The sequence below is a fragment of the Glutamicibacter sp. AGC84 genome, assembly GCF_053543575.1.
This window is the reverse complement of the sequence record NZ_JBLVOC010000027.1, coordinates 264,705-311,834: the sequence shown is the minus strand read 5'-3', so window position 1 is coordinate 311,834 and position 47,130 is coordinate 264,705. Positions and strand designations below refer to the sequence as shown.

Here is a 47,130-nt window from a genome sequence, read left to right as displayed (position 1 = left end):
AGCCGGGCCGCCGAGAATATCGGCGGCGTTCCCTTGGGCATCAAATGGCCCAACGATTTGTTGGCCGGAGAGCAGAAAGTCTGCGGCATACTGGCGCAAATGGTTCCAACTGGCAACGGCTACGGGGTAGTGGTTGGCACCGGAATCAACGTGAACCAGAACCGGGACGAGCTTCCGGTGCCCACCGCGACCTCCCTGCGTTTGGCTGGCGCCCAGAACTTGGACCGCACCGAACTGCTGGCTGAGTACCTGAAGCAATTCGCAGCACTGGATCAGGGTTTCCGCCGGGTCGGCGGCTTTGCGCAGATGCCGCTGCCGGGAAATAATGGAAAATCTTTGCGCCAGCTCGTCAGCGACAAGCTGGCCACACTGGGACATGAAGTGCGTGTGGAATTCCCCGATGGATCCACGCTGGTTGGCAACGCGGTCGAGTTGGGCGCAGACGGCTCACTGGTTCTGGAATATGGAACCGGGCAGCGAAAGCACGTGATGGCAGGGGACGTGCACCACGTACGGCGCGCCGACGGAAAGTATGCCTAACCAGACTTGGGTCTTGGCCCGGGACTATTATTGGAGATGATGACCGAAGCACGGAGTCGAGAACAGGAGGGGCGAGGAACAACACGATGAAGTTGCCGCTGCATGAAAGGGAACGAGTGATTATCAAAACTCGTGAACATTCCCGAGTGCTGCGCCAGCCCGTGGGAGCCTTCCTCGTATTGACTGCCCTGTGCACCTTCTCGTTGGGCTATCTCTCCCGGGAAGATCTCTCGGACTGGCTAGCTGGCAATGCGAATGTGTGGATGGTTGTTTCGGTGGTTCTCTGGGCCGCACTGGTGCTGATCTGGAGCGTGATTCCCTGGGCCCGCTGGCTACGCAGCCAAATCGTCTTGACCACCGAGCGGATCATGTTCCGGCCCACATACAACGATGGCAAGCTGCAATCTGTAGGATTATTTACAGTTCGCGACCTCGTCGCGCACAGCAAGGCGAAGAACACCATGACGCGTGCGGGAACCTTGGATATCGTGCTGAACCAGGGATACGTGAGACTCTCACATGTCCCCTCGGTACCGTATTTCCGATCCCTGGCAATGGAGGCGATGGCGAACCTGCGCAGCAACCAGAATGCGGCGCACACCGAAACGACGAACAGTGAGGGCATGGGGGCATGAGCACCGAGCACACCAACACACCCCGAGCAGACTCTCCGCAGTCCGCCGCCGAGGCTGTCCGCGGCGCCCGCCAGCACCCCCCTGTGGCCACACCGGCCGAGTCGGATCCAATTTTCGAACTTGCGCAGGCCATGGAAGGCCCCTTGCGCATTCCGGCCCACACCCCCGACGCTGTCCGCGACACCGTCGCTTCACTGGAAAGGCGGCTCATCGGCGGCCAACGCGAATTCCGTCGCCGCGAGGTCGCTTCCGAGGCCGGTGTTTCCCTGCACTCCGCGCGCAAGCTCTGGCGCGCCATCGGCTTCCCTGAACTCAGCGATGATGAAGTGTTCTTCACCCAGGCCGACAAGGAAGCCCTGGGCACCATGGTGGGGATGGTCCGCGAAGGCAAGCTGACCGAAGAAACCGCCATTTCCCTGATGCGTTCGGTTGGCCAGATGACTGACCGCATGGTGGTATGGCAGATCGAAGCCCTGGTTGAGGACATGATCGCCAACCAGAACATGTCGGATCGCCAGGCGCGCCGCCAGCTTTTCGGCCTGCTGCCCGAAATCATTCCAGCGATTGAAGACCTGCTGCTCTACTCATGGCGCCGCCAGCTGAACTCTGCCGTGCACCGCATGGCATTGCGGGTGGAAACCGGAGTGGCTGCCTACAACCAAGACCGTGGCGACGAAGATGGCGGCACCCCGCTGCCGCTGGCCCGTGCGGTGGGCTTTGCCGACCTGGTCTCCTACACTTCGCTGTCGCGCCGCATGAACGAGCGCACCCTGGCCCAGCTGGTGCAGCGCTTCGAAGCCAAATGCGCCGAAGTCATTTCCGTGGGCGGTGGCCGCCTGGTCAAGACCATTGGCGATGAAGTGCTCTACGTGGCCGAAACCCCGCAGGCCGGCGCCGAGATTGCGCTGTCCCTGTCGCGCGAGCTGGCCAAGGACGAGCTCTTCCCGCAAACCCGCGGCGCGGTGGTCTGGGGCCGGCTGCTCTCACGCCTGGGCGATATCTATGGTCCTACGGTGAACATGGCGGCTCGGCTGACCTCGCTGGCGGAACCGGGCACCGTGCTGACCGACGCGATTACCGCAAACACCCTGCGCAATGACGCACGCTTTGTGCTCACCGCCCAGGAAATCACCGCGGTGCGCGGCTTTGGAGACATTCAACCCTATGAGCTCTCCGCAGGCGAGGGAGCAGGACTGGTGATCGACTAATGGCTAAAGAACCAGCACCGGTACCGTTCATCCTCGCCGCGGCAGGGCTGACGGACGTGGGCCGGAAACGAACGCAAAACCAGGACCGCATCCTGATTCACGACATCGTGTATGCGGTAGCCGACGGCATGGGCGGTCACGAAGCTGGCGAGGTGGCCAGCCAGCTTGCGGTGGAAACCATGCAGGAAATCTGCACCTTCGCCAATAAGACGTCGGTTCGGAAACTGCCATCCGTGCCGGATGTCCAGCGCCAGGTGCAGCTGGCTGATGACCGCATTCGCGAAGCGCTTGAATCACGTGGCGGCACTACCTTGTGCGCATTGGTGCAGATCAAGACCCCGGGCAAAGGTCGGGACAATGTGACCGCTCCACTGGCCGCGGTGCCGCCCTGGACTTCAAGTTTCGCGATGACCCAGAACACTGATGTCATCTCCAAGATCACTCCGCAAATGCTGGAGAACCACCGCGCCAGTTTGGCTCCAGCTACCGAGCCGATTCCGGTGGTCGCCGATGAAATCCCGAGCCTGTTGCTGGTCAACGTGGGGGACTCGCGCGGATACCGGCTGCGTGATGGCGCCCTGCAGCAGCTGACCCGTGACCACTCGGCCGTGCAGGAAATGGTGGATGCCGGGCAGATCACCGAGTTGGAAGCCCGCAATCATCCGCACCGGAATCTGATTACCCGTGCGCTTGGCGCCGGCGCCGAAAGCCAGCCGGATCTCACCGTCTTGCAGCCGCGCATCGGCGACCGCTACATGCTGTGCAGCGACGGGCTCTCGGGCGAACTGACCGAAGACATCTTGCAGACCTTGCTGGTGAACTACAAGGACCGCACCGAAGCGGCCCGGATTCTCACCGGGGCCGCACTGGAAGCTGGCGGCCGGGACAACATCGCGGTGATTGTCCTTGATGTGCTGGCAGCCGAGTCCGCGCAAATTGACGCACCTGGGATCTAGGGCTCCAAGCCAGCTAAACTGTCCGCCGGTGGGGCACAATTGAATACGTGAGTGAAAAAGACGTAACACCAGTTGAGGCCTCCAACGTTCCGCCAGAAGCTGACAAGTCCCGCTATGAACAGCTGGTCGAGCAGATCCGTGCCCACCGCGAGGCGTACTACCAAAACGATGCTCCTCTGGTCTCCGACGCGCAATACGATGCGTTGTTCCATGAGCTCCAGCTGCTCGAGGCAACCTATCCCATCCTGGCTGGACAGGATTCGCCCACGCAGGAAGTCGGCGGCGAAGTTTCCGCCGCCTTCGCATCGGTCACCCACGCAAGCCGCATGTACTCGCTGGAAGACGTTTTCTCACTTGATGAACTCGAAGCGTGGCTCGAACGTGCCCAGGTCAATGCCGAACGCCTGCACCCGCAAACCCCGGTCAAGTGGCTGTGCGAAGTCAAAATCGATGGCCTGGCACTGAACCTGACCTACCGCCAGGGCAAGCTGGTGCGTGCAGCTACCCGCGGCGACGGCACCACCGGTGAAGACGTTACCCACAATGCGCTGACCATCGGCGACATCCCGCAGGAGTTGTCCGGCACCGGCTGGCCCGAAGAATTCGAAGTCCGCGGCGAAGTTTTCATTGCCACCGATGACTTCAACAAGTTCAACGAAGCGTTGATTGCCCAGGGCAAGGCGCCCCTGGCCAACCCGCGCAACGCGGCCGCCGGGTCCTTGCGCCAGAAAGACCCGGAACAGACTGCTAAGCGCCCGCTGCGCATGTTCGTGCACGGACTGGGCCGCAGCCGCGATTTCAACCTTGCTGAACAGTCCCAGGCTTACGAGCTGATGCGCAACTGGGGTCTTCCGGTTTCGCCCTACGGCCGCGTTGTCGGCAGCCGCCAGGAAGCCAAGGACTACATTGCCGAGCACGGCGAGAAGCGCCACGACTTGATCCATGACATCGATGGCATCGTCATCAAGGTCGATGACCTGGCCACCCAGGAACAGCTGGGCTACACCTCGCGTGTTCCACGCTGGGCTGTCGCCTACAAGTACCCGCCAGAAGAAGTGCACACCAAGCTGCTGGACATCCAGGTCCAGGTGGGGCGCACCGGCCGCGTGACGCCTTTCGGCGTGATGGAACCGGTCCTCGTCGCTGGCTCCACCGTTGCCCGCGCGACCCTGCACAACCAGGAAGTCGTCAAGGCGAAGAACGTCAAGATTGGCGACACCATTATCCTGCGCAAGGCGGGAGACGTCATCCCTGAAATTGTTGGCCCGGTGCTGCCACTGCGTGACGGCAACGATGACCTGCGTGATTTCGTCATGCCTGTCGAATGCCCATCCTGCGGGCAGCCACTGGCGCCGGCCAAGGAAGGCGATGTGGACATTCGTTGCCTCAACGCTGAATCCTGCCCGGCCCAGCTCACCGAACGCGTGGCCTACCTCGGCGGACGCAGCGCCCTTGATATCGAGGCACTGGGCTACGAAGCAGCGGCGGCCCTGACCAGCGGTCCGGGCGAGGACCCTGCCACCCAGGGCGGCATCATTCTGCCTGCTGGCCCCGGCCCGCTGAAAAACGAAGCCGAACTGTTCAACCTCAAGGACATGCTCGACGAGCTTGGCGAGGTGAAGGTATGGCGGGAAAAGCGTTCCAAGGGGGAAGGCACCGGCATTTTCGAGCTCGTCCCGTACTTCTACTCCAAGGCCACCGCCAAGAAGCCGTCAGAACCAACGAAGAGCACCATGAAGCTGCTCGATGAGTTGGAAAAGGCCAAGGGCAACCCGCTGTGGCGCGTGCTGGTGGCACTGTCCATCCGCCACGTTGGCCCGAACGCTTCGCGGGCCATTGCCACCCGCTACGGCTCCATGGATGCCCTGCTCGAGGTCCTTGACTCGGGCAACGCCGAGGCTGAACTGAGCGAAATCGATTCCGTCGGATCAATCATTGCCGACGCGCTGGTGGACTGGTTCAAGGTGGATTGGCACCGTGAAATTGTCTCCTCCTGGCAGGCCGCTGGGGTGAAGATGGAAGACGAGCAAGATGCGAACATCACCAAGAACCTCGAAGGCTTGGCCATTGTGGTGACCGGTACCTTGGAACACTATTCCCGCGATACCGCCAAGGAAGCGATCATTGTCCGTGGCGGCAAGGCCACCGGCAGCGTTTCGAAGAAGACGGACTTCCTCGTGGCCGGCGAAGCCGCAGGGTCAAAGCTGGACAAAGCCCAGTCCCTGGGTGTTCCGGTACTGGACGAAACCGGATTCGGCGTCCTGCTTGAACAGGGCCCAGACGCAGCGCGCGAGGTAGCCCTCGCCGCACTAACGGAAGGCTAGAAATGGACCGCGCAGTGACTCATGATCCGCTGGTAATGGTTGCCCGCCGGGCCGCCGCCGCCGGCGCCGAAGTACTCAACCGCCGCGATGAATCGCAGTTCAACCTCACCGACAAATCGGCGGCCGGGGACTGGGTGACCGACTTCGACCGTGCCGCCGAGGAAGCAATTCGCGCGGCCATCCTGACCTCCCGGCCCAACGACGAACTGACCGGCGAGGAATATCCAAGTGCCAAGCCTGCGAACCCGAGCGGCTTGCGCTGGAGCATTGATCCGCTGGATGGCACCACGAACTTCGTGCGCAACATCGCCTATTACTGCTCCTCGGTGGGCGTCTGCCAACGCAACGAGGATGGCAGCGAGACCTGGGTAGCCGCGGCCATCGTCGCCCCTGCATTGCAGGTGGAATACTTCGCCGGAAAGGGATTGGGTGCATGGAAGCTTGATCTGCGATCCGGGAAGCTCACACAGCTCACCGGGCCGGCCGAATCCGAGACCAGGATCCTGGCAACTGGCTTCGGCTATGATTCCCAGCGCCGCCAGTTCCAAGCCCAAGTGCTCGGGCAGATGCTCCAGGACTACGTCAATGTGCGCCGACTCGGCTCGGCCGCGCTGGACCTGTGCCTGGTGGCCGAGGGGTCTTTGGACGCCTACGCCGAATATGGCACCCAGGAGTATGACTGGGCTGCAGGCGCGCTGATTGCGGAGGAAGCCGGATGCCAGGTAGGCCGGCCCAGCAGCAACCAGGGCTGGCAGTACGCCGGATTGGTGGATCCAGCCAAGCTCGCGGAGCCTAGCGCCTAGGGAAGCAAAGCTGCTATCCACTGATGCGCGTAATGGATGGCGATGCCCACAGCTACACCGCCGCACACCTGTGTGGCGGTGTGCTGGTAGCTGCGGATCCGGGCCCAGGAAAGCACCGCAAGGAAGAACACCACTAGCGGCATCAGCTCGGCCTGCTGTCCCGCCACCTGCAAAACAACGTAGGTGCCCACAGCCAGGTGCACCGAGACCTTCCACCACAAATTAATCACGGCAACAAGCGCCAATCCAAGCAGGATGCTGAGCACTTCGAGGAAGATCCCGGAACCGGCATCCATGACCCGCAGCACGAGCAGGCTGCACAGGATCAATCCTGCGGTATAGGCATAGATCCCATGCCGCTGACGCCGGACGGTCACGTGCATATCGGTGACTTTGCCGCGCAGTTTCGCCCCGGCCAGGATCAGCCACGGAATAATCGTGGTGAACAAGGCGGCAACAATCGACTCGGTCCAGCGCACTGAGGAATCCCGCCATGGCGTTGCCAACAGCAACACGGTGGCCAGAATAATGGGGGAGAGCACGTGCGAAACCACTAAGGCGATTTTTCGCACCGCAAGAGGTGAGCTGGCTGTCGAGGTCTGCTGCATCGGGGTCATTGGCCTTGATAGGGGTAGCGGTTTACTGCCGTCGTGGCGACTAATCCACTGTACACGTGGAGCCGTCAATAATTCCCCTCGCAGGCCGACGGCGATGAGCCCTCGGATCCAACTTCCAATCCGCACTGCAACCGTGTACTCCGTCATCTTGGAGTGGGGCGAAGCCACATTGGATCAAGGCCCGGATCTGAAAATCCCGGTTAACGCCGACGGTTCGTTCAGCCATGTGCTTCCGGTGGATGCCAGTGAATTGCCCAGCCCGATGGCCGTCATAGTCCAGGCGCAGCCGCAGACCGGAGAATGCGGGGAATCCGACTCCTGCGCGGTGCGCCAGTGGGCTGTGGTCATCGAGCCACAGGACCGCTAGCGAGCAGGATTAGCCTTGCGCGTTGACCAGGTAGTCGTTGCGGATCCGGATGAGCTTGGGCAGGTACCAGCCAAGCACGAGCCGCTCGGCTAGCCAGCCCAAGGGACCCAATGGAGCGCTGAAGCGGATCTTGTCCACCATCAACGTCCCCTGGTCCGACTCGTAGAATTCATGGACGTGGTGGAAGGACTTGAAAGGCCCTCGCTCCTGCTGGTCGGTGAACGTGTGCGGGGCATCCAGGTCGGAAATCCTCGAGGTCATCCGGAAGGGGATGCCGAAATGCTTGGCACGCCAGGTGACCTGCTCGCCTAATCCGATAGCGCCGCTGGTAACCCCCGCCACGGCCTTTTCCTGCGAATCGGCCATTGAACCGGCGTGCGCGTCGATGCTGAGCGATTTCTCGAAGAGGTCGGCACGTGAAGCACCGCAAAGCGTAACGCATTCAAAGTAGACGGCCATGGCTTCAGTATGCCATTGGCTGGGCGGTTTAGCTGACCACGAGGTCTACGACGGTCAGTTCCTCAGCCGCGTCATCGTAGTATTCACGCAGTTTCAGCCCCTTGGCTGCCGCTTCATCAACTACTACCACTGCATCCTGGTGCAGCTGCAGGACGGATGCCGGGCAGGAAGCTGACAGCGGCCCTTCTACGGCAGCGGCAATGGCTTGGGCCTTGCCCGCGCCTACAGCCACCAGGACCAAGCGGCCGGCGTCAAGAATAGTACCTAGTCCCTGGGTGACGCAGTGGGTGGGAACGTGCTCGATGCCGTCGAAGAACCGGGCGTTGTCTTCACGGGTATTGGCCGCGAGGCGCTTGATGCGGGTGCGGCTTCGCAGCGCGCTGCCTGGTTCGTTGAAGCCCAGATGCCCATTGGATCCGATACCCAGAATCTGTACGTGGATGCCACCGGCCTGGGCGATGGAGGCATCGTAAGCCCGGGCCGCCGTCTCGATGGCTTCCACGGATGCGGCCATGCCCTGCGGTACATGCAGGCAGCGGGCAGGCAAGCCGATGACATTGCAGACCTCGTTGATCAGCGTCTGGCGGTAGGACTGTTCGTGGGTGTCCGGGATCCCGATGTACTCATCCAAGGCGAAACCCTGGGTATCGGTGAAGTCGGCACGGCCTTCCTGGACCGCACGGGAAAGTTCACGGTACAGGCCCAACGGGGACGAACCTGTGGCAAGCCCCAAATTCGAGGGGGCTCCAGCGCTGTGGTGGGCCAGGCCGGCCAACACGTTGTCGGCAGCGATGCGTGCAACTTCTTCAGGGGATGAACCAATGAGCACTCGCATGGTGGGCACTCTCCGATCTTGGCAGTGATGATTAGTGGAATACAGGTGTGGAGAAACCGGGCGGCCCCGCTAGGTGATCCCCAGTTCATGGAATAGCACGTTGACCGCGCAACCTCGGAGCACCAGATGCTCTGGATCTTCGCTCAGCGAAAGCCGGAAGTTCTCGGCGCGTGCAGTATGCGAGCGCAGGGCCAGTGCTTCGCGTAGCGCTTGCGCGAGAGGCTGATCCACGACTTCCGGGGTCCCGGTGAAAATGACATCGCGAATGTCGAGTACCGAAAGAAGCGGGGCAAGTGCGCCAGCAAGATACGCGGCGATCCGCTGATCCAGCTGTTCCTTTGGTTCCCCCTCGGCCAGGGACTTCCAGATTGCAGGAACGGAAGCATAGGCTTCCAGGCAGCCGATTTGCCCGCAGCTGCATAAGGCAGTGTCCTGCGCACGCTGGCGGACATGGCCCAGCTCGCCGGCGGCGAAATCGGAACCGCGCACCAGGATGTTGTGGGTGATGACGCCGCAGCCCACACCGCGCCCCAGGCGCAGCAAGATCATGTGGTCGCTGCCTTGGCCGAAAGTGTGCTCGGAAAGGATGGCGCAGTCGGCGTCATTGAGGACATGAGCGGCCAGGCCGGTAGCCTGCCCGACCGCAGATCGCAGGTCGTAGTCGCGCCAACCGAACTTTTCGGCTGCGACGACAATTCCCCGATCGGTCACTACGCCGGGCGAGCCAATGCCCACGCCCAGAACCGGTGCGTCGCATTCGGCTAGGGCGGTGTCGAGCAGCTCCAGGAGCTGGACCGTCGCGGCCTCACCGGTTGCTTCGCGTGCCTGGGCAGAAAAACTCTTGAGGATGGCGCCATCCAGATCCATGATGGCCGCCCGGAACGGGACAACGCCGGATAAGTCCACGCCGATGATCCTGAGCCCCGGGCGATTCAAATCGACGAGGGTGGAGGGCTTGCCGGGGCGTTTTTGCTCTTGCTGCCCGGTCTCAATGACGTGCGAGCGGTTGATCAATTCCGCGACCAGTTCCGAGACGGTGACACGTGTCAGGCCGGTAGCGCGTGCCAGATCGGCACGGCTCGAAGCGCCTTGGTCCGAAAGTGTTTGCAGAACCAGAGAGAGGTTGTGCTCCCTCCCATGGGACGGCAAAATAGCGCTGCCGTGCGACAGCACATTCCAGTCCTTGCGTGGGGAAGTCACAGGGTTAGTTAACTCCATTAACAAACTTGCGGGCAAGTTTTTCTCCCAGTTATTCGCAAGGCACTAATTCCCACCGCGAATCACTGCAGATCAGAGAAGAATTGCTCCGCAAAAATTTCAGCCAGAGCATCATTTGCCTTGGGTTCGGTGACGTGCAGAAAACCATCTGAGCTCGTGGCACACTTGGAGCATCATGACTGACGCGCAAACTTTTTCAACCAGCATTGGCGACTTGTCGATTGAACTGGCTGCTCCCGAGCACTACCAGCGTGTGGGGGAGCTGACCGCAGAGTCCTATTTTGCCGCTGGGCATTTCGACAGCCCGGATAACGAGTACCTGGACTTCGTGCGCAAGGTGGCCGAGCGTGCAGCCCAGACCGAAATCTACGTGGTGCGCCGGGAAGAAGAGATCATCGGTTCCATGACCTTGATCCGGGCGGGCAGCGACTATGCGGACATTGCCAGAGCGGACGAGCTGGAAATCCGCATGCTCAGCGTTGATCCGGCCGCGCAGCGCAGGGGTGTTGGCCGGAGCATGGTGCAGGCCGCCATCGAGCGCGCCCGGCTCATTCCCGGAATCAATGCCGTCTCCCTGACTACCGGCAGCAGCTGGGATTCTGCCCGGGGACTGTATGAATCCCTCGGATTCGTCCACTATCCCGAACGCGACTGGTTTGTGCCGAACACCGATATCGAATTGGTTGTCTACGCCTATAGCCTGCAGCCAAGAAGGATTCAGCCTGAATCCAGGTGAACCGCCCATGACTTCGGCGGACACACGTTGTGGTCTGTCCGAGCGCGTGAATAGAATGGCGCCATGAGTGCTATTCGCCGAAGTGTTGCCGCCCTGTCCATTGCGTCCCTGGCCATGGCCGCACTAAGCGCCTGCAGTGCTGGCGCGCCAGACCCGGCACCTTCGGCCGATGCACTGGTATCCGCCATGAATAGCGGCGATTTCGGCTCAGTGCAATTCGCTGGGACCAGCCCAGAAGATGCAGCGAAAGCCCAGGAAACTGCCTTTGGCACCATGGGCGAAATCAAGCACACGAGCACCGTTCGTTCGGTGGCCGAAGACGAAGAAGAGCAAGATGGGGTCAAGACTGCTACCGCGAGCATCACCACGGTATGGGATATCGACAAGTCGGACAAGGATCTGAGCTACGACACCCAAGCTGTGTGGGAATTCGACAAGGAATCCGATTCCTGGAAACTGCGCTTTGACCCGTCAATTCTTGCCCCTGAGTTCGAAACCGGCGACTACCTCAAAGCGGCCTTCGACCCTGCAGCACGAGGCAGCATCACCGATGCAGAAGGCGAAAGCATTGTCTCCAATCGGCCGGTGATTCGTGTTGGCATGGATAAGACCCACACCGGAAAAGAAAACTGGGAAAGCTCGGCGAAGAAACTGGCCAAGCTCGTGGACATCGATGAACAGGCCTATGCGCAACGAGTGATGGCCGCTGGCGACAAAGCCTGGGTGGAAGCAATTGTCTTGCGCGACGACGCAACGCGGGAAGTCACCGACGAGGAAATCAAGGGCATTCCGGGTGCCGGCTTCCACAACGACGAGCTGCCCTTGGCACCCACTCGCTCCTTCGCCCGCCCGCTGCTAGGCAGCGTTGGCAAGGCCACCGCCGAGAATATCGAGAAGTCTGAAGGCAAGGTCAAGGCCGGTGACCAGGTAGGCCAATCAGGATTGCAAGCCGCCTACAATGACACCCTCGCGGGAACTGCAGGAGTCTCGGTATCGCAGTACAACGCTGAAGATGAAGCGGTAGCGGAACTGATCACCACAGCCCCGGTAGCAGGCAAGGACCTGAAGACCACTTTGGACACCGGACTGCAGGAAACCGCGGATGAACTGTTGGCCGAAGCCGAATCGAACTCTGCCATCGTGGTCATTCGGCCCTCTGACGGCAGCGTCCTCGCGGCCTCCTCGGGCCCGGTTTCTTCCGGGCTGAACACCTCCTTGCAAGCTTCCTATGCACCGGGTTCTTCCTTCAAGGTCGTGAGCGCCTTGGCGATGCTGCGTGACGGAGCGACACCGGGCACCGAGGTCAAGTGCCCGGCAACCACGGTGGTGGATGGCAAGAGCTTCAAGAACTATGACGGCTATCCTGCTGCCGCCGTAGGCACCATCCCGCTATCCGAAGCAATCGCGCAGTCCTGCAACACGGTCTTTGTGAATCAGGGAACGGAAATTGGCGGCAAGAACCTGGCTGAAGCCGCGGCTGCTCTCGGCTTGCTGGCAGAGGACGGAACCGGTGCCGGCGCAGTGTTCGGTTCGGTGCCCGAAGATTCTGAAGGCACCACCCAGGCCGCGAACATGATTGGCCAGGGCGTGGTGGAAGCATCGCCACTGGGCATGGCCACCGTGATGGCATCGATCCAGGCGAAGTCCACAGTGCAGCCCAAGCTGATCCTGGCGCCAGAACCCCAGGCACCTGCCAAGCCGGCTTCCACGCTGAGCGAAGAGGAAGCAGGGCAGCTGTCCACCATGATGGCCGAGGTCGTGGACCACGGAACCCTGGAGGACCTGAAGGCAGTAGGCAGCGGAAAGATCATCGGCAAGAGCGGCACCGCCGAATACGACGGCGAAAAGAACGCTCATGCCTGGGCCATCGCCGCCCAAGGCGATCTGGCGGTTGCCGCGTTCGTCGAGGATGGAGACGGCGGAGCCCAGACGGCGGGACCGCTGGTGAAGTCCATGCTGGAGGAAGCGGCCAAATAGTACCGCGGGGTGCTGCTCAGCCCCGCTGGGCGAAGTATTCGCCGGCGAGCAGGCTCAGCTGCACCTGGTCGTGGAATACGCCATTGTGGAAGTACACCTCGCGTTGGCGCCCCTCCTGGGTATACCCGGCTTTCTCATAAGCCCGGATGGCCCGCTGGTTGAAGGCGGCAACGCACAGGCTAATCCGGTGCAGTCCCAACTCGCGGAAACCATAGCCGGACATCAACGCGGTGGCACGGGTGCCGAAACCCTGGCCGACGAAGTCCGGGCCGATCATCACCGCCATTTCAGCGGCGCGATGGGGCAACTGGCCGCCATGCAGCGTGATGTGCCCGATGAAGGTTCCGCTGCCGCGCTCGAAGATGCTGAAGCCGGCATCGCCGGAAGAGGGCTTGTTCTCGCTCCACTGTGCGAACATTTCCACGAGCGGAGTCCCGGGACGCGGTTTGATGGTTCGTTGCTGGAGCACCGCCCAGGCCGGATCGTTCCACCACCCGGCCATGACCGAGAAGTCCTCGTGCTCGGACTCGCGCAGTTCAATGGCGGCATCCCGCAGCAGGTTCTGCCCGTACTGCTGCGCCTGCTGAACTTCATCCCATGGCTCATGTGTGTGCATGAAACCATCGTAGGAGCTATCGGCTGGCCAAAGAACCGTTGCGCTAACACTTGTGCCTAATACCAGCAATTGACAGACTAAGCTCATGGGAATCGTCTACAACACCACCATGTCTCCAACCAAGACCGAGTTGGTGGCAGCCTGGCTGGCCAAGCAGGAGTTCTACACCGGCCAGGGCGCGCCGAAACTTGAAAGTGTTGGCGGATTCCGTCTGGAAGACCCGCAGGGTGAAGTTGGTATCGAGTTGAGCTTCTACGCTGACCACAGCGATACCTCTGACGTGATTTACCACGTTCCGCTGACCTATCGGGATGCCCCGGTTGACGGTGCGGAACGCTACCTACTGGGAACGAGCGAGCACGCGATTCTGGGCACCCGCTTTGTCTATGACGCCGCCGGCGACCCCATTTTCATCGCCCAGGCACGTGAACTGCTGGCCGGAAATGCCACGCCGCAGCACCGGTCCGAGTCCTTTACCGCGGATCCGCGGATCCTGGTCCGCGGCGAGAGTCGGGGCAAAGACGCGGTGATCATCCGCAAACCGGTAGCCGGCGATCCCGCCGAAGCCGGTGTTATCGGGATCTGGGAGAACGCCCTCGGCCAGGACCTGAGCGGTTTGGTATTGCGCACAGCATAACTAATGCCCCGCATATAGGCATTGGGGCAGGCGCGTAAGGGATAGACTTGTCTATGAAACCCAACCGCCATTCTAGGGAGATACATGTCTGCCATCAGCCGTGAGGACGTTGTGCATCTGGCACACCTTGCCCACATCGAGATGAGCGACGCAGAGCTGGACAAAATGACCGGTGAACTCGACGCTATCGTCGGTGCCATCGCGTCCGTCAGCGAAGTCGCCGCCTCCGACGTCCCAGCCACCAGCCACCCGATCCCGCTGACCAACGTGTTGCGCGAAGATACGGTGGGGCAGACGCTGAGCATTGAAGAAGTGCTGCTCAACGCGCCTGATTCGGACTCGGACCGCTTCAAGGTCCCGGCTATTCTGGATGGTGAATAATCCAAGTGAATGAACTGATTAAGCTTTCCGCCACCGAGCTGGCCGCCAAGCTGCGCGCCGGCGAAGCCACCTCCGTTCAAGCAGTCCAGGCCCACCTGGACCGCATCGCCGAGGTTGACGGCGCACTGAATGCCTTCCTGCACGTGAACGCCGAAGAAGCGCTCGCCGTCGCAGCCGAAGTTGACGCCATCCGTGCCGCCGGCGGCGCGCAGGCCGAAGCCCTGCACCCGCTGGCCGGCGTGCCCATCGCGATCAAGGACCTGATCGTCACCAAGGGCCAGCCGACCACCGCGGCATCGAAGATGCTCGAAGGCTGGATGAGCCCCTACGACGCGACCGTGATCGAGAAGATCCGCGCTGCCAAGCTGCCGATGCTGGGCAAGACCAATTTGGATGAATTCGCCATGGGTTCCTCCACCGAGCACTCCGCCTACGGCGTGACCCGCAACCCGTGGAACCTGAACCGCATTCCGGGCGGGTCCGGCGGCGGCTCGGCCGCAGCCGTGGCCTCCTTCGAAGCTCCGCTGGCACTGGGCACCGACACCGGCGGCTCCATCCGCCAGCCAGGCGCCGTCACCGGTACCGTCGGCGTGAAGCCGACCTACGGTGCTGTCTCGCGCTACGGCGCGATCGCCATGGCCTCCTCGCTGGACCAGATCGGCCCGGTCTCCCGTACCGTGCTGGACTCGGCCTACCTGCAGGAACTGATCGGCGGGCACGATCCCAAGGATTCCACCTCGCTGCCCAACCCGCTCGAAGGCCTGGTTGCCGCCGCTGAATCCGGCGCCACCGGGGACATCAAGGGCCTGCGCATTGGCGTCATCAAGGAACTGACCGGCGAAGGCTACCAGGAGGGTGTCCAGGCACGCTTCAACGAGTCGCTGGAACTGCTCAAGGCCGCCGGTGCAGAAATCGTCGAGGTTTCCTGCCCGAACTTCAAGTACGCGCTGGGCGCCTACTACCTGATCATGCCGTCGGAAGTTTCCTCCAACCTGGCCAAGTTCGATGGTGTGCGCTACGGCCACCGCGTGCTTCCGGAAGAGGGGCCGATGACCATCGAGCGCGTCATGGGCTCCACCCGTGCCGCCGGCTTCGGCGACGAGGTCAAGCGCCGCATCATCCTGGGCACCTACGCCCTGTCCGCCGGCTACTACGACGCCTACTACGGATCGGCGCAGAAGGTCCGCACGCTGATCCAGCGCGACTTCGACGCCGCTTTCGAGCAGGCCGACGTGCTGGTTTCCCCCACCGCGCCGACTGTCGCCTTCGAGCTGGGCGCGAACGACAACGACCCGCTGGCCATGTACCTCAACGACGTGGCCACCATCCCGGCCAACCTCGCCGGCGTTCCGGGCATCACCGTCCCGGGCGGCCTGTCCGAGAACCTGCCGGTAGGCATCCAGTTCCTGGCCCCGGCCTACGAGGATGCCCGCTTGTACCGTGCCGGCGCAGCACTGGAAACCCTGCTCGAGAAGCAGTGGGGCCACTCGCTGATCTCGCAGGCACCAGCCATTGACACCGCTTCGATCGCGCAGGAGGCCTAGGCACCATGAGCAACTACACCGATGATCTGGTCGACTTCGATACGGCACTGGATCGCTACGACCCGGTCCTGGGCTTCGAGGTCCACGTCGAGCTGAACACCAAGACCAAGATGTTCTCCGACGCGCCGAACGCTTTCGGCGATGCCCCGAACACCAACGTCACCCCGGTAGACCTGGGCCTGCCCGGCGTGCTGCCGGTGGTCAACAAGACCGCCGTGGAGTACTCCATCCTGATCGGCCTGGCACTGAACTGCCAGATCGCGCAGAAGTGCGGCTTCGCCCGCAAGAACTACTTCTACCCGGATACCCCGAAGAACTTCCAGACCTCCCAGTACGATGATCCAATTGCCTTCGACGGCTACCTGGACATCGAGCTGGAAGACGGCGAAGTCTTCCGCGTCGAGATCGAACGCGCCCACATGGAAGAAGATGCCGGCAAGCTGACCCACATGGGTGGCGCTGCCGGACGCATCCAGGGTGCGGACTACTCGCTGGTTGACTACAACCGTGCTGGTGTTCCGCTGGTGGAGATCGTGACCAAGCCAATTACGGGTGCCGGCAAGCGCGCTCCCGAGCTGGCCAAAGCCTACGTGGCCGCCGTGCGCGAAATCGTGAAGAACCTGGGCGTTTCGGATGCCAAGATGGAACGCGGCAACGTGCGTTGCGATGCCAACGTCTCGCTGATGCCCAAGGGCGCCCAGAAGTTCGGCACCCGTACCGAAACCAAGAACGTGAACTCCTTGCGCGCGGTGGAGCACGCCGTGCACTTCGAGATCGAGCGGCACGCGGCGGTGCTGGATTCCGGGGCGAAGATCGTCCAGGAAACCCGCCACTGGCATGAGGACACCCGTTCGACCACCTCGGGCCGCCCGAAGTCGGATGCCGATGACTACCGCTACTTCCCGGAGCCGGACCTGGTGCCTATCGTCACCACCGCCGAATGGGTAGAAGAGCTGCGCGGCCGCCTGCCGGAACCGCCAGCCGAGCGCCGCAAGCGCCTGAAGGCCGAGTGGGGCTACGCGGACAAGGAATTCCGCGACGTGGTCAACGCCGGTGTGCTCGACGAGATCGAGCAGACCATTGCCGCTGGCGCCAGCGCCGCTGTCGCACGCAAGTGGTGGATGGGCGAGATCGCCCGCCTGGCCAAGGCCGCGGACAAGGACATCGCCGATCTGGGCGTGAGCGCTGCGACCATCGTTGAGCTGAACTCGCTGATCGAGGCGAAGAAGATCAACGACAAGATCGCCCGCCAGGTGCTGGAATTCGCCATCGCCGGCGAAGGCACCCCAAGCGAAATCGTCGAGAAGCGCAGCTTGGCTGTGGTGAATGACGATGATGCATTGGGCAAGGCCGTGGATGATGCCATGGCTGCCATGCCTGATGTGGTCGAGAAGATCAAGGGCGGCAAGATGCAGGCCATCGGCGCGCTGATGGGCCCTGTCATGAAGGCCACCCGCGGACAGGCTGACGCCGGCCGCGTGCGCGAAATCGTGATGGAGAAGCTGGGACTCTAGTCCACGGACTCCAGTACTTGAACATCGAACCCCAATTCTTTGCAATTGAATTCGGGGTTCGATGTTCTTTCCGCAAACAACTCAGCACGGATAACCGCTCGCGGGCATGAACAGGGTCCTGTAGTAATACCAGGAGCAGCCAGCCCATCGTCGCATCTGGGGGGGGTAGCTGCGTTCAATTGCGTGCCGGAAGCCCCGCCACATAGCGGGCGTCACGGCGCAAACCGAGAAATACCAACGCGAGATAGAGGAACCGAATCCCCATTTGGTTATTTGCTCACGCCTTCATCTGGTGGTACTGATTCATCTTGGCCTTTCCGCCCACGCCAAACGCAACATGCGATTTAAGAAGCCCTCCTGTGGATGTCAAGAATCCAAATCAAGTAAGAACTGGCTGCTTTCTAATTAGATCTACCATCTTCGCAACATGTTGTTTTCGCTGTCATCGCTATCGCTGATTTGCGTGATATGAACCCCCTGGTGGTGCGGCGAAGGACTATATTCAGTGGAATCATTCAATTGGTGAATTTGAAGCTCAAAGTCCTAGTGTGCGGGGCCAGGACATGGAGACGAACAGCCCAAGGGTCAGCGCCAACCGGCGGCCAGCATATCCCTGGTTATCTCGAGGTGTCCTAGATGCTGGCAGAGTTCCTCCAGCACATGTAGCAGAACCCCTTGACATGTTTGTGCGAAGAATTCGTCCTCACGGCCAACTGGCAGGGAAGCTGGACTGGCTTGCATCTGGGTTTGCGCAAGGTCGGCGGTGAACTCTGCACGTACTACGGACGCATGGGCTAGAGCTTGCACAGTTGGGAGATTTGCGGTGAATTCCGCTGCTCGATCGCGGGGGATCGCTACCCCTAGATTCACTGTTGAAGACCATCGACGCATCATCCCGCAGCAGTGCATCAAGAGTTGGGTGGGTGAGTTGCCGCCGGGAATCCCCGGGCGGACGTTAGACAGTTCTTCAGGTAGCGTGGCGATAATTTCGATGATCTGATCGAACTTCTCCAGGAGCAACTGGACGAGGACCTGTTCGCTTGGCGAGTGGCTGCGCATGGAATGATTCTAGCCTGCCCCAGGCCATCAATTTGATGCGCTAGCGCCGGTAGCTACTGACTGAGATGCATTGAGCATAGACTCCCTCGAACAAGACATTCAACATCACCGGGCGTGTTCTAGGCAGTAGATGAATCATGAGTGCTTGGCTGCGGCTGGCCGCACTGGCGATGATTCTCTTGGCGACAGTATTGTTGCTCGTTTGGCAGTGGTTCCCGCATTGCTTCTGGTTCCTTTGGCTGGCGGGATCGTAGCCTGGAAAGCCTAGAACGACCGTGCAGTCAGCAACCGGAGCAAAAGCGGTTGCCCAAAGCAAAGCAACGCTGCGCCGAGCTTTCTATTGGCCACGTGCGTCAGATTCTGCCCAGATGCCTCAATCATGGATCGTCGACTGAGCCTGAAATCTAGGCCTTCGAACCTTTCCTGAAAGCCGTCTCAGACCGGAAATAGCAAGATAGCGTAAAGTACGATGGCGCCTAGTGTTATCCCACCACGCATCGGCAATGAAGAAAATGTGCAGATGGACTTGCAGTACGAAATCGCTGGCAACCCTCCCAAAGCCAGTCCTGGATGATCCCCGGTATCAGAACCCGAACAGTCATTTTGGCTGAATTGTTTTAACATGGAGCAATGAGCTTCCAACAAGGGCCAAATTCGGCGATGCCTGCTGCTGAAGTGTTTATCGACTGGGGGTTGGTGCATGAATTGATCTCCACGCAGACAAGACAGTGGGCTGGTAAATCCCTGACTTATCTTGCCACTGGTTGGGACAATGAAGTTTATCGCTTGGGCGAGGATCTGCTGGTGCGATTGCCCCGACGTGCGCTGGCCGAGAAGATCGGACGTAAGGAACGCAAATGGTTGCCGCGCCTGTCATCCGACAGCGGGCTGGACACGGGGGCACCGGTATTCATCGGCGAGCCGACAGCGGACTACCCATTTACGTTTTCGATTTGCCGTTACGTGCCTGGCATCAGTGCGGCGACGCTGGGACGGATGCAACGTGATGCGTACGCGCCGGCCTTTGTTGATTACCTATTAGCGGTGCACGGGCCGGCTCCAGACGATGCGCCACGCAGTGAATTCAGAGGCTGCGAATTGCAAGTGGTGAATCAACGTACCAGAGAGCAGATATCTCAGCTTCCTGTGACGTACCGGCGCGTTGCGCAACGGATCTGGGAAAAGGCCCTGGAAGCCGATTCCTATGGAGGGCCTCCACGTTGACTCCACGGCGACCCACATCCACACAATACGATTGTGACCAGTGATGCGGGCAAAGCGAAACTATCTGCCTTGGTGGATTTCGGGGACCTCTGTGCCGGGGATCCTGCTTCGGATTTGGGGATGCTGTGGATGCACTTTACCGAGAAACAGCGGGAGCAAGCCTTCCAAAGGTATCCCGTAGGTCTCGGGACACCATGCTGGATGCGTGCTCGGGGTTGGGCGCTGCGCTATGCCATGCTCACCGCACCACTGGGCGCGGTAGATCCCTTAGGCCAAATCGGTCGAGATACTTTGAAGTTGCTGCTAGAAGAATGAACCTTCCAAGTCGGCAGATCCGCAAGACTGCGGTACAAATGAAAGAATGATGAAACCATTCCTGGACAAAAGGAATATTCCGGAAGAAAGGTGTCCTTGCCATGAGCCGCAGGACTGATCCGGCCCGTGCTCGGAATTTCGCGTCGGTACTGCGCGAAACCTTCGCTTCTCCCGGCCGTTCACGCAAGGAAATTGCCGACGCAATCGGCATTAGCGCCGCCTCGGTCACGAGCATTGCTGCCAGTTTGCTGGATCACCAGTTGATAACAGAGGCCGAAGCCGTTGCCGCGGGGCAGGGGCGGCCCCGCGTTCCGCTACGTGTAGACAACGAATCGAACCTGGTCATGGGCATCCACCTAGGCCCGCGGGTTACCGGCGTGGTGTTGACTGGATTGGACGGAATCTCCAAGGCATCGGTCCTAGTTCCGCACTCGGGACTAGATGCTGAAGCCTCATTCGCGCGGATCATCGAACAAGCGAATCTGCTCATCGCCGAACATGCCAAGGGACGTCAAATCCTCGGGACGGGAGTTGCAACCGGTGGAATTGTCGACCGGATCAACGGCCGGATCGTCGAGAACCAGGGCGCTGGATGGAGTGAGGTTCCGGCGGTCAGCATGTTGGCAGATCTGCCTCAGCCACTGATCTTGGATAACAACGCCAGAGCTGCAGCGCAATCCGAGCTCTTCTATGGACATGGAGCAAAGGAACCAGATTTCCTGCTCATGGTGATTACCTCTGATCTCGGGGCAGTGCTAGTCAGCAGTGGACAGATCCGTGCTGGATGGTCGCAGCATGCCGGGAACATTGCTCATCTGCAAGTCAGTGACGCGGGATACCCCTGCGAATGTGGACGCCGGGGGTGCCTGCAGGTGATGGCCACGGATGAAGCGACGGTGCGTCGCGCCCACGCGGCGGGGAGGATGGACGTCAAGGACTACGGGGATATCGACCGACTTTATGATGCCGGGGATGAGCAGATTCGCTCTCTGGTCGCCGAACGAAACGGTTTTGTGGCGCACGCCGCCGCTACGGTATTCGACCTGCTCGACCCCGGGCTTCTGGTGATTGCGGGCACGCCAGCTGAGCGTCCCGAAACCCTGCCTGAGGTGCAGTCGGTCGTGGCCAGCCGGTCATTGCAAGGCCCACTGGCCGCCCGGAGGGTAGTCTATTCCAGCGATCATGAGCTATCCCTGTCCATTTTTGCCGCCAGCATCATGGTTAATGAAGTGCTGAGCAATCCATTGAGTTTCATCGAACGGATGCAAACCGAGGCAATCCGTAAGTAATTTCACGAGCAACTGTTGACATGACGCTTCTACCGTGTTTACTTTATTTCATAAAATAAATAAAAGTGACGGTTACCACTACCTTGGCGCTCGTGCCTGGAAGGCCGTAAATCAGGGAGGAAAAGGATGAAGCAGTCCAAGAAAATCGCTTTCGTTGCGGGGGTGGCCTCTTTGGCGCTCTTCGCGACGGGATGCTCATCGTCGAACACTGCGGCCACCGGTGCCGAAGGACCCGATGCGACTTTGACATTCATGTCGACGGAACCAAAAAGCATCACTCCTCAGAAGGAACCCGGTAGCCAGATAGGCATGGCGCTCTGTGCGAACCTAATGGAGGTCAACTCCCAGAGTCAGAAACTGCAGCCACTGGCAGCGAAGTCCGTCGCTAGCCAGGATGCAAAGGTCTGGGACATAGAGTTGCAGGACGGATGGACCTTCCACGATGGCACGCCAGTCACGGCGAATTCCTTTGCCGAGGCTTGGAACGCGACAGCCACCGGCTCCAACGCCTGGCAAGGCAACGGTACCTTCGTATCTTTCGAGGGATACGAAGAACTGAATCCGACCGATGGCAGCAAGGCTGCGACCGATAAGCTCTCGGGGGTGAAGGTTGTCGACGAAACTCACCTGACGGTCACCCTGAAGGCGCCGAACGCCGACTTCCCGAAGCTGCTGAGCACGAATCCGACCTGCCCCATGCCGGAATCCGCCTTCGAAGATCTGGAAGCCTATGAGCAGTCTCCGGTCTCCAATGGCCCCTACAAGTTCATTTCCTGGGACCATAACCAGCAGGTCGTCCTGGAGAAGTGGGACGGCTTCAAAGGCGCCGAAGGATTCTCCGGCGGCGCGGATAAGCTGGTCGGCAAGATCTACACCGCGGTGGATGCCGCCTATACCGATATGACCGCCGGAAACCTGGATATGATCCGCAATGTTCCGGCAACCATGGTCGACAAAGCAAAGAGCCAGTTGGGCGAACAGGCCCTCTACGAGGTGAAAACCGCGTCCAAGCAGCAGACGCTGCAGATCCCCGAATACGTGGATGAACTGAAATCTCCGGCTCTGCGCCGGGCCATCTCGCTGTCCATCGATCGCGAAGCCATTGCCGCCTCGCTGCTCAATGGCCACGCGGATCCCTCGGATTCTCTGGTGCCTCCGTCGCTGGGCTCCTATGTGTCCGGCTCCTGCGCCGACTGCGTCTTCGACCCGGAGCGGGCCAAGAAGATCCTGGCCGAGGACGGCGGGTTTGACGGCACGCTGATCATCGAGAGCAACTCCGCCTCGGACCAGCAGCTGGTCCAAGCGCTGGCCAAGCAGATCCAGGACAACCTTGGCATCAAGGTGCAGCTCAAGCCCACCCTGGGCACAGAGCTTTCCGAACGCCGCAACAGCCAGAAGCTCGATGGCGCAGTATTCGGTCTGTGGGGCTGGTCCTACATGTCCCCGGACCAGTACCTGAGCCAGTACGAGACCGGGGGAGACGGCAATGCCGTCACCGGCTACTCGAACGAAAAGGTCGATACGCTGCTGCGTGCGGCTCGTGCGGAAATGGACGAAGCCAAGGCCGCCAAACTCTACACCGAAGCCGAGACGATCATCGTCGAGGATCTGCCAGCGATCCCGCTGTTCATTCCTACCGACTACGGACTCCAGTCGCAGTGCGCGCAGCTGAACGACGTCCAGGGAGATTTGCAGTACTACCGCGCCGGCTACGGCTGCTAGCAACGGTTCCGTCTGGCTGGCGCGGCCGCACAAAGATCTTGCGGTCACGCCAGCCACCTATTGTGATGAGGGAGTACCCATGCTGAGCTATACCGTTCGGCGTATCGGACAGATGATCCCGGTGCTGCTCGGCGCCACATTCATCATCTACGCGTTGACCTTCCTGATGCCCGGTGACCCGATTTCGGCATTGACAGGGGAGCGTCCCTTGCCGGAAGCCACCGTGGCGCAGATCCGCCAAGCGTACCATCTGGATGATCCATTTTTCGTCCAGTATGGAAACTATATCCTCGGCGTCTTCCGCGGCGATTTCGGCATCGACTTCTTCGGCCGTCCGGTGCTGGGACTGATTCTGGAACGTCTGCCAACAACCCTGGCCCTCGCCCTGACCGCATGGGTGCTCAAGATTTTCATCGGTCTTCTCATCGGAGTCTACGGCGGGTTACGTGCAGGGAAAACCGGGGACCACTTCGCACTGGTCTTCACGGTCCTGTTCATGGGGGTGCCGGGGTTCGTCATCGCGCTGGGTGCCCAAACCTACTTCGGCGTGCACCTGGGCTGGGTCGATCCGGCCGGCATCCGCGCCGGATGGCCGATGGCCTTCATCTTGCCCGCCCTGGTGATGGCGCTGGAGGCCGCTGCGGGCCTGGCCAGGCTGACCCGCACCTCGCTGGTGGACGTCCTGCGCGCCGAGTACCTGAGAACCGCAAAGGCCAAGGGCCTCACCCCGCGGCGCATCATCTGGGGCCACGCGCTGCGCAACGCCATGATCCCGGTGGTCACCTACCTCGGGCTGAGCCTGGCCGGGATGCTCGGCGGTGCCGTTATCATCGAGGCTATTTTCAATCTGCCGGGTATCGGCGGGCTGATGGTCACCTCCATCAACAACAAGGAAGGCACCGTAGTGGTAGGCATCGCCACCCTGCTGGTGCTGATCTATCTGGTCTTCAACCTCCTGGTTGACCTGACCTACGGTCTAATCGATCCACGGGTGAGAATATGAGCGCGACAAGTACAACAATCGGTATCGGCGACGGTGCCCAAGCGGTGGACCGTGCCCCGGCTCCGAGCAGTGGTGCCCACCGGCGCTGGTGGCTGCGCCCCCGTCTGGCCATCTCCGGTACGATCGTGCTTCTGATGATCATTATGGCGGCCTTTCCGCAGCTTTTCACTGGATTCGGTTCCGGCCCGACCGAGAACTGCGACATCATGCTCTCCAACCAGGCCCCGAGCGCAGCGCATCTCTTTGGCATCGACATCCAAGGCTGCGACTACTACACGAACGTGATCCACGGGGCCAGGGCCTCCATCCTGGTGGGCATCGTGGTCTCGGCCATCGCCTTCGCCATCGCCGCTCTGGTGGGCGCGATCGCCGGCTACTTCGGGGGCTGGGTGGACGCGGTCATTTCCCGCATCTGCGATATGGCTTTCGGATTGCCGTTCATCCTGGCGGCGATCGTGGTGCTGCAGCTGTTCGGCCAGCGCAACATCTGGACCGTGATCTTCGCGCTAGCGCTATTCAGCTGGCCCGGCGGGGTGCGCTTCATGCGCTCCTCGGTGCTAGAGATCCGGCACCGCGAATATGTGCAGGCCGCCCGGCTGCTTGGCGCCGGCAACCGGCGCATTATCACTAAGCACATCGTGCCCAACGCTGTGACCCCGCTGCTGGTACTGCAGACCCTCGGTGTCGGCGGCATGATCTCCGCAGAAGCCGGGTTGACCTTCATCGGCATCGGGCTGACTCCGCCGGCGGTCTCCTGGGGATTGCAGCTGGCGGCCGCCCGCGACTACATCGACGCCGCACCGCACCTGCTGCTCTTCCCTGCGATCTTCCTGACCATAACGGTGCTCGGCTTCGTGCTATTCGGCGAAGCGCTGCGCGACGAATTCGACCCGAAAGGCAAGTAATGACGCAACCGCCCAACGCCCCTCGGCCGCTGCTGGAAATCCGCGACCTGCGCGTCCAGTTCGCCACGCCCCAGGGCACCGCGACCGCCATCAATGGTGTCGACCTGCAGCTTGCCGCCGGCCAGTGCCTGGGCATCCTGGGTGAGTCGGGATCCGGCAAGTCGGTGACCGCCCGGACCATCATGGGGTTACTCGACACCCCGCCGGCCAGGGTCGCCGGCGGCGAAATCCTGCTCAACGGCGAAGACCTGCTGTCCATCAGTGCCAAACGCCGCCGGCAGCTGACCGGCCCTTGCATATCCATGGTGTTCCAGGATGCACTCAGCGCCCTGAACCCGGTGCATCCGGTGGGCCGGCAGATCGGAGAGCTGTTCCGGGTGCACCGCGGCTACAGCCGCAAAGCCGCGAAGGCCGCGGCCATCGAGATGATGGACCGGGTGCGCATTCCGGCCGCGGCCAGCCGGGTGAGCGACTACCCGCACCAATTTTCCGGCGGCATGCGCCAGCGCATTGTCATTGCCATGGCGCTGGCCTTGGGACCCGAGCTGCTGATCGCTGACGAACCGACCACTGCCTTGGACGTGACCGTGCAGGCCCAGATTCTGGAGCTGCTCAAGGAGCAGCAGGCAGAGAACAATATGGGCCTGATACTGATCACCCACGACATTTCGGTGGTGCGCGAGGTCACTGATCAGGTAGCCGTCATGTATGCCGGACGGGTCATCGAGCAGGGTCCGACAGCCCAAGTGCTTTCCGCGCCGCGACACCCCTATACCCGGGGGCTCGCAGAATCCGTGGCCAGCGAAGCGCTCAAGGGACACCGGCTCCCGGCCATTCCTGGCACCCCGCCGGATCTGCTGAACATTCCCGTGGGTTGCTCATTCGCCAACCGGTGTTTCCTGAGCGACGAAGCCTGCACCGCCGCCGTGCCCGCACTGGAGGCCATCTCGGCCGGACGCCAATCGGCCTGTTTCCATTCCCAGGAGGTACCGAGCCATGTCGCATACAGCCACTGAGCCGCAGACTCTAGAGTCCGCGTCCGGACCGATTATGGAACTGCGCGATATCAAGATGCACTACCCAGTAGCCCGCCCGCTGCCCTTCGGAGCGAAGAAAGTCGTCAAGGCGCTGGACGGGGTGGACCTACAGGTGGCCGCCGGGCAAACGCTAGGGATTATCGGCGAGAGCGGATGTGGAAAGTCCACGCTTGCCCGCATCCTCTCCGGGCTCGAAAAGCCCAGCGAAGGCCGGGTGCTCTTCGACGGGGTGGACATCAACGAGCTGCAGCGTGCCGAGCGTGCCATGATGCGCCGGAACATCCAGCTCATCTTCCAAGATCCCTATGCTTCGCTCGATCCGCGGATGACCATCGAGCAGATCCTGCTCGAACCCTTCGAAATCCATCCCGATCTGGTGCCACGCTCCCGGCGGCGGGCTAAAATCGCGGAGCTGATGGAATTGGTGGGGCTGAACCCGGACCATTTGAGCCGCTATCCGCATAACTTCTCCGGCGGCCAGCAGCAACGCATCGGCATTGCCCGCGGCATTGCGCTGAATCCCCGGGTGCTCATCTGCGATGAGGCGGTCTCGGCACTGGATGTGTCGGTGCGCGCCCAGGTGGTCAACCTGCTTCAGGATCTGCAGCAGGAGCTCGGGCTGACTTTCGTATTCATCGCCCATGACCTGCAGATCGTCCGGCATATCTCGGATAGTGTCGCGACGATGTATCTAGGCAAGGTGGTCGAATCCGGAAGCTACGACAGGGTCTATGAGCACAGTGCCCACCCCTACACCCAGGCCCTGCTCTCCGCGGCACCCGAACTCCGGCAGGGTTCGAGCACACCGCGCGAATTGATCATGCTGCAGGGGGATCCGCCTTCGCCCATCGACCCGCCGACGGGGTGCCGGTTCCATTCTCGCTGTCCCATCGCGCAACCCGGCTGCGCCGCTTCCGAGCCGGGGCTTGACCAGCTTCGGAGCGATCATGCGGCACGCTGCTTTTTCCCCGGCCCGCTGAACCTCGGTCCACGCTAACCGCGCGGGCATCATCCGGTCATCAAATATTTGCTGTGCGCGCCGCAAGGGCGCCAACCTAAAGGAGAACTATATGGACCTCAAGGTCGGAATCGTCGGCTTCGGACTGCGGGCTTCGCTGCACCGCTACCTGCAAAGGCCAGGGGAAGGCAGCGTGATCCGGATCGTCTGCGATACCAGCGAGCGCGGCCGCGAGGATGCCCGGGCAGCCTTGCCCGAGGCGGAGGTCACCGAGGATCTGCAGGTATTGCTGGATACCGGCCTCGACGCAGTTCTGGTCCTTACTCCGGATTTCACGCATCGCGACGTTGTGCTCCGCACGCTGGAGGCGGGCATCCCCACGTTTGTCGAAAAGCCCTTGGACATCACCCTTCAGCGCGCCGACGAGATTCTTGCCGCCGCCCAGCGCACCGGCACCAGATTATACGTCGGGCACAATATGCGCCATATGCCGGTGATCTGGCAGATGAAGCAGCTAATCGAACAAGGCGCCATCGGCGAGGTGAAGGCTGTGTGGTGCCGGCACTTCGTGGGCAACGGCGGAGATTACTATTTCAAGGACTGGCATGCCGAACGCCAATACAGCAACACCTTGCTATTGCAGAAGGGGGCACACGACATCGATGTCATCCACTGGCTGGCCGACGGCTACAGCACCCAGGTTTCTGGTGTCGGATCGCTGGCGGTCTACGGTCAGGTGGAAGATCGGAGGAATAATGCGGACTTGCGCATGCGGGATTGGTTCTCCTTGGAGAACTGGCCACCGTCCGCGCAACGCGGCCTGAATCCGAAGCTCGACGTGGAGGATCTGTCGATGGTCCAGATGAAGCTGGATAACGGTGTGCTGGCCTCCTATCAACAGTGCCATTTCACCCCCGACTACTGGCGCAACTACACGGTCATCGGCAGCGCCGGAAGATTAGAGAACTTCGGCGATGGCCCCGGGGACTTCATCCATGTGTGGAACACCCGCACCACGCATGGTTATGCCGAACCCGATCTGAAGGTGGAGATCGAGGGCGACGATGCGGGCCACGGCGGCGCCGATCCGAACCTGATCGCCGAATTCCTGCGTTTCGCCCGTGAGGGAGGAGCAACTGAAACTTCGCCTCTGGCTGCCAGGGCAGCCGTCGCGGTCGGTGATCTGGGTGCCCGTTCGTTGCGCTCATCGGGGCAGGCGCTGCAGATTCCAGGTCTGGAGGAACAGCTGATCAGCTACTTCGAAGCCGACCAGCAGGCGCAGCACGTCAAGTAGAACACCATCAGTTGGCCAGATTGCTTCCTATCGGTCGCCAGAACGGCGGCCGGTGGGTTTCGAATGGTGCTTCGTCCGGCTCAGGCGCCCAAGTGTTTGCCACCTGGCTGAAAGGTGAAGCTGGATCTGGTGAAGACTCCCGCAGCTGCGGTACAGCCGCACCTCGTCTCAAATACGCGTGCCTTAGGTGGATGCAATTGGCCAATGTATTCGAATATGCCCCGCTCTGTACTCTGGTTCCTCCGCGCTGCGTAAGGTAACTTGTTTTCCACGAACCACTTTTCGTTGGTGCAAAGGTCTTGAAGGAGAAACACATGCCCAAGAAAACCTCGCCGGAACCGGTTCGCGATCAGCGCGCAGACCACTTGCTCACGCCGGAGAATTGCGTGCTGGCGTTGATCGACTTCCAGCCCGAGCAGTATGGCACGGTCACTTCCACCACTCGCGAGCGGATCGATCTGAATGTCGTGGCGCTGTGCCGGCTGGCTACGGAGTACGGGATTCCGGTGGTGCTCTCGACCGTGGGCGTGGACATGGGAGTCAACCAAGGCACCGCGCAGGTGATCAAGGACGAGCTGCCCGGGGTCAAGGAAATTGACCGCAGCGGAGTCAACGCCTGGGAGGATGCCGAGTTCAGGGAGGCCATCGAAAGCAGCGGCCGGCGCAAGGTGGTCATGGCCGGGTTGTGGACCGAGGTCTGCCTCGCCTTTCCCACCCTGGACATGCTTTCCGAAGGCTACGAGGTCTATCCTGTAGCCGACGCCGTGGGCGGCATATCCCAGGCGGCGCACGACTTCGCCTTCGAACGGATGATCGCCGCCGGCGCCCAGCCGGTCACGGCCATTTCCTTCGGAGGCGAGCTCATGCGCAACTGGGCCCGCGATGATTCGGACAAATTGCGCAAGATCATGCGCTGGTACTTCCCGCTGAAGCATGAACTGGATTCGGCTGGGAAGTAGGCCCCGCGGATTTGCCGAGGCGTCAATGCGATAATTCCAGCTGGCGGTTACCTATTCTTGTGAATGTCCTCCGTTGAGTTTTCGAGAAAGCCGCACGATGTCCGCCAGCACGGGTCTTGATTTCTATCAGCACGGCCTGCGCCGCATGCGCGGACGCGATCCGCAGGAGCAGAACCGGACCGCCACCACCCTGGAACTGTTCTTCGACCTGACATTTGTCACCGCCTTCGGAGCTGCCGGCAGCGAGCTGGCCCACGGCATCGAGGTGGGGCACTATGCGCCGGCCATCATCTCCTTTGCCATCGCGTGCTTGTCGATCATCTGGGCCTGGGCCAATTACGCGTGGCTGGCCTCGGCCTTCGACAACGACGACTGGCTGTTCCGGAGCCTGACCTTGGTACAGATGGCGGGCGTCATCGTGCTGGCGGTCGGCATCCCGATGATGTTCGCCTCCATCGTTCAGGGGGCGGTGCTTGATGCCAATGTGATGGTCGCCGGCTACATCGTCATGCGCGTGGCGCTGATCGGACAGTGGCTGCGGGTGGCCCGGCACGATCCGCAGCACCGGATGGCAGCGCGCGGCAATGCTATCGGGGTGGGCATTGCCCAGCTGGGCTGGACCTCATTCCTCTTCCTTCCGCTCTCGCTGGTTCCGGCGTTGTGCTGCCTGGCGGTCTTCTGGATCATCGATTTCAGCGCACCGCTGATTGCGGAGCGGGTGGCCCGTTCCCATGGCGAATCGGGTATTCCCTGGCACGCCCACCATCTGGCGGAACGCTATTCGCTCATGTCGATCATTGCCCTGGGCGAATGCATCGTGGGAACCTTGGCAGCTGCCCGGACGATCTCCCAAGGGGCGAACTGGAATTTCGAGAGCATCGTGGTGGTCGCCGCGGGCGTGCTGATTTCTTTCTCGCTGTGGTGGGCGTACTTCCAGCTGCCCTCCGGGCCGGTGCTCCACCTGCGGCGGGACAAGGCCGCAGCGTGGATCTTCGGGCATATTGCGCTTTTCACGTCCATTGCCGCGATCGGCGCCGGGCTGCACACCATCGGCTACGCTTATGATCCCGAAGCCGCTACCGACCCAGTGGTGGTCATTGTGGCTCTGGCGATTCCGGTTTTCGCCTTCATGGTCATCATTACCCTGCTGCTGACCTGGTTGCTCGGTGCCCCGATGTTCACCTGGGCGCATTTGCCCACGTTCCTGATGCCGCTGGCCGCGGCCGGGCTCAGCCAGCTGGGCGTTCCGGTGTGGGCCTGCTTGCTGGTGCTGCTGTGCTCGCCGCTGACCGTGATCATCGTCTACGAGCTGGGGTATTGGCGCAAGCTGGCAGTATCCCTGGACAGGGTCCTGGTCCGGCCGGCGGGGTAGCGGTACTCGATCAGCGCAGCCGTCAATTATGCTCCGGAAGCCATGCCGGGCAGTGCGTCCATGCTGCTGAACACATGGGTTGCTCCGGCCGCGCGCAGCAGCTCGGGCGAAGTGCTCGTGGGTCCGCCGTTGGAATAGCCGTACACCGTCGCGCCGGCCGCGATCCCGGCAGCCACCCCGGTGGCAGTGTCCTCGATAACCAGTGCGCCAGCTGGGTCAATGCCCAGTGACGCGGCTGCGGCCAGGTAGACATCCGGTGCCGGTTTGCTGCGCGGGCATTCCATGCCGCTGAAGACCCGGTCTCCGAAGTACTCGGTGAACCCGGCCAGGGCCAGCTGCATTTCGACCTTGGCCCGGTCTGCGCCGGTGGCGCAGGCAATGTTCTGGCCGTAGACCGAGGAAATCTGCTTGACTGCTTCCAGCGCTCCGGGGATCGGCTGCAGCTCCGAGCGCAGCGCTTCGTCGCGGCGTGCGCGGAACTGGCTAATCCACTGGTCGTCGATGCGGAATCCGGTCTGGTCGAGAATGGGTTGCCACTGGTCTTTCAACGCCTTGCCGATGAAGATCTCGATGCATTGCTCGGGGCTGATCGCCCAGCCCAGCTCGATGAGCATCTGGCGGAGCGCGGAATTGGTGATGGACTCGGAATCCACCAGGACGCCATCGCAATCGAAAAGCACGGCGGAAAATTTCGGATGCAGCAAGGACGGTCCCTTCCAAGGATTCAGCAATTGGCTACGCGGCAGAGAACTCGTGGAGAATGCGGGCCAGCGGCGCCAGCTCAGGCTGCTCTTCTGCCTGCTTCAACACGCGTTCCAGCGTGGCATCGTGAATGGGCTTGGCCTTCTGGTACAGCTCGTGGCCAGTGGCAGTGAGCTCGGTGTAAATGCCGCGGCGGTCATCGGCGCACAGCACCCGCGAGAGCAGATTGCGGTCTTCGAGCCTGGTAACCAGTCGCGTCGTTGCGCTGGGGCTCAGTGCCGTGGCGCGGGCCAGCTGCGCCATGCGCATATGCCAGCCATCCTGACGATTCAGGGCATCCAGAAGTGTGTACTCGACCACAGAGAGCCCCACTTGCGCCGTCAGGTCCTTTTCAAGTGCAGTATCGATTAATCCGTGCAACGACGCCAAAGTGCGCCACCCTCTTGCCCGAATTTCGACAGCATCATCTGCGATTCCCATCGGTTCCTCCAAAAGTACTTGCTTGCGCTGGTTAGTTGCGTGTGCAACGATAGTGTTCATCGCGCAATAACAAGCGTGTGCAACTAATTTATCCAGTCTATCAGGAGTAACGCTATGCCGCTCGGTCTTATTGCGTTGGCCATCGGTGCCTTCGGCATCGGGCTTACCGAATTTGTCATCATGGGCTTGTTGCCGGATGTGGCGGCCGACTTCGGCGTCAGCGAGGCCGCAGCTGGCTGGCTCATTTCCGGATACGCATTGAGCGTGGTGGCCGGCGCCCTCGGCCTGACCGCAGCCACCGTCCGCTGGCCGCGCAAGCCGGTGCTCGTCGGTTTGCTGGTGCTTTTCATCATCGGCAACTCGCTTACCGCGATGGCAGCAACGTACGAAGTGGCCATGATCGGCCGCGTCATTGCTGCCCTGTGCCACGGTGCCTTCTTCGGCATCGGCGCGGTCGTGGCAGCCGACCTGGTCCCGGCCAACAAGAAGGCTGGCGCCATTGCCATCATGTTCACCGGGCTGACCGCGGCCAACGTACTGGGTGTTCCCTTCGGTACCCTGCTGGGGCAGCATTCCGGCTGGCGCTCGACTTTCTGGGCCATCTCCGGCATTGGCATTATCGCCCTGATCGGCATCCTCGTGCTGGTGCCAGCCATCAAGCACGCAGCCGAAGGCATCTCGCTGCGCAAAGAACTCGGGGCCTTCACTTCGCTGCAGGTCTGCCTGTCCCTAGGCGTCACGGTCCTTGGCTACGGTGGCATGTTCGGCGCCTTCACCTACATCGCCTACACCCTGACCGAGGTTACCGGATTCAACGAGACCAGCGTTCCGTGGTTGCTGATGCTCTTCGGCGCCGGCCTGTTCGCAGGCAACTGGATCGGTGGCCGCATGGCTGATAAGAGCATCGACCGCACTCTGCTCATCTTCATCTCGGCACTGCTGGTGGTCCTTGTCCTCTTCGGATTCTTCGCGAGCAACCAGATCGCCACCGTTATCGCTTTGCTGCTGATGGGCGGCTTCGGCTTCGGAACCGTTCCCGGTCTGCAAAGCCGCATCATGCAGTACGCCGGCAATGCACCGACCCTGGCATCCGGCGCCAACATCGGTGCGTTCAATGTCGGCAATGCGCTGGGCGCATGGGCTGGCGGCCTGGGCATTGCGGCAGGCTTGGGCTACACCTCGCCGATCTTGATCGGCGCACTGATCACCCTCGTCGCACTGGTCGTTATTCTCCTGGCCATGGGCTTGGCCAAGAAGTCTTCGGCAGCATCACCCCAGCTGGTTACAGCTGGCTAATCCACAGTTTTGTTCAGTCCCCAACCAATTTCTAGGAGTTAGACATGACTACCCCCATTCCAACCATCACGCTGAACAATGGCGTTGAAATGCCTCAGGTAGGTTTTGGAGTCTTCCAGGTTCCCAACGAAGAGACCACTGCTGCAGTGGGTTCAGCGCTCAAGGCCGGCTACCGCAGCATCGATACCGCCGCCATCTACGGCAATGAGGAAGGCGTGGGCGCAGCACTGGCCCTGTCCGGCATTGCCCGAGAAGACCTGTTCATCACCTCCAAGATCTGGATTGCGGACATGGGTTACGAGCAGGCGCTGGAAGCCCTTGATGCAAGTCTTGAGCGCTTGGGCCTGGAGTACCTGGACCTGTACTTGATTCACTGGCCAGCCCCGGAAAAGAATCTCTACGTTGAGACGTGGAAGGCGCTGGAGAAGCTGTATGCAGAGAAGAAGATCCGCGCCATCGGGGTCTCCAACTTCCAGCCCGAGCAACTGGAGCAGCTGGTCGCCGAAGGAACCATCGTTCCGGCCGTGAACCAGGTGGAACTCCACCCAGCTTTGCAGAACCGCGAAGTCGTTGCAGCTAACGCGCAGCACGGTATCGTCACCGAAGCATGGAGCCCGCTGGCTCAGGGTGCAATGCTCACCGATGAAACCATCGTGGGCATCGCTCAGGCACATGAGGTGTCCGCGGCTCAGGTCATCCTGCGCTGGCATCTGCAGCAGGGCCGGGTGATCATCCCGAAGTCTGTGACTGAATCACGCATCATCGCCAACTTGGACCTGTTCGGCTTCGAATTGACCAGCGGCGAACTGGCAAGCATTGATGCCCTTGATCGCGATGGACGCACCGGCCCTAACCCGGACACCTTTAACGGCTGATTTGATGACAACAACCTAGATGCTGCCTGTGCCCTCAACTGGCCACGGGCAGCATCTCTGGCTTGGATGGTCCGGGGCGTTGCGAGCGTCGCGTTCTAGGCAACATTGCCATGCAGATCGGATTGACCGCCTATTCGGGATGGGCACGAGCGACCGGGTGTGCCAGAACCTGGTTCGCCAAGTCGCCCCAGTCGATGGCCACCATCGAACGCATTAGCGGCGACTACCTCATTGGCGGGGGCTATCACCAAATAAGGAGACCATCGATAGGGCCTGAGTAAAAAAGTTGTTGCCTAGACCAATTTGCCCGGCCTAGGCAACAACTGTAGCGGTCATCCTATGGGACTCTGAACGTGTCATGTCCTACATGTCAGTCAGCCGCTGCGTGACTACTGCCTGAAGTAGGGGTCATTGGCAGAAGACGATCCTGCCTCTGTTGGTATCCAGCCGTGGAGTCGAGTCATGCCGATCCCGCCTTCATAGGTGTATTCGACCCAGATCACGGCGTAGCGGCCGTGGCGATGCGCTTCTGTCCACGCGAGGACGTCAACAATGCTTTCTGCGTCTTCAATTCGGTTCTCGTAGCAGACACGGTCCTCGTCCCAGAAGTCCACCCGATACACGGGATTCGGGTTTTCCTGACTGACGTATCGAGGATCAACGAGAGTTGCCCTGATCTTTTCTGCACTCATGCTCACAATCTATCGCGCTCGAGCGTAATCAAGCGGGCGTTCTAGAGCCGTCCCAAAAAGGGAATCTCCTGCGGGACACTCGCCACAATGTATATGGGCTGTCCTGCATTGGTCAGTCTCAATATCGCCGGGGCGTCCACCCCGATGGCAGCATGCCAGTGATCTTTCCCCGTTCAGAATCAACCTCGGCTGACCAGCCTTGCGCTGCCTGTTCCTCATCGAAAGCGCCCCGTGCAATGCGCAGACCAACGTCTGGGTGGCTCATCCCAGGCGCACCACCGCGGCGCGTCGAAGCCCGCACGCTCCACGACTTATCAGCAAAACCGCCCCCGCGGAAGACTCGGTAATCGTCGTAGCGGGCCGGATCGAGTAGATCCCAGCACCATTCCCATACGTTTCCAAGGGTGTCGTGGAGTCCGAAGGCATTGGGTAGTTTTTGACCAACTTCCTTCGGGTTCTCTAGCTTGTCATCCGCTGTCCACCCAATGGCATCGAGGGAGCCATAATGTGGCCCCACGGTGCCAGCGCGGCACGCGTATTCCCATTCGGCTTCGGTAGGCAGTCGGTACCCGGAGGCGTCGGTCTGCCAACTTACCTCGCCTGCCTCGAAGATGTATGCAGGGGCAAGCCCCTCATTCATTGACGCTGCATTGCAAAACTTGATGGCTTCCAACCAATTGATATCTACCAGAGGTGCTTGGGAACCTGTTTCGCTAGTACCCATCAGTTGCCCGTACTGCGCCGTGGTGACGGAGATAGCCCCAATTTCGAAAGGTTCTAGATCGACGGTCCAGCGGCGTTTCCGTCGAGCGTCGTGCAATTCTACTTGTCCGGCCGTTAACGGACGGAGGTCAAAGGTAGGCATTCCATAATGTTCCCATACTGTCCCATAAGCCGAATCTTCACCGGGACAGGAACCGTGGGAAGGCCGAGACATCCCTTTGCAACGGGGTGGAGGGACACGGCTTTGGGTCATGAGACTGCGGGGTTGGCGTTCTCCCATGTCCGTAGGCTCGGCCATGCGATGAGAGCGCAGAGGGCGAACACGAGTGCCCCCGCCAGGAACGGGGTTGCAAGACCACTGGCCGTCGCAAACAGGCCCCCAAGCGCAGCTCCGATGGTGAGGCCGGCGAGGCCGAACAATTTGGAGACGGCATTGACCCGTCCACGCAGCTCGTCCGGGACCAGTCGCTGGCGCAGGGAACTGAGACAAATGCTGAAAAGCACGGCATGCAAGATATATGCGGCCAAGAACAATGCCACCACCCAGGGAACATCGGTCACGTAGATAGCAAACAAGCTGAGCGATCCAAGGACCAAGCTGCCCGCGGTGGTCGCGGCGTAGCCAATCTTGCGCCGCAGCGGCGCGGCCACGGCTGACCCGATGAGTCCGCCGAGGGCCGAGACCGAAAGCAAAATCCCATAGCCGGGCGCCCCCAAGCCCAAGACGTCCTCGGCAAAAAGGACGAGGATCGAAAACGGCATCATGTACGCGACACTGGCCAGCCCGCTGATGATCGCCAGTGAGCGCAACAGCCGGTGACGTACCAACCAGGCGGCACCCTCGACCACCTCGCGGCGCAAAGAAGGAGGTTTGGCGTTGAGCCGCTTGGGACGGAAATTGCCGACCATCCCCAGGAAGAACAGGGCTGCTGCCGCGTAGGCCCCGCCCGTGATGGCGATAGGCAAGGAGATGACGGCGGCAAACAGCAGTCCGCCGAGCGGTGGACCGATGAATTCATCCGCGACAAGTTGGGTCGCTGTGATCTGGCTGTTGGCCTTGTCCAGGTTCTTGGTGTGCACGAGGGACGGCAGGATGGATAGTGCCGAGTTGTCTGCCGCCGTTTCCAGGAGCCCTATCAAAGTAAAGACCACATAGAGGGCGACGATTGACCCGGTGCCGGTGGCGACCAACACTGCCAGTGCGATCAACAGGATGCTTCTGCTCAGATTGGCGACCCACAGAATGGTTTTGCGGTCCAGCCGGTCAACGAAAGCTCCGATCGGCAGAACGACCAGGAACTTGGCGGCGGAATAGACCATCGACAGGCCCGCGATCAGCAAGGGGTTGGATGTTAGGGCCGTAGCCAGAAGTGGAATGGCTACGAAACTCATGCCGTCGCCGAAGTTGGAGGCCGCGTTCCCGGCCCACAGCTTCCTATACTCTCGTCCCAGCGACATGCTTTCAGAGCCTACCGGCAATTCCACGGCCTGTTGCAATCTGACAAGTGCCGTTCGGATTAAGTGCCTCGTCGGGAAGGCCGAGGACTCCGATCTTTGGGTTGTTCGTCTCGCAAGGGGTCTGCTTTGAACAGCGTTCCGTTAGGGGGTCCTCTACAGGAGCGCCCGTAAGCCGAACGTTCTACGGGACAGCAACACGGCACCAGACTGAACAGGCGGGAAATGAGGCGGGCTGTTGACTAGATCGATTCTAGGGCCACGGGACAACCAAGCTATTCTGGCCCAGAAGGTCCGGGGAATGGCTGCGTTCGCCAATGTCGGGAATGAGCGAGTCCCTTCAAGAGTTCATCACCCCAAGATCAGACATGGTCTGGGCAATCATAAATTGGATCCCGTCTCGGGTAACAACTCGCACCGACTGGACATGTATAGGTATGAGCACTTCAGAAATAAAGCAGAATCGGGAGGCGCGGTTCTCCAGATTGTATGAATTGGCCTACACCGATGTCCTGCGATTCATCCAACGACGGGCAGGTCCAGACCACGCGGAGGACATCGTCCACGAGGCCTTTCTTGCCGCCTGGCGGCGTTTGGACGAACTCCCTATTAAGCACGACGATGCCAGAGCCTGGCTGTTCGCAACCGCGCGGAACTGCCTGCTTAACAATCAACGTGGGCAGGCACGCCAAGGAGCGCTGGCGGTCCGGATCGCAGCCCGGACACCTACCTACACTGACGCCGAAGCCGAGCTGACCCATCAACGCATTGACCTGACCTCCGCCTGGCAACGGCTGCGCCCTGAATACCAAGAAGTCCTGGCCACGACGATTTGGGAAGATCTTTCTTCGTCACAGGCGGGCCAAGTACTAGGGATTTCATCGGCGGCCTACCGCATCCGGCTTCATCGTGCGCGCAAATCGTTGCGACACGAACTCGATGCTTCCCCCTTCCCGGCACCCCTCGCCGGATCCCTCATGACGGAGTGACTGACATGGATAAGAACAAATACCTGGAACTAGACGCATTTCGACCCCTGGATTCCGCTCCCCAAGTAGATCTGGACGAGGCCGGACGGATGAGGGCGAACGCGAGGCTGCAACAAATTCTCGCCAGCGATCCGGACAACGGAAATACCATGAGTGGTGCTATCGGTAAACGTCGACTCAGACCTGTACGCCGGATAGGGGCTCCCATTGCTCTGGCCGCGGTGGCTGCCATCACCGCAACGGTGGTGCTCCTACCGGGGACGGGAAGCAATGGTACGGCGTATGCGTCATGGAATGCTGTGCCAACTTCCATCAGCAGCACCGATAAGGCTGTAGCCGATGCGGCCTGCCGCGGCCACCTGGACCTATCCTCCCCGCAATTGGATCTGGCCGAACGACGGGGTGAATGGGTGGTCTTGCTTTACACCGCTTCCGAACACATGGCAGGTATGTGTCTAGCCCACTTGCCTGCCGGAGCACAAAAGGCTGACAACATTGATTTCAGCAGGGGAGGAGGCGATCAAGGGCTCCTCCCGGTTGCGGGGGAATTCACTCAGGGAAACATTGCCGAATTTCGTGGTGGCAATATATTCGGGTTCGGTGATCGCCCCGAAATTGCCCTCACCCACGGAAACGTAGGTGAGGATGTAACAGCTGTAACGATCACGACCCCGGACGGCCAATTGGTCGAAGCCACCGTTCAGGACGGCAGATACGCCGCGTGGTGGCCGGGAAAGGCCCTCGGCGACGAATTGGAGGGCAACGGTGGACCCGCTCCGGCGATTTCCTACACACTCACTCTTAAGGACCAGACGGTGGTCAAGGACGCAACCCCAAGGATGCCGTCCTAGAGTCACTGGTGACAGTGTGGGCGCGACGAGCAACCAGGCGCCATAATGGAAGCCTCGTCGCGCCCGTTACCTCTAGCAGTGCTTTGCTTTCGGCATCAGAAAGAGCGTCTCACCGCCGCGGGGACAGTCATTTTGTCCCGTTAGGAGTTTGTCCGGAATGGCATTTGAGAACGTCCTGTAAGGGGAACCTTCACCGGGACGCACGGCAGAGAGCTTTGCTCAGCGGCACACGATGAATCGTCAATGCGCTCACTAGCGTGGTAGCTAAGTGTTCAAACGAATGAATCACTCGCCGACAGGTCCGATCAACCCGGCACTGATGCCTTCTTGATGGACAGATAAATGCGCTGCTAGCCTTTGAAGCATGGTCGCATCTACCTGGCACGTCCCTGCCCCAACGAGGGGAGACGCGACCTGGACCCGGTTAGCCGAACTTGTCGCAACGAACGACATCGTTCTGCACGGTTCACGAACATCTGGCCTGTCGTGGATTGAGCCTCGTGCTCCCCTTGATTACAGCCTTGATGAATTCTCAAAAACGACTGCCGTCTATGCTACCGAGGATCCCACGTGGGCCATTGCCTATGCCATCCGCTCTTCGGCATGTAGGCGTTTTTTGAACGCCTGCTTCTATCCGGGAACAACAGCCGGGACATGGTCTGAGCGGCGCATCTTCCTTTCGTTTGCTTCTACCGAGGACGGCCAGATGCCTACCGATGCCGGCGTGGTCTACGTTCTTCCGCGCAGTGGCTTTACCAGAATGCCCAGCTACACCGACCCTGTCCTGGGGTTGATTACCGAGTGCCAGTTGGTCAGCACGGAAATGGTTCCTGTCTTGGCTGAGATTGCAGTGGAGCCCGAAAATTTGCCGATCACCCCACAGCTTCACAACTTCGAAGCCGTTTCCATGCGTGCCACCGAAAATCCTGAGGGATTCCCCTGGCTCGACTGACGAATTCCCCCGTTCTAAGATTCCGTATGCGGAACGTCAACTGGGACGGTGCAAGGTAGATGCAGAGCGCCGCTCAATTGCTGATGCGACTCGGTCTCGGGCTTTAGTCGAGTTTCCCAAAGCGGCCGGCAGCGTCGAGCTGAATCCGCTCTGGCTTCCTGGACATGATCAAGAACGCTATGCCAAAGAGAAATATAGCTATGGCAAGCCCAAGTAAAGCTGTGTCGCTTGATGTCGCAGGGCAGCCCGCAGAACTGTCATCAATCTCAGGACAGCTCCGCCATGGCTGCAAGAACATCACGAAACTACCTGCTGCTCCTGCGAGAGTCAGCAGGAGTCCTATTGTCAGGCAAACGGCCTTACTCGAAGCTTTCATACTTCATTCAAACACAGCAACGTTTACCTTCGTCATCGCACCCTATGGGGAACCTTCTTCGGGGCAGGAAGTCGAGTACCTGTTTGAAAAGAGCCTGATAATCGTCACTGGCCAGATCCAAACTGCTTGCCTCATCCAAAGTGAACCACCCGAAATCGTCATGTTCATCGGGTGCAGCGTTGATAATCTCGCCATCCCATTCAGAGACCCGCCAAATTTCTAGGAAGAGATTTTCTTCCTGACGAGTGGCAAGTAGATCTTCCGTGTTTGGCTCGACTATTTCTACGTTTAACTCTTCGCGAAGCTCACGCACAATTGCTTGTCGGCTGTTCTCGAACTCTTCAATGTGGCCTCCTGGAAGATCCCAGACATTGGGATATTTGGCCTTAGAAGGGGAGCGATGCACAAGAAAAACTCTCCCCGAGCGTACGAGTAATCCGCAGGACACATAGTGTTTCATAGGCTCTTCCATGAGATGAGTTTACTAATGTCGCTACGAATTGAATTACGAGGATGCGGCCGCTCTGTCAGGGATGAGCGAAATAAATTTGAGAGCTGGCCATGGGTGTCCCGTAAGCCGGTCATCATACGGGACATACGTTTTCTTGACTCGGCTAATTTTTGAAACTCCGAGTTTTCAAACATTTCAGATTCCCATATACCCCGCCTGAGAAAATGCCCGGTGAAGGGACCTTATGCGGGACATGGAAAATGAGCGAAAGGCGCCACAGCGTTTCTGGGGAAGAAAACATCTGTTGTTGCTCGATCGTGCGCTGGTGCTCGAGCGCTATTCGTGGGAAATGTTGATTCTTGTGGAACCCTCTTTAACGGAGACTAGCCCTCTGTTCGTTTGGCCTGAAGCTCCCGACCCGATGAAAACGCGAGGCAGGCTGTTGCCTGTTTCCACTCTTTGGAAGTTGCATTGCTGACGGTCGACTAACCGATACATGTCAACAGTCTGGGCTGTGAACGAAATAGATTGAAGAGGGTTCCGCTTGTTCGGCAATTCACTTCCAGAGGAGCCAGTCACTTGTCTTCGCAGGGCTCAGAATGTGAAGCGACGCAGCGAACTATCCGGCTTGCAGAACCCATCCTCTACGGTTGGCCGTCGGCACGGAGCCGGCGACCGGAAATTGATGCAAGGCATGCTGAGCGAGGACTTGGCTGTTCAGGGTGCAGCAGCTTGAGAGAGCGCGTCTTGTGAGATCAAGAGAGCTTGGTAGCCGCGAATTCGGAATGGTTGAAACCGTGTTGCCCGAGTTGCAGAATCAGTTGATGACCAGCCGTTTCACGGTGCTCCTGATCGCCTCGATGACATCATTGATGGTAATTCGATGCAAATGTTCGGCTCTCAATAAGAGGTCGATTTGTCTCCCTGAATTCAATCCCTTGATTGGTCGTAAAGTCACCGTTTCATCCAGAGTCTTTCGTGCTGTGAAACGTGGGAGGATTCCCAGGCAACCACTGGCTTCAACCAAGGCGCCGGCGGTGGCGTAGTCGTTGACCCGGTGCTCGATCCGCGGGGCTTTACCGGCCAGCGCGGCGATGGTTTCCAGGACGTCGGCCGGTGAGTACCCTGAGCGGGAAACGACCCAGGGCTCGTCGATCACCTGCTCGGGGGAGAGCTCCTCGAATTTGGCCAGGGGATGATCTCGGTGGATCGCCACGTCCAGCGGTTCGAAAGCCAGAGGTATAACGCTGATCCGGTCTTCGGGCCAAGGGGCCGTGTGCGGCATCCGGTGTGCCAACACCAAATCGTACGTCGAGGTCAGCGCCGGAAAATCCTGCTGCGAGACATCTTCGTCGGAAAAGCGCAGCGGGGGCAGTTGGCCTTCCGGGTAGGTTAGCAACGGGGCGAAAATGGTCTGCCCAATGGAATGGAATCCCGCGATGCGAATGGGGGTGTCCCGCTCTTGCTCCTGGGTGCGGATCCTCGCTGACACCTCGGCCAGGGTCGAAGCGACTGACGCTGCGGCGGAGGCCAGCAGTTTTCCCTCGGTTGTTAGGACCAGCCTGCGTCCGTCCTTCTGGGTCAGGGGCGCAGGGAAGTTGCGCTGCAGCTGCGCCAAATGCTGCGAGACCGCTGAGGGTGAGACAAAAAGGGCCCTCGCCACGGCGTTGACGCTGCCCAAATCCGCGAGTTCACGCAGAATCCTCAACTGATGTAATTCCATGAAGTAAATACTAAATCGTTGGATCAGTAAATAAGTGATCTTCTAAGGTGTTGTCCCGTGCTGTCGGGTGCGACACTTGAATCGACCCCATGTATGTGTTGCGCGCACCGAGGTGCCCAATCCAAAGGAACCCGCATGAAAGCACTGTACAAGTCCGGCCCGCACGCAGGGCTGGAACTCGTTGATCGCCCAGAACCAGAGACCGGTGCCCACGAGGTCAAGATCCGTGTCATGACCGCCGGAATCTGCGGCACCGACCTGCACATCGAAGCCTACGACGATGCAGCCAAGGCCATGATCAACACCCCGCTGGTTCCGGGCCACGAGTTCTACGGCGAGGTCGTGGAAATCGGCGACTTCGTGCACGGGGTTAAGGTCGGCGACCGCGTCTCGGGTGAAGGCCACGTAGTGTGCGGCCTGTGCCGCAACTGCCGCGCGGGCCGCAAGCAGATGTGCATCAACGTCGATTCGGTAGGCGTGCAGCGCGACGGCGCATTCGCCGAATACGTGGTGATCCCCGAAAGCAACGTCTACATCCACCGCGATGAGCGCATCACCCCGTTGCTCGGCGCCATCTTCGACCCATTCGGCAATGCCGTGCACACCGCACTGCAGTTCCCGATGGTGGGCGAGGACGTGCTGATCACCGGCGCCGGACCCATCGGCCTGATGGCCGCGGCAGTGGCCCGCCATGTAGGTGCCCGCAACATCGCCATCACCGATGTCTCCGAGCAGCGCCTGGAATTGGCCCAGTCCATGGGCATCGACCTGGCCGTGAATGTCGCGCCCACCCGCATCAAGGAAGCGCAGCAGAAGCTGGGCATGGTCGAAGGCTTCGACTACGGCATGGAAATGTCCGGGCACAAGACCGCCCTGCCGGAAATGATCGAGAACATGAACCATGGCGGCAAGATCGCCATGCTCGGCCTGCCCAGCACCTCGATCGACATCAACTGGGGCAAGGTTGTCACCCACATGCTGACCCTGCGCGGCATCTACGGCCGCGAAATGTTCGAGACCTGGTACGCCATGAGCGCCATGCTCACCTCCTCGGAGGTGATGCGCGAGCGCATCGCTTCGGTGGTTACCGACTTCCTGCCGGCCACCGAATGGCAGCAGGGCTTCGAAGCTGCTCGCAGCGGGCACGGCGGCAAGGTCGTGCTCGACTGGACCGTTTTCTCAGGCTAAGAATTTCCCGCATCAACAAGGAGCATTTGCAATGTACACGGATCTCAAAGACCAGCTTGCCGCCGAATTGGACGAGCTGAAGTCCTCCGGCCTGTTCAAGGCAGAACGCCACATCGACTCGGCCCAGTCCGCCTCCATCATGGCCGGCTCGCTGGGCGACGATGCGCGGAAGGTGCTGAATTTCTGCGCCAACAACTACCTGGGCCTGGCCGATAACCAGCAGATCATCGACGCGGCCAAGACCGCCATGGATGAGCGCGGCTTCGGCATGGCCTCGGTCCGCTTCATCTGCGGCACCCAGGACCTGCACCTGGAACTGGAAGCCAAGCTCTCTAAATTCCTGGGCACCGAGGACACCATCTTGTTCTCCAGCTGCTTCGATGCCAACGGCGGCGTGTTCGAATCGCTGTTCGGCAAGGAAGACGCCATCATCTCCGATGCGCTGAACCACGCCTCGATCATCGATGGCATCCGCTTGTCCAAGGCCGCGCGCTTCCGCTACGCCAACCAGGACATGGCCGACCTGGAAACCCAGCTGCAGGCTGCCGCGCAGCTCAGCGGCGGGGCGGGCGCCCGCCGCACCATCATCGTCACCGATGGCGTCTTTTCCATGGACGGATACCTGGCTCCCTTGGAGGCCATCTGCGATCTGGCTGACAAGTACAACGCGCTGGTCATGGTCGATGACTCCCACGCCGTGGGCTTCATGGGCGCCACCGGGGCCGGCACCCCGGAGCATGCAGGAGTCTCAGACCGCGTGGACATCTACACCGGCACCTTCGGCAAGGCATTGGGCGGCGCCTCGGGCGGCTACGTGTCCGGCCGCGGCGAGATTGTCGCGATGCTGCGCCAGAAGGCCCGCCCGTACCTGTTCTCCAACTCGCTGGCTCCATCGATCGTGGCTGCCACGTTGAAGGCGCTGGACCTGGTGGTGGACTCCGGGGACCTGCGCGAGAAGCTCTTCGAGAACGCTGCGCACTTCCGCCGCCGCATGACCGAAGAGGGCTTCGAATTACTCGACGGCGAGCACGCCATCATTCCGGTGATGTTCGGAGACGCGGTCAAGGCCGCAGAGGTCGCAGGCAAGATGCTGGAGCAGGGCGTCTTCGTGACGGCCTTCAGCTTCCCGGTAGTGCCCAAGGGGGCCGCGCGCATCCGCGTCCAGCTTTCTGCCGCGCATTCGGCTGAGGATATCGAGGCCTGCGTGCAGGCATTCGTCGCCAGCCGCTGACCCAGGGGGGATTGCCCGCCGCCGTGTTTCAATAGGGATGACGAGTTGGAATAACCAAAGGCGGTGGGCCCATGGCTACCAGGAACGACGTGGCGCGCTTGGCCGGCGTATCTCCTAGTACCGTGTCCTACGTGATCAGCGGCCGGCGCACCATTTCCGAGGCGACCAAGGCCAGGGTCCTGGCGGCCATGCGGGAGTTGAACTACACCCCGGATGCCTTTGCCCAGGGCCTGGCCGGATCGCGCCGGGGCATCCTTGCCCTGCACTTTCCCACCAGCTTGGACGGCTATTCTTCCACCGAGTTCGAGTACGTCACCGCCGCCATGGAGCGTGCCCGCGCGCTGGGCTACCACATGCTCTTGTGGTCCAATCCGATGACCGATGCCATGGGATTGGAAAGCCTGGTCGGGCAGAAGCTGGTGGCCGGGGTGCTCTTGATGGAAGTGTCGATCAATGACCCGCGCTTTGATGTCCTGCGGCGCGCGGGCATTGCCTTTGCCTCCATTGGCCGTCCCGATGACAGCGCGGACCTGTCCTATGTCGATAATGATTTTGCCCAGGCCGGGCGCATCGCGGTGGACTATTTGGCGAGCCTCGGCCACCAATCCATCATGTACATCAACGTATCGGTGGAAGACCAGGAAGCCGGCAACGGCCCGGCCATCCGCACGGCCCGGGCCATCTGCGATGCCGTGCGCGATCGGGGCATGGCGATGCAGGAAGTGCCGGTGGAAAATAACGCCCGCGGCGGCCGCGCGGCGCTGGAGGCCTACCTGGAACTGCGCCCGCGACCCACTGCGGTGCTGGCGCTCAAGGAGTTCGCCACCGCGGGATTTGTCAACGCCGCTGGCATGGCTGCGTTGCGGATTCCCGATGACCTCTCGGTGATCGCACTGGGGGTCGGCGACCGCTCGGCCGAGATGGTTGCCCCGGCGCTGACCACGGTAGCTCCGCCGGGGGAGGCCATTTCCCATGCCGCGGTGGACGCCCTGGTGCAGCAGATCGAGGGACGTTCCCAACCGGCGGTGCAGCAACTGGTCGCGCCGCTGATGGTGGTCCGGGACAGCTCGGGTCCGGCACCGCATTGATCTGCCCGCGCCAATTTCTCCAGGGTGTTCTGCCATAACTGTTGACGCGCGTCGATGACCTGCGTCACTATTGAGGGGATCACTCGTGCCAGGCCGCCTCATCCGGCAGGGCATTACCCAACGTGGAGGGCATCATGACTAAAGCAAAATGCGGGCAGAAGTTCGCGCCGGTTATCTCGGTGGCAGCAATCGGCCTGCTCCTGGCCGGTTGCTCGGGCGGAGCAGACCCCAATGACCCCAACGCCTCCGGCGGTGGCGAAGCGCAAGTGGGCCAACCCGACGGAGTCGTCGATATCTACGGTCCGGTCACCGGCATTGAAGCGGAACTGCTGGAAGAATCCTGGGCCAAGTGGTCCGAGGAGAATGGCATCAAGATCCGCTACACCGGCGACAAGAACTTCGAATCCCAAATCGGAATCAAGGTCCAGGGCGGCGACACCCCGGACCTGGCCGTCTTCCCGCAACCCGGCTTGCTGCAGGCCACCGTGGCCCAGGGCAAGGTGCAGCAACTTCCCGAAGCAGTCCAGTCCCAGCTGCAGAGCAACTGGTCCGAAGACTGGCAGAACTACGGCAAGGTCGATGGGGTGCAGTACGGGGTGCCGCTGATGGCCAGCGTGAAAGGCTACATCTGGTACTCGCCCAAGCAGTTCGAGCAGTGGGGCTTGAGCGTCCCGGAAACCTGGGATGAAATGACCACCCTGGGCACCGAAATCTCGAAGCAGACCAATGAACCGGCCTGGTGTGCCGGATTCGCTTCGGGCGAGGCATCGGGCTGGCCGGGGACCGACTGGATTGAAGACGCGGTCCTGCGCCAGTCGGGAACCGAAGCCTACGACAAGTGGGTTTCGGGCGATCTGGAATTCACTTCGCCAGAAATCACCAGCGCCTTCGACTCCGTTGGAAAGATCCTGCTGGACCCAGAGCAGGTCAACGCCGGATATGGCGACGTGAAGTCGATCAACGCCACCGCCTTCGGAGATGTTGGCACGGCTGTGGCCAAGGGGACCTGCCCGCTGACCCACCAGGCGTCCTTCCTGGAAGGATATGTCCTGGATTCCAAGAACGCCGATGGCGAGAAGGCTACCGTGGCGCCTGACGGGGATGTCTGGGCTTTCGTTGCCCCGCCAGCCAAAGCCGATGACCCCGTATCTGTTGTAGGCGGCGGTGAATTCGTTGCCGCCTTCTCCACTGATGAGGATACCGCCAAGGTCCAGGAGTACCTGGCCAGCGCGGATTGGGCCAATAGCCGCGTTGGACTCGGCGGCGTGATCTCGGCGAACTCCGGGCTTGATCCGGAGAACGCCAGCAGCGATCTGCTGCGTTCCGCTGTTGAATTGCTGCAGGATCCGAACACCACCTTCCGCTTCGACGGGTCTGATCTGATGCCCAAGAGCGTCGGCTCCGACTCCTTCTGGAAGGGCCTGGTGGACTGGGTCGATGGCAAGCCGACCAAGGAAGTGCTTGAAAATATCCAGTCCGGCTATGACTCCTAGTCGCCATCTGGTACATCGCCAACGGCCGGGAGCCCCGGCCGGTGGGGGGGTTGTAGGGGCC

45 protein-coding genes and 1 pseudogene are annotated in these 47,130 nt (G+C 60.8%); 32 read left to right on the top strand and 14 right to left on the bottom strand.

The annotated features are described in order from the left end of the window. The 6 genes from ACNPN0_RS17930 to ACNPN0_RS17905 all read left to right on the top strand — a co-directional run. The coding region (locus tag ACNPN0_RS17930; RefSeq protein WP_448938960.1) for a biotin--[acetyl-CoA-carboxylase] ligase at positions 1-540 on the top strand (540 nt) is incomplete at its 5' end. 86 nt (positions 541-626) lie between these two features. Further along, entirely contained in the window at positions 627-1,175 is a 549-nt protein-coding gene (locus ACNPN0_RS17925) for a hypothetical protein (RefSeq protein ID WP_388024110.1), read from the top strand. Further along, entirely contained in the window at positions 1,172-2,383 is a 1,212-nt protein-coding gene (locus ACNPN0_RS17920) for an adenylate/guanylate cyclase domain-containing protein (RefSeq protein WP_105657141.1), read from the top strand. The genes ACNPN0_RS17925 and ACNPN0_RS17920 overlap by 4 nt, the downstream gene beginning before the upstream one ends. After that, entirely contained in the window at positions 2,383-3,339 is a 957-nt protein-coding gene (locus tag ACNPN0_RS17915; RefSeq protein WP_448937519.1) for a PP2C family protein-serine/threonine phosphatase, read from the top strand. Before ACNPN0_RS17920 ends, ACNPN0_RS17915 begins: the two co-directional genes overlap by 1 nt. Positions 3,340-3,386: 47 nt before the next feature. Then, positions 3,387-5,663: an NAD-dependent DNA ligase LigA gene (gene ligA / locus ACNPN0_RS17910; RefSeq protein WP_448937518.1), complete on the top strand. Its 2,277-nt coding sequence runs from the start codon at positions 3,387-3,389 to the stop codon at positions 5,661-5,663. 2 nt (positions 5,664-5,665) lie between these two features. Further along, entirely contained in the window at positions 5,666-6,466 is an 801-nt protein-coding gene (locus ACNPN0_RS17905; protein WP_448937517.1) for an inositol monophosphatase family protein, read from the top strand. On the opposite strand, the gene ACNPN0_RS17900 is transcribed toward ACNPN0_RS17905, so the two are convergent. Then, positions 6,463-7,020 (bottom strand): hypothetical protein, encoded by a 558-nt coding sequence (locus ACNPN0_RS17900; RefSeq protein ID WP_448937516.1) that lies wholly within the window; start codon positions 7,018-7,020, stop codon positions 6,463-6,465. The two genes, ACNPN0_RS17905 and ACNPN0_RS17900, sit on opposite strands and share 4 nt — an antisense overlap. Positions 7,021-7,177: 157 nt before the next feature. On the opposite strand from ACNPN0_RS17900, the gene ACNPN0_RS17895 reads away from it, so the two are divergent. Continuing rightward, positions 7,178-7,450 carry a hypothetical protein gene (locus tag ACNPN0_RS17895; protein WP_448937515.1) on the top strand — a complete coding sequence of 91 codons (273 nt, stop codon included), beginning with the start codon at positions 7,178-7,180 and terminating at the stop codon, positions 7,448-7,450. A gap of 9 nt (positions 7,451-7,459) precedes the next feature. Here the strand turns inward: ACNPN0_RS17895 and ACNPN0_RS17890 are convergent, their stop codons facing one another. The 3 genes from ACNPN0_RS17890 to ACNPN0_RS17880 all read right to left on the bottom strand — a co-directional run bounded on the left by ACNPN0_RS17890 (position 7,460) and on the right by ACNPN0_RS17880 (position 9,944). Continuing rightward, on the bottom strand, positions 7,460-7,909 hold the full coding sequence (locus ACNPN0_RS17890; RefSeq protein ID WP_332503376.1) for an SRPBCC family protein: 450 nt from the start codon (positions 7,907-7,909) through the stop codon (positions 7,460-7,462). Between the two features lie 28 nt (positions 7,910-7,937). Beyond that, positions 7,938-8,744 carry a glucosamine-6-phosphate deaminase gene (locus tag ACNPN0_RS17885; protein ID WP_332487858.1) on the bottom strand — a complete coding sequence of 269 codons (807 nt, stop codon included), beginning with the start codon at positions 8,742-8,744 and terminating at the stop codon, positions 7,938-7,940. Positions 8,745-8,813: 69 nt separating this feature from the next. Next, complete coding sequence (locus ACNPN0_RS17880; protein WP_448937514.1) at positions 8,814-9,944, bottom strand: ROK family transcriptional regulator; 1,131 nt, start codon at positions 9,942-9,944, stop codon at positions 8,814-8,816. 193 nt (positions 9,945-10,137) lie between these two features. Between ACNPN0_RS17880 and ACNPN0_RS17875 the strand changes: the two genes are divergently transcribed. Together ACNPN0_RS17875 and ACNPN0_RS17870 are read left to right on the top strand one after the other, a co-directional pair. After that, on the top strand, positions 10,138-10,698 hold the full coding sequence (locus ACNPN0_RS17875; protein ID WP_448938959.1) for a GNAT family N-acetyltransferase: 561 nt from the start codon (positions 10,138-10,140) through the stop codon (positions 10,696-10,698). A gap of 63 nt (positions 10,699-10,761) precedes the next feature. Continuing rightward, the gene (locus ACNPN0_RS17870; protein ID WP_448937512.1) at positions 10,762-12,675 is read left to right on the top strand and encodes a penicillin-binding transpeptidase domain-containing protein; all 1,914 of its coding nucleotides are present in this window, start codon (positions 10,762-10,764) and stop codon (positions 12,673-12,675) included. Positions 12,676-12,691: 16 nt separating this feature from the next. On the opposite strand, the gene ACNPN0_RS17865 is transcribed toward ACNPN0_RS17870, so the two are convergent. Further along, the gene (locus ACNPN0_RS17865) at positions 12,692-13,291 is read right to left on the bottom strand and encodes a GNAT family N-acetyltransferase (protein ID WP_332727276.1); all 600 of its coding nucleotides are present in this window, start codon (positions 13,289-13,291) and stop codon (positions 12,692-12,694) included. A gap of 85 nt (positions 13,292-13,376) precedes the next feature. Here ACNPN0_RS17865 and ACNPN0_RS17860 point away from each other — a divergent pair, with 85 nt between their 5' ends. From ACNPN0_RS17860 to gatB, 4 genes are all read left to right on the top strand, one after another. After that, on the top strand, positions 13,377-13,928 hold the full coding sequence (locus ACNPN0_RS17860) for a maltokinase N-terminal cap-like domain-containing protein (RefSeq protein ID WP_133833017.1): 552 nt from the start codon (positions 13,377-13,379) through the stop codon (positions 13,926-13,928). 84 nt (positions 13,929-14,012) lie between these two features. Then, entirely contained in the window at positions 14,013-14,309 is a 297-nt protein-coding gene (gene gatC, locus ACNPN0_RS17855; RefSeq protein WP_038989805.1) for an Asp-tRNA(Asn)/Glu-tRNA(Gln) amidotransferase subunit GatC, read from the top strand. A gap of 5 nt (positions 14,310-14,314) precedes the next feature. Beyond that, the gene (gene gatA, locus ACNPN0_RS17850) at positions 14,315-15,853 is read left to right on the top strand and encodes an Asp-tRNA(Asn)/Glu-tRNA(Gln) amidotransferase subunit GatA (protein ID WP_442904148.1); all 1,539 of its coding nucleotides are present in this window, start codon (positions 14,315-14,317) and stop codon (positions 15,851-15,853) included. 5 nt (positions 15,854-15,858) lie between these two features. Further along, positions 15,859-17,367, top strand: coding sequence for an Asp-tRNA(Asn)/Glu-tRNA(Gln) amidotransferase subunit GatB (gene gatB, locus ACNPN0_RS17845; protein WP_448937511.1), 1,509 nt, complete (start codon positions 15,859-15,861; stop codon positions 17,365-17,367). A gap of 585 nt (positions 17,368-17,952) precedes the next feature. On the opposite strand, the gene ACNPN0_RS17840 is transcribed toward gatB, so the two are convergent. Next, the gene (locus ACNPN0_RS17840; RefSeq protein WP_400342640.1) at positions 17,953-18,426 is read right to left on the bottom strand and encodes a mycothiol transferase; all 474 of its coding nucleotides are present in this window, start codon (positions 18,424-18,426) and stop codon (positions 17,953-17,955) included. A gap of 630 nt (positions 18,427-19,056) precedes the next feature. Here ACNPN0_RS17840 and ACNPN0_RS17835 point away from each other — a divergent pair. Together ACNPN0_RS17835 and ACNPN0_RS17830 are read left to right on the top strand one after the other, a co-directional pair. Then, a pseudogene (locus ACNPN0_RS17835) lies at positions 19,057-19,965 on the top strand (aminoglycoside phosphotransferase family protein). Positions 19,966-20,066: 101 nt separating this feature from the next. Further along, positions 20,067-21,254 (top strand): ROK family protein, encoded by a 1,188-nt coding sequence (locus ACNPN0_RS17830; protein WP_448937510.1) that lies wholly within the window; start codon positions 20,067-20,069, stop codon positions 21,252-21,254. A gap of 38 nt (positions 21,255-21,292) precedes the next feature. On the opposite strand, the gene ACNPN0_RS17825 is transcribed toward ACNPN0_RS17830, so the two are convergent. Then, positions 21,293-21,529, bottom strand: coding sequence for a hypothetical protein (locus ACNPN0_RS17825; protein ID WP_448937509.1), 237 nt, complete (start codon positions 21,527-21,529; stop codon positions 21,293-21,295). Positions 21,530-21,584: 55 nt separating this feature from the next. Here ACNPN0_RS17825 and ACNPN0_RS17820 point away from each other — a divergent pair, with 55 nt between their 5' ends. From ACNPN0_RS17820 to ACNPN0_RS17785, 8 genes are all read left to right on the top strand, one after another. Then, entirely contained in the window at positions 21,585-22,976 is a 1,392-nt protein-coding gene (locus ACNPN0_RS17820) for an ABC transporter substrate-binding protein (protein ID WP_400342645.1), read from the top strand. A 79-nt stretch (positions 22,977-23,055) separates the two neighbouring features. Continuing rightward, positions 23,056-23,979 (top strand): ABC transporter permease, encoded by a 924-nt coding sequence (locus ACNPN0_RS17815; RefSeq protein WP_400342646.1) that lies wholly within the window; start codon positions 23,056-23,058, stop codon positions 23,977-23,979. Beyond that, a complete protein-coding gene (locus ACNPN0_RS17810; RefSeq protein ID WP_448937508.1) occupies positions 23,976-24,884 on the top strand; it encodes an ABC transporter permease in 909 nt (302 codons plus the stop codon). The genes ACNPN0_RS17815 and ACNPN0_RS17810 overlap by 4 nt, the downstream gene beginning before the upstream one ends. Beyond that, entirely contained in the window at positions 24,884-25,900 is a 1,017-nt protein-coding gene (locus tag ACNPN0_RS17805; RefSeq protein ID WP_400342650.1) for an ABC transporter ATP-binding protein, read from the top strand. Before ACNPN0_RS17810 ends, ACNPN0_RS17805 begins: the two co-directional genes overlap by 1 nt. Continuing rightward, positions 25,881-26,918 carry an ABC transporter ATP-binding protein gene (locus ACNPN0_RS17800; protein ID WP_400342651.1) on the top strand — a complete coding sequence of 346 codons (1,038 nt, stop codon included), beginning with the start codon at positions 25,881-25,883 and terminating at the stop codon, positions 26,916-26,918. Before ACNPN0_RS17805 ends, ACNPN0_RS17800 begins: the two co-directional genes overlap by 20 nt. Positions 26,919-26,991: 73 nt before the next feature. After that, positions 26,992-28,173: a Gfo/Idh/MocA family protein gene (locus tag ACNPN0_RS17795; protein WP_400342653.1), complete on the top strand. Its 1,182-nt coding sequence runs from the start codon at positions 26,992-26,994 to the stop codon at positions 28,171-28,173. Between the two features lie 314 nt (positions 28,174-28,487). Next, a complete protein-coding gene (locus tag ACNPN0_RS17790) occupies positions 28,488-29,132 on the top strand; it encodes an isochorismatase family protein (RefSeq protein ID WP_332727898.1) in 645 nt (214 codons plus the stop codon). 97 nt (positions 29,133-29,229) lie between these two features. Beyond that, positions 29,230-30,504 carry a low temperature requirement protein A gene (locus tag ACNPN0_RS17785; protein ID WP_448937507.1) on the top strand — a complete coding sequence of 425 codons (1,275 nt, stop codon included), beginning with the start codon at positions 29,230-29,232 and terminating at the stop codon, positions 30,502-30,504. A gap of 26 nt (positions 30,505-30,530) precedes the next feature. On the opposite strand, the gene ACNPN0_RS17780 is transcribed toward ACNPN0_RS17785, so the two are convergent. Then, complete coding sequence (locus tag ACNPN0_RS17780; RefSeq protein ID WP_448937506.1) at positions 30,531-31,184, bottom strand: HAD family hydrolase; 654 nt, start codon at positions 31,182-31,184, stop codon at positions 30,531-30,533. A 55-nt stretch (positions 31,185-31,239) separates the two neighbouring features. Next, positions 31,240-31,686, bottom strand: a complete 447-nt coding sequence (locus tag ACNPN0_RS17775) for a MarR family winged helix-turn-helix transcriptional regulator (RefSeq protein ID WP_332503593.1) — start codon at positions 31,684-31,686, stop codon at positions 31,240-31,242. A 114-nt stretch (positions 31,687-31,800) separates the two neighbouring features. Between ACNPN0_RS17775 and ACNPN0_RS17770 the strand changes: the two genes are divergently transcribed. Together ACNPN0_RS17770 and ACNPN0_RS17765 are read left to right on the top strand one after the other, a co-directional pair. Then, complete coding sequence (locus ACNPN0_RS17770) at positions 31,801-32,982, top strand: MFS transporter (protein WP_448937505.1); 1,182 nt, start codon at positions 31,801-31,803, stop codon at positions 32,980-32,982. Between the two features lie 44 nt (positions 32,983-33,026). Continuing rightward, positions 33,027-33,857 (top strand): aldo/keto reductase, encoded by an 831-nt coding sequence (locus ACNPN0_RS17765; protein WP_448937504.1) that lies wholly within the window; start codon positions 33,027-33,029, stop codon positions 33,855-33,857. A 389-nt stretch (positions 33,858-34,246) separates the two neighbouring features. On the opposite strand, the gene ACNPN0_RS17760 is transcribed toward ACNPN0_RS17765, so the two are convergent. The 3 genes from ACNPN0_RS17760 to ACNPN0_RS17750 all read right to left on the bottom strand — a co-directional run bounded on the left by ACNPN0_RS17760 (position 34,247) and on the right by ACNPN0_RS17750 (position 36,730). Then, positions 34,247-34,549 (bottom strand): hypothetical protein, encoded by a 303-nt coding sequence (locus tag ACNPN0_RS17760; RefSeq protein ID WP_448937503.1) that lies wholly within the window; start codon positions 34,547-34,549, stop codon positions 34,247-34,249. A 118-nt stretch (positions 34,550-34,667) separates the two neighbouring features. Next, entirely contained in the window at positions 34,668-35,414 is a 747-nt protein-coding gene (locus tag ACNPN0_RS17755; protein WP_448937502.1) for a formylglycine-generating enzyme family protein, read from the bottom strand. Between the two features lie 107 nt (positions 35,415-35,521). Continuing rightward, positions 35,522-36,730 (bottom strand): MFS transporter, encoded by a 1,209-nt coding sequence (locus tag ACNPN0_RS17750; protein WP_448937501.1) that lies wholly within the window; start codon positions 36,728-36,730, stop codon positions 35,522-35,524. A 434-nt stretch (positions 36,731-37,164) separates the two neighbouring features. Here ACNPN0_RS17750 and ACNPN0_RS17745 point away from each other — a divergent pair, with 434 nt between their 5' ends. The 3 genes from ACNPN0_RS17745 to ACNPN0_RS17735 all read left to right on the top strand — a co-directional run bounded on the left by ACNPN0_RS17745 (position 37,165) and on the right by ACNPN0_RS17735 (position 39,519). Beyond that, positions 37,165-37,716: an RNA polymerase sigma factor gene (locus tag ACNPN0_RS17745; RefSeq protein ID WP_448937500.1), complete on the top strand. Its 552-nt coding sequence runs from the start codon at positions 37,165-37,167 to the stop codon at positions 37,714-37,716. Between the two features lie 5 nt (positions 37,717-37,721). After that, positions 37,722-38,567: a hypothetical protein gene (locus tag ACNPN0_RS17740; RefSeq protein ID WP_448937499.1), complete on the top strand. Its 846-nt coding sequence runs from the start codon at positions 37,722-37,724 to the stop codon at positions 38,565-38,567. Between the two features lie 364 nt (positions 38,568-38,931). Beyond that, positions 38,932-39,519, top strand: coding sequence for a hypothetical protein (locus ACNPN0_RS17735; protein WP_400342672.1), 588 nt, complete (start codon positions 38,932-38,934; stop codon positions 39,517-39,519). A gap of 383 nt (positions 39,520-39,902) precedes the next feature. Here the strand turns inward: ACNPN0_RS17735 and ACNPN0_RS17730 are convergent, their stop codons facing one another. Next, positions 39,903-40,367 (bottom strand): NUDIX domain-containing protein, encoded by a 465-nt coding sequence (locus tag ACNPN0_RS17730; RefSeq protein WP_400342673.1) that lies wholly within the window; start codon positions 40,365-40,367, stop codon positions 39,903-39,905. 796 nt (positions 40,368-41,163) lie between these two features. After that, complete coding sequence (locus ACNPN0_RS17725) at positions 41,164-42,069, bottom strand: LysR family transcriptional regulator (protein WP_388024056.1); 906 nt, start codon at positions 42,067-42,069, stop codon at positions 41,164-41,166. A gap of 135 nt (positions 42,070-42,204) precedes the next feature. Between ACNPN0_RS17725 and tdh the strand changes: the two genes are divergently transcribed. The 4 genes from tdh to ACNPN0_RS17705 all read left to right on the top strand — a co-directional run bounded on the left by tdh (position 42,205) and on the right by ACNPN0_RS17705 (position 47,069). Beyond that, positions 42,205-43,257, top strand: coding sequence for an L-threonine 3-dehydrogenase (gene tdh, locus ACNPN0_RS17720; protein WP_448937498.1), 1,053 nt, complete (start codon positions 42,205-42,207; stop codon positions 43,255-43,257). Between the two features lie 31 nt (positions 43,258-43,288). Next, complete coding sequence (locus ACNPN0_RS17715; RefSeq protein WP_448937497.1) at positions 43,289-44,488, top strand: glycine C-acetyltransferase; 1,200 nt, start codon at positions 43,289-43,291, stop codon at positions 44,486-44,488. A gap of 71 nt (positions 44,489-44,559) precedes the next feature. Further along, positions 44,560-45,576 (top strand): LacI family DNA-binding transcriptional regulator, encoded by a 1,017-nt coding sequence (locus ACNPN0_RS17710; RefSeq protein WP_448937496.1) that lies wholly within the window; start codon positions 44,560-44,562, stop codon positions 45,574-45,576. A gap of 134 nt (positions 45,577-45,710) precedes the next feature. Continuing rightward, entirely contained in the window at positions 45,711-47,069 is a 1,359-nt protein-coding gene (locus tag ACNPN0_RS17705; RefSeq protein ID WP_448937495.1) for an ABC transporter substrate-binding protein, read from the top strand. The last annotated feature ends 61 nt before the right edge of the window (positions 47,070-47,130 follow it).

What these genes read in the sequence shown, in the direction of transcription:
- ACNPN0_RS17925 (WP_388024110.1), top strand. Translation starts at nt 627, where the DNA reads ATGAAGTTGCCGCTGCATGAAAGGGAACGAGTGATTATCAAAACTCGT.
- ACNPN0_RS17920 (WP_105657141.1), top strand. Translation starts at nt 1,172, where the DNA reads ATGAGCACCGAGCACACCAACACACCCCGAGCAGACTCTCCGCAGTCC.
- ACNPN0_RS17915 (WP_448937519.1), top strand. Translation starts at nt 2,383, where the DNA reads ATGGCTAAAGAACCAGCACCGGTACCGTTCATCCTCGCCGCGGCAGGG.
- ACNPN0_RS17905 (WP_448937517.1), top strand. Translation starts at nt 5,666, where the DNA reads ATGGACCGCGCAGTGACTCATGATCCGCTGGTAATGGTTGCCCGCCGG.
- ACNPN0_RS17895 (WP_448937515.1), top strand. Translation starts at nt 7,178, where the DNA reads ATGAGCCCTCGGATCCAACTTCCAATCCGCACTGCAACCGTGTACTCC.
- ACNPN0_RS17890 (WP_332503376.1), bottom strand. Translation starts at nt 7,909, where the DNA reads ATGGCCGTCTACTTTGAATGCGTTACGCTTTGCGGTGCTTCACGTGCC.
- ACNPN0_RS17885 (WP_332487858.1), bottom strand. Translation starts at nt 8,744, where the DNA reads ATGCGAGTGCTCATTGGTTCATCCCCTGAAGAAGTTGCACGCATCGCT.
- ACNPN0_RS17875 (WP_448938959.1), top strand. Translation starts at nt 10,138, where the DNA reads ATGACTGACGCGCAAACTTTTTCAACCAGCATTGGCGACTTGTCGATT.
- ACNPN0_RS17870 (WP_448937512.1), top strand. Translation starts at nt 10,762, where the DNA reads ATGAGTGCTATTCGCCGAAGTGTTGCCGCCCTGTCCATTGCGTCCCTG.
- ACNPN0_RS17865 (WP_332727276.1), bottom strand. Translation starts at nt 13,291, where the DNA reads ATGCACACACATGAGCCATGGGATGAAGTTCAGCAGGCGCAGCAGTAC.
- ACNPN0_RS17860 (WP_133833017.1), top strand. Translation starts at nt 13,377, where the DNA reads ATGGGAATCGTCTACAACACCACCATGTCTCCAACCAAGACCGAGTTG.
- gatC (WP_038989805.1), top strand. Translation starts at nt 14,013, where the DNA reads ATGTCTGCCATCAGCCGTGAGGACGTTGTGCATCTGGCACACCTTGCC.
- gatB (WP_448937511.1), top strand. Translation starts at nt 15,859, where the DNA reads ATGAGCAACTACACCGATGATCTGGTCGACTTCGATACGGCACTGGAT.
- ACNPN0_RS17840 (WP_400342640.1), bottom strand. Translation starts at nt 18,426, where the DNA reads ATGCGCAGCCACTCGCCAAGCGAACAGGTCCTCGTCCAGTTGCTCCTG.
- ACNPN0_RS17830 (WP_448937510.1), top strand. Translation starts at nt 20,067, where the DNA reads ATGAGCCGCAGGACTGATCCGGCCCGTGCTCGGAATTTCGCGTCGGTA.
- ACNPN0_RS17825 (WP_448937509.1), bottom strand. Translation starts at nt 21,529, where the DNA reads ATGCTTTTTGGTTCCGTCGACATGAATGTCAAAGTCGCATCGGGTCCT.
- ACNPN0_RS17820 (WP_400342645.1), top strand. Translation starts at nt 21,585, where the DNA reads ATGGAGGTCAACTCCCAGAGTCAGAAACTGCAGCCACTGGCAGCGAAG.
- ACNPN0_RS17815 (WP_400342646.1), top strand. Translation starts at nt 23,056, where the DNA reads ATGCTGAGCTATACCGTTCGGCGTATCGGACAGATGATCCCGGTGCTG.
- ACNPN0_RS17810 (WP_448937508.1), top strand. Translation starts at nt 23,976, where the DNA reads ATGAGCGCGACAAGTACAACAATCGGTATCGGCGACGGTGCCCAAGCG.
- ACNPN0_RS17805 (WP_400342650.1), top strand. Translation starts at nt 24,884, where the DNA reads ATGACGCAACCGCCCAACGCCCCTCGGCCGCTGCTGGAAATCCGCGAC.
- ACNPN0_RS17800 (WP_400342651.1), top strand. Translation starts at nt 25,881, where the DNA reads ATGTCGCATACAGCCACTGAGCCGCAGACTCTAGAGTCCGCGTCCGGA.
- ACNPN0_RS17795 (WP_400342653.1), top strand. Translation starts at nt 26,992, where the DNA reads ATGGACCTCAAGGTCGGAATCGTCGGCTTCGGACTGCGGGCTTCGCTG.
- ACNPN0_RS17790 (WP_332727898.1), top strand. Translation starts at nt 28,488, where the DNA reads ATGCCCAAGAAAACCTCGCCGGAACCGGTTCGCGATCAGCGCGCAGAC.
- ACNPN0_RS17785 (WP_448937507.1), top strand. Translation starts at nt 29,230, where the DNA reads ATGTCCGCCAGCACGGGTCTTGATTTCTATCAGCACGGCCTGCGCCGC.
- ACNPN0_RS17775 (WP_332503593.1), bottom strand. Translation starts at nt 31,686, where the DNA reads ATGGGAATCGCAGATGATGCTGTCGAAATTCGGGCAAGAGGGTGGCGC.
- ACNPN0_RS17770 (WP_448937505.1), top strand. Translation starts at nt 31,801, where the DNA reads ATGCCGCTCGGTCTTATTGCGTTGGCCATCGGTGCCTTCGGCATCGGG.
- ACNPN0_RS17765 (WP_448937504.1), top strand. Translation starts at nt 33,027, where the DNA reads ATGACTACCCCCATTCCAACCATCACGCTGAACAATGGCGTTGAAATG.
- ACNPN0_RS17760 (WP_448937503.1), bottom strand. Translation starts at nt 34,549, where the DNA reads ATGAGTGCAGAAAAGATCAGGGCAACTCTCGTTGATCCTCGATACGTC.
- ACNPN0_RS17755 (WP_448937502.1), bottom strand. Translation starts at nt 35,414, where the DNA reads ATGCCTACCTTTGACCTCCGTCCGTTAACGGCCGGACAAGTAGAATTG.
- ACNPN0_RS17750 (WP_448937501.1), bottom strand. Translation starts at nt 36,730, where the DNA reads ATGTCGCTGGGACGAGAGTATAGGAAGCTGTGGGCCGGGAACGCGGCC.
- ACNPN0_RS17745 (WP_448937500.1), top strand. Translation starts at nt 37,165, where the DNA reads ATGAGCACTTCAGAAATAAAGCAGAATCGGGAGGCGCGGTTCTCCAGA.
- ACNPN0_RS17740 (WP_448937499.1), top strand. Translation starts at nt 37,722, where the DNA reads ATGGATAAGAACAAATACCTGGAACTAGACGCATTTCGACCCCTGGAT.
- ACNPN0_RS17735 (WP_400342672.1), top strand. Translation starts at nt 38,932, where the DNA reads ATGGTCGCATCTACCTGGCACGTCCCTGCCCCAACGAGGGGAGACGCG.
- ACNPN0_RS17730 (WP_400342673.1), bottom strand. Translation starts at nt 40,367, where the DNA reads ATGGAAGAGCCTATGAAACACTATGTGTCCTGCGGATTACTCGTACGC.
- ACNPN0_RS17725 (WP_388024056.1), bottom strand. Translation starts at nt 42,069, where the DNA reads ATGGAATTACATCAGTTGAGGATTCTGCGTGAACTCGCGGATTTGGGC.
- tdh (WP_448937498.1), top strand. Translation starts at nt 42,205, where the DNA reads ATGAAAGCACTGTACAAGTCCGGCCCGCACGCAGGGCTGGAACTCGTT.
- ACNPN0_RS17715 (WP_448937497.1), top strand. Translation starts at nt 43,289, where the DNA reads ATGTACACGGATCTCAAAGACCAGCTTGCCGCCGAATTGGACGAGCTG.
- ACNPN0_RS17710 (WP_448937496.1), top strand. Translation starts at nt 44,560, where the DNA reads ATGGCTACCAGGAACGACGTGGCGCGCTTGGCCGGCGTATCTCCTAGT.
- ACNPN0_RS17705 (WP_448937495.1), top strand. Translation starts at nt 45,711, where the DNA reads ATGACTAAAGCAAAATGCGGGCAGAAGTTCGCGCCGGTTATCTCGGTG.